At 36.7% G+C, this 57,671-nt stretch carries 54 protein-coding genes and 1 pseudogene (1 of these 55 running past the window's edge); 6 read left to right on the forward strand and 49 right to left on the reverse strand.

Features of this window, described 5'->3' with window-relative positions; all coding sequences use genetic code 11:
- Positions 1 to 392: 392 nt before the first annotated feature.
- The 14 genes from L323_RS38525 to L323_RS38585 form a co-directional block, all read right to left on the reverse strand.
- Positions 393 to 761 carry a GNAT family N-acetyltransferase gene (locus L323_RS38525; protein ID WP_020817010.1) on the reverse strand — a complete coding sequence of 123 codons (369 nt, stop codon included), beginning with the start codon at positions 759 to 761 and terminating at the stop codon, positions 393 to 395.
- A 563-nt stretch (positions 762 to 1,324) separates the two neighbouring features.
- Entirely contained in the window at positions 1,325 to 2,296 is a 972-nt protein-coding gene (locus tag L323_RS38530; RefSeq protein WP_020817011.1) for a DUF4179 domain-containing protein, read from the reverse strand.
- A 12-nt stretch (positions 2,297 to 2,308) separates the two neighbouring features.
- Positions 2,309 to 2,728: a sigma-70 family RNA polymerase sigma factor gene (locus L323_RS38535; protein ID WP_020817012.1), complete on the reverse strand. Its 420-nt coding sequence runs from the start codon at positions 2,726 to 2,728 to the stop codon at positions 2,309 to 2,311.
- An 853-nt stretch (positions 2,729 to 3,581) separates the two neighbouring features.
- The gene (locus L323_RS38540) at positions 3,582 to 4,595 is read right to left on the reverse strand and encodes a hypothetical protein (RefSeq protein ID WP_020817014.1); all 1,014 of its coding nucleotides are present in this window, start codon (positions 4,593 to 4,595) and stop codon (positions 3,582 to 3,584) included.
- 310 nt (positions 4,596 to 4,905) lie between these two features.
- The gene (locus tag L323_RS38545; RefSeq protein ID WP_020817015.1) at positions 4,906 to 5,766 is read right to left on the reverse strand and encodes a recombinase family protein; all 861 of its coding nucleotides are present in this window, start codon (positions 5,764 to 5,766) and stop codon (positions 4,906 to 4,908) included.
- A gap of 1,069 nt (positions 5,767 to 6,835) precedes the next feature.
- Complete coding sequence (locus tag L323_RS38550; protein WP_014314874.1) at positions 6,836 to 7,090, reverse strand: DUF7660 family protein; 255 nt, start codon at positions 7,088 to 7,090, stop codon at positions 6,836 to 6,838.
- Between the two features lie 11 nt (positions 7,091 to 7,101).
- The gene (locus L323_RS38555) at positions 7,102 to 7,410 is read right to left on the reverse strand and encodes a hypothetical protein (RefSeq protein ID WP_020817017.1); all 309 of its coding nucleotides are present in this window, start codon (positions 7,408 to 7,410) and stop codon (positions 7,102 to 7,104) included.
- A 99-nt stretch (positions 7,411 to 7,509) separates the two neighbouring features.
- The gene (locus tag L323_RS0121220) at positions 7,510 to 8,238 is read right to left on the reverse strand and encodes a hypothetical protein (RefSeq protein WP_020817018.1); all 729 of its coding nucleotides are present in this window, start codon (positions 8,236 to 8,238) and stop codon (positions 7,510 to 7,512) included.
- Positions 8,239 to 8,307: 69 nt separating this feature from the next.
- On the reverse strand, positions 8,308 to 9,543 hold the full coding sequence (locus L323_RS38560) for an IS110 family transposase (protein ID WP_020817019.1): 1,236 nt from the start codon (positions 9,541 to 9,543) through the stop codon (positions 8,308 to 8,310).
- A gap of 210 nt (positions 9,544 to 9,753) precedes the next feature.
- On the reverse strand, positions 9,754 to 9,933 hold the full coding sequence (locus L323_RS38565) for a SymE family type I addiction module toxin (protein WP_020817020.1): 180 nt from the start codon (positions 9,931 to 9,933) through the stop codon (positions 9,754 to 9,756).
- A complete protein-coding gene (locus L323_RS38570) occupies positions 9,924 to 10,223 on the reverse strand; it encodes a DUF6809 family protein (RefSeq protein ID WP_020817021.1) in 300 nt (99 codons plus the stop codon). Before L323_RS38570 ends, L323_RS38565 begins: the two co-directional genes overlap by 10 nt.
- Positions 10,211 to 10,840 (reverse strand): recombinase family protein, encoded by a 630-nt coding sequence (locus L323_RS38575; protein ID WP_020817022.1) that lies wholly within the window; start codon positions 10,838 to 10,840, stop codon positions 10,211 to 10,213. Before L323_RS38575 ends, L323_RS38570 begins: the two co-directional genes overlap by 13 nt.
- A gap of 162 nt (positions 10,841 to 11,002) precedes the next feature.
- Complete coding sequence (locus L323_RS38580) at positions 11,003 to 11,437, reverse strand: hypothetical protein (RefSeq protein ID WP_020817023.1); 435 nt, start codon at positions 11,435 to 11,437, stop codon at positions 11,003 to 11,005.
- Between the two features lie 216 nt (positions 11,438 to 11,653).
- Positions 11,654 to 12,145 carry a hypothetical protein gene (locus tag L323_RS38585; RefSeq protein ID WP_020817024.1) on the reverse strand — a complete coding sequence of 164 codons (492 nt, stop codon included), beginning with the start codon at positions 12,143 to 12,145 and terminating at the stop codon, positions 11,654 to 11,656.
- Between the two features lie 673 nt (positions 12,146 to 12,818).
- Here L323_RS38585 and L323_RS38590 point away from each other — a divergent pair.
- On the forward strand, positions 12,819 to 13,343 hold the full coding sequence (locus tag L323_RS38590) for a hypothetical protein (RefSeq protein ID WP_020817026.1): 525 nt from the start codon (positions 12,819 to 12,821) through the stop codon (positions 13,341 to 13,343).
- Positions 13,344 to 13,704: 361 nt separating this feature from the next.
- Here L323_RS38590 and L323_RS40630 read toward each other — a convergent pair whose 3' ends face one another.
- Positions 13,705 to 14,094, reverse strand: a complete 390-nt coding sequence (locus L323_RS40630) for a helix-turn-helix domain-containing protein (RefSeq protein ID WP_020817027.1) — start codon at positions 14,092 to 14,094, stop codon at positions 13,705 to 13,707.
- Between the two features lie 177 nt (positions 14,095 to 14,271).
- Here L323_RS40630 and L323_RS38600 point away from each other — a divergent pair, with 177 nt between their 5' ends.
- Complete coding sequence (locus L323_RS38600; RefSeq protein WP_020817028.1) at positions 14,272 to 14,622, forward strand: hypothetical protein; 351 nt, start codon at positions 14,272 to 14,274, stop codon at positions 14,620 to 14,622.
- Between the two features lie 628 nt (positions 14,623 to 15,250).
- On the opposite strand, the gene L323_RS38605 is transcribed toward L323_RS38600, so the two are convergent.
- From L323_RS38605 to L323_RS41975, 11 genes are all read right to left on the reverse strand, one after another.
- A complete protein-coding gene (locus tag L323_RS38605; protein ID WP_020817029.1) occupies positions 15,251 to 15,943 on the reverse strand; it encodes a hypothetical protein in 693 nt (230 codons plus the stop codon).
- Between the two features lie 14 nt (positions 15,944 to 15,957).
- On the reverse strand, positions 15,958 to 26,880 hold the full coding sequence (locus L323_RS38610) for a right-handed parallel beta-helix repeat-containing protein (RefSeq protein ID WP_020817030.1): 10,923 nt from the start codon (positions 26,878 to 26,880) through the stop codon (positions 15,958 to 15,960).
- 458 nt (positions 26,881 to 27,338) lie between these two features.
- Positions 27,339 to 27,542, reverse strand: coding sequence for a hypothetical protein (locus L323_RS41160; protein WP_020817032.1), 204 nt, complete (start codon positions 27,540 to 27,542; stop codon positions 27,339 to 27,341).
- An 8-nt stretch (positions 27,543 to 27,550) separates the two neighbouring features.
- The gene (locus L323_RS38620) at positions 27,551 to 27,961 is read right to left on the reverse strand and encodes a recombinase zinc beta ribbon domain-containing protein (RefSeq protein WP_020817033.1); all 411 of its coding nucleotides are present in this window, start codon (positions 27,959 to 27,961) and stop codon (positions 27,551 to 27,553) included.
- The gene (locus L323_RS38625; RefSeq protein ID WP_165582697.1) at positions 27,936 to 29,348 is read right to left on the reverse strand and encodes a recombinase family protein; all 1,413 of its coding nucleotides are present in this window, start codon (positions 29,346 to 29,348) and stop codon (positions 27,936 to 27,938) included. The genes L323_RS38620 and L323_RS38625 overlap by 26 nt, the downstream gene beginning before the upstream one ends.
- 56 nt (positions 29,349 to 29,404) lie before the next feature.
- Positions 29,405 to 31,960 carry a recombinase family protein gene (locus tag L323_RS40635; protein ID WP_020817035.1) on the reverse strand — a complete coding sequence of 852 codons (2,556 nt, stop codon included), beginning with the start codon at positions 31,958 to 31,960 and terminating at the stop codon, positions 29,405 to 29,407.
- 294 nt (positions 31,961 to 32,254) lie between these two features.
- On the reverse strand, positions 32,255 to 33,193 hold the full coding sequence (locus L323_RS38630; protein WP_020817036.1) for a recombinase family protein: 939 nt from the start codon (positions 33,191 to 33,193) through the stop codon (positions 32,255 to 32,257).
- A complete protein-coding gene (locus L323_RS38635) occupies positions 33,183 to 34,790 on the reverse strand; it encodes a recombinase family protein (RefSeq protein WP_020817037.1) in 1,608 nt (535 codons plus the stop codon). Before L323_RS38635 ends, L323_RS38630 begins: the two co-directional genes overlap by 11 nt.
- A 368-nt stretch (positions 34,791 to 35,158) precedes the next feature.
- Complete coding sequence (locus tag L323_RS0121230; RefSeq protein ID WP_020817038.1) at positions 35,159 to 35,791, reverse strand: hypothetical protein; 633 nt, start codon at positions 35,789 to 35,791, stop codon at positions 35,159 to 35,161.
- A gap of 46 nt (positions 35,792 to 35,837) precedes the next feature.
- Positions 35,838 to 36,278, reverse strand: coding sequence for a hypothetical protein (locus tag L323_RS38640; protein ID WP_020817039.1), 441 nt, complete (start codon positions 36,276 to 36,278; stop codon positions 35,838 to 35,840).
- A 522-nt stretch (positions 36,279 to 36,800) separates the two neighbouring features.
- The gene (locus tag L323_RS41975; protein WP_020817041.1) at positions 36,801 to 36,932 is read right to left on the reverse strand and encodes a hypothetical protein; all 132 of its coding nucleotides are present in this window, start codon (positions 36,930 to 36,932) and stop codon (positions 36,801 to 36,803) included.
- A gap of 493 nt (positions 36,933 to 37,425) precedes the next feature.
- Between L323_RS41975 and L323_RS38650 the strand changes: the two genes are divergently transcribed.
- The 3 genes and pseudogenes from L323_RS38650 to L323_RS42030 all read left to right on the forward strand — a co-directional run.
- The gene (locus L323_RS38650) at positions 37,426 to 37,908 is read left to right on the forward strand and encodes a hypothetical protein (protein WP_020817042.1); all 483 of its coding nucleotides are present in this window, start codon (positions 37,426 to 37,428) and stop codon (positions 37,906 to 37,908) included.
- Positions 37,909 to 38,312: 404 nt separating this feature from the next.
- Positions 38,313 to 39,182, forward strand: coding sequence for an amidase domain-containing protein (locus tag L323_RS38655; protein WP_020817044.1), 870 nt, complete (start codon positions 38,313 to 38,315; stop codon positions 39,180 to 39,182).
- Positions 39,183 to 39,335: 153 nt separating this feature from the next.
- Positions 39,336 to 40,016 (forward strand): annotated as a pseudogene (locus L323_RS42030) (Tn3 family transposase); the annotation flags it as partial.
- 103 nt (positions 40,017 to 40,119) lie between these two features.
- On the opposite strand, the gene L323_RS38660 reads toward L323_RS42030, so the two are convergent.
- From L323_RS38660 to L323_RS38715, 13 genes are all read right to left on the reverse strand, one after another.
- Positions 40,120 to 41,532, reverse strand: a complete 1,413-nt coding sequence (locus tag L323_RS38660; RefSeq protein WP_020817046.1) for a recombinase family protein — start codon at positions 41,530 to 41,532, stop codon at positions 40,120 to 40,122.
- Positions 41,480 to 42,682 (reverse strand): recombinase family protein, encoded by a 1,203-nt coding sequence (locus L323_RS38665; RefSeq protein ID WP_020817047.1) that lies wholly within the window; start codon positions 42,680 to 42,682, stop codon positions 41,480 to 41,482. Before L323_RS38665 ends, L323_RS38660 begins: the two co-directional genes overlap by 53 nt.
- Positions 42,683 to 43,055: 373 nt before the next feature.
- Positions 43,056 to 43,763 (reverse strand): N-acetylmuramoyl-L-alanine amidase family protein, encoded by a 708-nt coding sequence (locus L323_RS38670; RefSeq protein ID WP_020817048.1) that lies wholly within the window; start codon positions 43,761 to 43,763, stop codon positions 43,056 to 43,058.
- Positions 43,756 to 44,163 carry a phage holin family protein gene (locus tag L323_RS38675; RefSeq protein ID WP_020817049.1) on the reverse strand — a complete coding sequence of 136 codons (408 nt, stop codon included), beginning with the start codon at positions 44,161 to 44,163 and terminating at the stop codon, positions 43,756 to 43,758. Before L323_RS38675 ends, L323_RS38670 begins: the two co-directional genes overlap by 8 nt.
- Before the next feature lie 44 nt (positions 44,164 to 44,207).
- Positions 44,208 to 45,305, reverse strand: a complete 1,098-nt coding sequence (locus L323_RS38680) for a siphovirus ReqiPepy6 Gp37-like family protein (protein WP_020817050.1) — start codon at positions 45,303 to 45,305, stop codon at positions 44,208 to 44,210.
- 23 nt (positions 45,306 to 45,328) lie between these two features.
- The gene (locus tag L323_RS40970; RefSeq protein ID WP_020817051.1) at positions 45,329 to 45,451 is read right to left on the reverse strand and encodes an XkdX family protein; all 123 of its coding nucleotides are present in this window, start codon (positions 45,449 to 45,451) and stop codon (positions 45,329 to 45,331) included.
- Between the two features lie 5 nt (positions 45,452 to 45,456).
- The gene (locus tag L323_RS38685; RefSeq protein ID WP_020817052.1) at positions 45,457 to 45,708 is read right to left on the reverse strand and encodes a hypothetical protein; all 252 of its coding nucleotides are present in this window, start codon (positions 45,706 to 45,708) and stop codon (positions 45,457 to 45,459) included.
- Between the two features lie 63 nt (positions 45,709 to 45,771).
- Entirely contained in the window at positions 45,772 to 46,491 is a 720-nt protein-coding gene (locus L323_RS42035) for a glycine-rich domain-containing protein (RefSeq protein ID WP_347499090.1), read from the reverse strand.
- A gap of 92 nt (positions 46,492 to 46,583) precedes the next feature.
- A complete protein-coding gene (locus L323_RS38695) occupies positions 46,584 to 47,027 on the reverse strand; it encodes a hypothetical protein (RefSeq protein WP_020817054.1) in 444 nt (147 codons plus the stop codon).
- Between the two features lies 1 nt (position 47,028).
- A complete protein-coding gene (locus tag L323_RS38700) occupies positions 47,029 to 47,757 on the reverse strand; it encodes a hypothetical protein (protein WP_020817055.1) in 729 nt (242 codons plus the stop codon).
- A 123-nt stretch (positions 47,758 to 47,880) separates the two neighbouring features.
- Complete coding sequence (locus L323_RS38705) at positions 47,881 to 48,285, reverse strand: hypothetical protein (protein ID WP_020817056.1); 405 nt, start codon at positions 48,283 to 48,285, stop codon at positions 47,881 to 47,883.
- Positions 48,286 to 48,385: 100 nt separating this feature from the next.
- Positions 48,386 to 49,237: a phage tail family protein gene (locus L323_RS38710; protein WP_020817057.1), complete on the reverse strand. Its 852-nt coding sequence runs from the start codon at positions 49,235 to 49,237 to the stop codon at positions 48,386 to 48,388.
- A gap of 10 nt (positions 49,238 to 49,247) precedes the next feature.
- Entirely contained in the window at positions 49,248 to 51,566 is a 2,319-nt protein-coding gene (locus tag L323_RS38715) for a phage tail protein (protein WP_431602540.1), read from the reverse strand.
- 243 nt (positions 51,567 to 51,809) lie between these two features.
- Here L323_RS38715 and L323_RS38720 point away from each other — a divergent pair, with 243 nt between their 5' ends.
- Positions 51,810 to 52,370: a hypothetical protein gene (locus L323_RS38720; protein ID WP_020817059.1), complete on the forward strand. Its 561-nt coding sequence runs from the start codon at positions 51,810 to 51,812 to the stop codon at positions 52,368 to 52,370.
- Positions 52,371 to 52,476: 106 nt separating this feature from the next.
- Here L323_RS38720 and L323_RS40645 read toward each other — a convergent pair whose 3' ends face one another.
- The 10 genes from L323_RS40645 to L323_RS38765 all read right to left on the reverse strand — a co-directional run.
- Positions 52,477 to 52,653, reverse strand: a complete 177-nt coding sequence (locus L323_RS40645; protein ID WP_020817060.1) for a hypothetical protein — start codon at positions 52,651 to 52,653, stop codon at positions 52,477 to 52,479.
- 11 nt (positions 52,654 to 52,664) lie between these two features.
- Complete coding sequence (locus L323_RS38725) at positions 52,665 to 53,051, reverse strand: hypothetical protein (protein ID WP_020817061.1); 387 nt, start codon at positions 53,049 to 53,051, stop codon at positions 52,665 to 52,667.
- Positions 53,052 to 53,109: 58 nt separating this feature from the next.
- Positions 53,110 to 53,700, reverse strand: a complete 591-nt coding sequence (locus L323_RS38730; protein ID WP_020817062.1) for a major tail protein — start codon at positions 53,698 to 53,700, stop codon at positions 53,110 to 53,112.
- Entirely contained in the window at positions 53,700 to 54,047 is a 348-nt protein-coding gene (locus L323_RS38735) for a hypothetical protein (RefSeq protein WP_020817063.1), read from the reverse strand. The genes L323_RS38730 and L323_RS38735 overlap by 1 nt, the downstream gene beginning before the upstream one ends.
- Positions 54,044 to 54,475, reverse strand: a complete 432-nt coding sequence (locus L323_RS38740; RefSeq protein WP_020817064.1) for a hypothetical protein — start codon at positions 54,473 to 54,475, stop codon at positions 54,044 to 54,046. Before L323_RS38740 ends, L323_RS38735 begins: the two co-directional genes overlap by 4 nt.
- Positions 54,456 to 54,791: a phage head closure protein gene (locus L323_RS38745; protein ID WP_020817065.1), complete on the reverse strand. Its 336-nt coding sequence runs from the start codon at positions 54,789 to 54,791 to the stop codon at positions 54,456 to 54,458. Before L323_RS38745 ends, L323_RS38740 begins: the two co-directional genes overlap by 20 nt.
- Positions 54,791 to 55,078 (reverse strand): head-tail connector protein, encoded by a 288-nt coding sequence (locus L323_RS38750; protein WP_020817066.1) that lies wholly within the window; start codon positions 55,076 to 55,078, stop codon positions 54,791 to 54,793. Before L323_RS38750 ends, L323_RS38745 begins: the two co-directional genes overlap by 1 nt.
- Before the next feature lie 307 nt (positions 55,079 to 55,385).
- A complete protein-coding gene (locus L323_RS38755) occupies positions 55,386 to 56,591 on the reverse strand; it encodes a phage major capsid protein (protein WP_020817067.1) in 1,206 nt (401 codons plus the stop codon).
- 45 nt (positions 56,592 to 56,636) lie between these two features.
- Entirely contained in the window at positions 56,637 to 57,332 is a 696-nt protein-coding gene (locus L323_RS38760) for a head maturation protease, ClpP-related (protein WP_020817068.1), read from the reverse strand.
- Positions 57,325 to 57,671 carry the 3' end of a phage portal protein gene (locus tag L323_RS38765; RefSeq protein ID WP_020817069.1) on the reverse strand. The gene runs 895 nt beyond the window's last position, so 347 of the gene's 1,242 nt are visible here — the last part of the coding sequence; the start codon falls outside the window, past its right edge — the gene reads right to left on this strand; it ends in the stop codon at positions 57,325 to 57,327. Before L323_RS38765 ends, L323_RS38760 begins: the two co-directional genes overlap by 8 nt.

Here is a 57,671-nt window from a genome sequence, read left to right on the forward strand (position 1 = left end):
CCCCAAAACCTTGGTAGCGAAGTACTTTGATTTGTTGTTTTTGCTCTCCTGTCATTATTTGTAATACCTCCTTGTATGCATTTTTTACTTTTTAGTAATCTGTGTCAAGGAGGTATTTCCATGAATAGTACAAACTAGAAAGCATTAATTGCTCCATGTGGGGAAATTGGCACGGCTTTATGTGTATAACATTAATATCGTATATAATATGTATACCACAATCCATTTGTATTAATCGCTTACTTGTTTAATTAAAATACATTTGCACTTTGCTTTAGTTTTTGATTTAGCTAAAATATGAAATTTACTTCTATATTTAATAGTATTCAAAATTAGATTGAGTACTTAAACATTATTTTTATACAATTATAAGAATAATGTTTAAGTATACGCTATCCATTAATACGCTTTGTCATTCCTGCTCCTTGATTATCATTAGGTCTTTGAACAAAACCAAACTTTTCATAAAAGCCTTCTTTCCCTTTTGCCACTGTTAATGCATATAGCATATAATCACATTCTACTGAATTATCATCTAAAAACTGCAGAACTTTCTGCATCATACTTTTAATACTCTGATCGTGGTACTGTTGAACTACTATTACATCTGTAATATATGCAACATAGCCAAAATCAAATAAAACTCTAGCCATACCAACTATCTCATCATCATCTCTTGCTGCCACAATATAATTGGTGTGCTGCAATCCTCTCTCTGCCTGTTCGTATTGAAGTTCCTTAAAACCGACAGCTTTTCTCAAACTGTTATACTCTCTACCTGCTAACTTATTATCATATTTTATTATGTTATACTCCTATCTCAAAATAAATACAGCTCCTTATCACCTAATAAAATTGAATATGATTGGGATTATTTGATTTTAAAGTTGAATGTGTCAAAACAGACAATGGATTTGAATTTATTAATACACTGAATCAGCATAAAAACAAACCGACCCTTTTCGAGGTGAAGCTTGAAAAGGCATGCATAAAGCATAAAATGATTAGGCAGTATACACCGAGGCATAACGGTATGGTAGAACGAAGCCTCCGTAAAGATAACGAATACTTTTACGCAGTTCATAAATTCTACTCTTACCAAGACTTTAAGAAACAACTATACATACACAATTGGATATATAACAGATCTCCTATGCGTCCATTAGGCTGAAAATCGCCTAATGAAACGCTCCATTATTTTTTGCTAATTGTATAACACATATTTGACAAACAAACATAACTTTCTTGATATTTGTTTAAGGTATTATCTAATTTGTTTATTATTAAGGGCATTAGAAAAACTGTTAATTAATTTAACATATAATTATGGGTTACCTGTTATTACCTCAAATTCAGTAGAAAAAATAGTTTTTTCTTCTAAAGTATCTATAATATCAAGCCTTAGTTTATCAGGAACATTTGTTACAGGATTAAAAACTGCATGGTAAGAATTACTTTTACTAGTTACGCCATTTTCATTAATCTGTTCAGTTCCTGTAAGAGAATTCAATTGAATCCGCTTACCTTTTTCATCTAAAAGCTTCAATGAAAATTCATTATCATCATTCGGTTTCGTGTAATCAAAATCTATGCATAATGCTGCAGGAGTAAATGATATTTTTCTTATAAATACTTTTTTATTATCAGACTCAAAAGATTTCATAATTGGATACTCTTTTGTATTCAAATCCGATCTAGCTCTACTTACTGGGACGTGAAATTCAAACTCTCTTTTTAAGCCCGTTGATTCCTTAACAATAAGTTTTAAATTGAATGTATCCGGCAAATCATTTGGAACACTAGTTTTCAATGATATCAAGTAAACCCCTTTTGGCTCATCTTTAATTCCGCCATTTAAACTACCAGAAATCAACTTATCCTTATAGTATAATAAATATTGTAAAGAACTAGTATATGGATTAACCCCTTTTAATGCTAAGCCGAAACTAATCCCTGATTTATCATAGTAAATTTCATTTATTGAAACAGTTCCATTTTGTTTTGTAACCTCCATACCAGTAAAATTGGTCAATCCCTCTTTACTTACTGTTTTTAGTCCTTCATCTGTAAATTGTAAGAATACAGAGCCAACAAATGGAACTCTAGAAAGTGTCTTTGCCACAGAGGGTGATGCATAACAAGTTCCAAATAAGCCCATCAACAATACTAATGTTGAAATCGTAATAGTAATAAAATGTCTTAATAAAAATGTTTTTTGTCCCCTTTTAATTGCTGAATTAGCCACTGCCTCCAATCTTTCAGGCAAATAAATATTATCAAACGAATTTTTCTGCATTTTTACCTCCTCCTAAATTTCTATATTAGTGCGCAAAAATTTTAGTGCCTTATTTAGTCGAGTTTTTACGGTTCCTATTGGACAAGATAAAACCTCTGAAATTTGAGCTATAGTAAAGTCCTGAAAATATTTTAGAATCACTATTGTTTTTTCATTAAAAGCTAACCGTTCAATTGATTCCATCAAATCTATCCCAGAAATAATACTTTCTTCTATATTTTCTACATTAATATCTTTAATGTCTTCATTAAGTATTTTCTCTTCATTATCATTAATCTTTTTCTTTATTCTCAAAGCATTTAATGAACAGTTTATTACAATCCTTGTAATCCATGTGTTAAAAAATTCAGGATTTTTTAATTTTTTTATTGAAATATATGATCTATAAATAGTATCGTGCAAAACATCCAAAGCATCATTTTCATTTCTCATATATACATATGCTAACCTATATATCTTCCTTCCTTTCAAGTATTAATTCTGAAGATGCTATTTTGTCTCCATTTATAGCTTTCAAGGCTTTTTCTAAATCTACCTGATTCATGTACATCTCCTTACAATGTAAACTTTTTACTAAAATTTTGTCTTCTATATAATTAGACAATGGTTTTACTAAAATGGTTTTAGTTTTTTATAAATATATTATAAATAATTTAAAGAACGTTATATTATCCGTCTCATGCAATAGAACTGTTAGGCTACTCGTCAAAGTATTATTGCAATTTAGCGTAAGTTGCTCTTCCCTAAACTGCTTTTGTATGTACTCTTATCTTCTTTGTATTTTTTACCCATTGTATCAACATAGTACCCCTGCACTAAATTCCTCATTTTTATTCCTGTTCTTCATATTTACCTTAAAAATGATTAATCTACTTTTTCTTAAAGAAATACCATAAAACTTGATATATTCTTTTTGGGTGATACTTCTAATAGTATAGTAGTATAGAAAAAAGTCGGTTTCAACATCACACCTTTCCACCCCACCAATTATCTTTAAACAGCTCCTACTTCAATCTTAATTCTTAAAAAATACCTTTCCTTTATAATTTGTTGCAAAACTGGTGAAATTTATAGTTCCCTTCAGGTGATTAGCTGTGTGTCGTTCATAATTTAACATGAACTCCATCTTTTATTAAATTTTGATATTATATCAAAAGAGGCTCTTATATAGCCTGCACAACTATAAGATTTTTAACCCCAAGTCCAATGTGGGGTTTTCTATACACAACAAAAACAGGACAGTTTAGTCCTGTTTTTGTATATAAAACTAATTAATAAATTAGGTTTAATAATTTACATGTACGCTACAGTATGGGTTTGGACTCAAAAAGTCAAATTTTTCTGACTTTTCTACGCTAAATCCTAATGATGCTGGCCACGAAATTGAAGGCGAAATTGAAAGACTTGTTTGCTGATGAGCATATTTTGCATAAGCGCTAATCCAATGTTTTGAAGAATCATTTACATTTGCATAATAACTCATATAGCCACGATAATTTGAACGTAAATATCCACCATTAGTATCCGCATCATGAGACCACAAAGCGTAGGATACAACTGAACCTCCAGAGTCAGCCACAGACTTTTCTGGTGTGGTAAACGTCTCTGTACCACTACTAGGATTATGCCAAGAATTTGTCCAATCATCTTTAAAATAGCTATAAATAGGATCGTTAGTTTGAGTCAATGCCTCGTCATGTCCAAGACCGATAACGTCTATTTGTGTGTATTTGGGGACTGTGAGCCATGTCCATTGGGCAGAAAGTTTGTACAGAGTCCCACTTACGTGTGAAACAAGTAAATTCATTGTTATCCATCCATCAGTATCAGTTTCGTAAGCAGCCCCACTATCATAAATGCTCGTTGTCGTGAAGGTCCCACCTGTTGTTGAAGCATTGGTTACACTTTGGGGTTGATTATGTTTCTTATTGTACTCCTGTACCTCATAAAAACATTGTTCCTTTGTCAATTCCGTTACTTTACTTGTACCTTCATCAGTTACTTTTTTTTCTTTACTCTTACTGTGAGTGGCCCCTTTTTCATCTTGTTGTCGTGATATTCTGTAATATCTCGTATCTGTAGATACTATTTCGCCATCCTTATATGTAAATAATTCTGACTCTGGAAGGTCGTTAATTTGCTCAGATGTGAATCCTGCATTTAAAAGTTTACTTATTATTTTTTCTTTGTCACTAACAACATTTGTATTATCACTCTCTACAGCAAAAGTAATGCTTGAACTTAGTATAATCGAAGCAGTGAGAATACCTACGAAAAATAACTTTAATGATGCTTTCATAAAAATTGTGTACTCCTTAAAATAATGTTTGATTTTTACAAATAAAACTGAAGATAGGCCGGCCGAAATTCTTCAAATTGTAAATGGAAAATTATAATTATTTGAAAATTATACAATAATAATCCTTTAATGTTAACTTATTCCATGTATTACTATACCAAAATATGCAAAGGGGGGGCTAAGTTTATTTGATGTGTGGAATAAAATGCGAAGTTAGCCATCTTATAGTTTGGTTTTAACTAAAGCGAGTATATTCCCCTGCCATATAGAATAAAAAATTGTTGAAAATAAATAGTATTGTTAAAAGGTTTTACTCAATTCCACACTCAATTTCCGCTCCATCCAGCAAGCTAAAAATCAACCTGGAATCCTCAAAAATCACTACCTTCTCCACCAGCTTAAAATATATCTCTTTATCAAACTGTTGTAATGGCTCGGCATCTTTAAAAATATGAACAAACCTTTTGGCGGTGACTCTTTTAAGAATATCCTCACTGTTAATCTGTTCTTTCCATTTGCTCATAAAATACTCCCTGTTTTCCAGTACTGTATTGAAAGCACTCACAAATGCCATATATAGAGCCTCGCCATTAATATGTCTGTTGTTACAGCCCTTTTCCCCTTTAGTCACATACTTATTATTACACTGCCAAACGATCCTTTTTAATCTTTCATCATTAGAGTTCCATACCTTCCTTCCATAGACTCCACCACAACAGCCGCAGATAATTCTGCCTGCAAATGGGTTAGTGTTGGTAATATAGTCCATCTTTTGAATGTTATATTTTTCAGCATAAGCTCTTCGTCTCTCCCTCTCAAGCTGCACTGCTTCCCATGTTTCTTTGTCTATTATCGCAGGATGACTTTCCTCCACATAGTATTGCGGAACAGCTCCGTTATTCTCTACTCGCTTTTTTGAAAGAAAATCCACTGTGTAGGTTTTTTGAAGCAAAGCCTCTCCCTTATACTTTTCGTTGCTCAACATCTTTTTTATGCTACTTTCGTACCACTTCGCCTTACCGTTCCAGTTTGGAATGCCTTCTGTTTCAAGCTCATATGCAATCCTGTTAGTGCCTTTCCCATTAAGGTACTCGGCATATATTCTTCTCACAATTTTTGCTTGCTTTTCATTTATAATAAGGTTACCGTTTTCATCTTTGTCATAGCCCATGAATTTTGTATGGTTGACTATAACCTTACCCTGCTCAAAGCGCCTTCTGATGCCCCATGTACAATTCCTACTAATGGAAAAACTTTCCTCCTGCCTTGAGGCGTCGCTGATGATAATAAAACGCGAAATGCTTTGTTTTTTGAAGAAAACGACCCCCGGGGTCGAAATTCTGATAATTTTATTATACCGAAAATTATCTTATATTTTCTGTAACTATTTATTTTAGAGAGTTTTACGGTTTTTTTATAAAACCTATACCCTCAAAAAATTGATTCGCGCATACCATCTCCGACTTTTTCCCACGCGTTTTCAATTAGTGCATACCCACCGTAAAAATCAAGTACCCGACAATAGAAAAAAGGTTAATGCCTTTTTTCAGCGTTAGCCCTCATTATTACTATAATATATATTTGATTTTTACTTTTGATACTGCTTACTGCATTATTGTAATTATGCAGTTAACAGTACTTTGACATCTAACTTGCATACTAGCAAATTCAATCACCTTAAACACTGAAAAACATTATATGGTTTTGTAGTTAGATTGCTCGCTTTTTTTGCAGTTAGTACTTTATCTTTGATTAATTCCCCTATTGACAATTACGTAAAATATCCCTAGTCTCCATCAATATTTTTTCCAGTTCCATCTTCACCGCATCCCCAATAGTAGTCCTTAGTGGTTTTCTCAATCCATTTTGTGTGTGCTAAATTATTTTGTTTTATTGCCATTGAAATCACCTTTCTTTAGTTAAGCTAGTAGCTTGAACAACTCTATTTTAACGGTTAGGTGATTTTTTTGTATAACTTTTTGGGGTCAGATCATAGCAGGTGGTTTGTTGTTTCACATGGCTCATTTCTATTCCGAGAAACTCGCCTAATGCTCAACAGGCTAAAGCCCATAATAATGAACCAGCTTACTTAGATTCAGCTGGTTCATTTCATCTTTTAACTGCATTATTACAATTATGCAGTATATTATTTAACATAAAATATTCCACTAATAATACTATTATATTTATTTAAATAATGCATTCAGCTTTTGTATTATTTTGTAGTGAGTAACTGCACTTTATTCATATATTTTTCCAACATAAAATACAGTAGCAAAGAAATTCCAATCAATGTTTTTAGGTACTTCAATGTTATTATTCACATAATACCCTTCCATATCTTCAATCCATGATTGTATAGATTCTAGATAATTTTCTATTGCTTTATTTTCCCACTCTACTGGATTATTTTTTTTATCTGTAGCTAACTTCCCTAAGAAGTTAATAAAATCCTCCTTAGTTTTAACAGTTTTTATTTCTTCATGAACACTCATAATTTGCCTCCTTATTTTATAGTAATGCTTTCTCCACCGCCTAATTTTAGTCTGATTGAACTACCACCATTGTTAGTTGTCATCTTAAAACCGCCTTTTGCTATTTCTTCTGGTGTAGCCCATTGAACAGGAACATCATTAAGTTCTGCCAGTCTATATGCCCCAAGCCTTCTATGGTCTAAAGTCCATATCTTGCCTAATTCATCTTCCCATACTTTCATAGTAGGCAAATCACTAGGCTTTAATGTTCCATTTTTCAATGATTCTGCATTCTGAAGTACAGTATATTCGCCAGTTTCATTCTTAATAGAACTTTGCATAAAGTTAATTTCTTTTGGATTTAGAGTTGATGGTAACTTAGCTTCAGCCGCTCCCTTAGATGTAAAGCTAACACTATTGTAGGGGTTTACTCCTTATATCTATAATTTCTTTTCCAACTCCGCAATAACACCATTCAACTTATCAATAACCTGCTTATTTATAAGTGTGTTATAATCTCCAACTCCATGTACCGCCTTATTACGGATGTCCCGCAAAATCTTAATTTCACCATAGGTACTATCATCAATATAGCCTTCTTTAAACAGTATATTCATAGCTTCATATGGCATTACTTTACGTGTTTGTTCAGGCTGTAATCTCTTCTCTAAAAACAATATCATCAACTTTTCAAACTTGACCCATGCAGTCATAAATTCGCCAAGAATATCTGATTTCTTTTCTTCCTTTATTTGTATATCAATTCCAAAAAGGTTTTTAAATAGTAGTTTTGCAAGTTCAGAGTATATCTCAACTTTACTTCTCTCGACTGTTAAACCATTACCTTGGTGGTATAACTGGTTTCTTAGCCTGTGAAACCACTCAATTTCTCCAAGGTCTATACCTTTAAGCTTATCACCAGAATACTGTTCAATAGCATCAATTAAGCAAGGAAAGCTTTCACTTATCTGGTCATACTCTTTTCTACTTAGATGTATACCAGTTATGCGTTTTGGTAAGCCTAAAAAAGTTTTTATCATTAATTCAACAGAATTATCAATGCTTATCATTGCAAGCCTTCGATTAACATCACTATCATTTTTTAGTAAAGATAATCCATGTTCAAGTATCTCACCCGGACCTGAAGACCAAGGTTGTCTCTCCATCATTTGTTACCTCCCCCAAATTTATAATAAAGCAGCTACTCTTCATTAGATAATTTTACCACTTTGATTTTATCATACTGCTTTGTCCTCGGGAAGAGTTGGCATAATGTATTCAGTTTTGTTTTTTAACATACCGTACACAATATTTACAAGCCTGCGCATAATGCAGACAAGAGCCTGTACCTTTGTTTTGTTCTCTGCAAGCTTTCGGTTATAGTATTCAAGAAATACCGGATTTCTAGGCAGTCCACTCCCTTTGGCTATCTGTATCTGCTGTATCGCCATAAAGTAGAATATCCCATGTAACGTCCTGTTTCCCTGCTTTGACTTCTGCTCCGTTCCCTTTCCTGCCGAACTGAATTTTACAGGTGCTATCCCTGCAAAACGGGCGAGCTTGTTAGGGTTGTCAAATCTCATAATGTCCCCTATTTCAGCTAATAGTGCAGCAGCAGTAACAGTGTCTACCCCAGGCATTGATTCAAGCTTGTAGCCCATTATAGCCAGTATGCGTTCAAGTTCAGCCTCTACCTTTGTTATTTCTTGTTTTTTGAATTTAATATCTGCTACAAGGCTTTTTACAAGAAAGTCCCTTGAATCTTGAAACTTCCTCTTTGGTATATTATCTTTCTCTATGAGGTCTAATATAGTCAGTGCCTTCTTTGTAGAACACGCATTATTACTGTGCTTGCGAAGAAATTCAGTTAACTTTTCCACTTCTATAGCCTGCAAATGACAGGGCGAAGGATATTCTTCCCAAAATGCCAAAGCAGTCTTACCGTCAACATCAGAAAAAAACTGTGTATAGCTTGGATAACTGTGTGATAGCTGGACATGAAGCTGGTTATTTACAGCAGTCAAAGCCTTTACAAGTCCATTTCGCCTTGCTACAAGCTGTGCAAGCGTCCAAAATGAGTCCTGTGGATTGGCATCCGGCAGTATTTCCAGTTTACTCAATAGTACATTGGCTATGCAGAAAGCATCCCATCCATCCGATTTTTGTGTAGTCGGGTAACTTTTACGTTCTGAATGAGATAAAGCAGAGTTAACCTCTTTGACTATCTGCTTGTTTTCCAAAAGAAACACAGCTAAGGAACGTCCATAACCACCCGTATCCTCCAACCCGAACATAGGGACAAGTTCATTTTTTGCATACTTACGAACCCTATTTAAAAACTCAGGGAATGCGTGCGGTCTGTTCTCAAATGTTATTTCATCTAGCCTTTCGTTCCAACAGTTGATAATAACTGCTGTATGGGTGTCTTTGTGCACGTCAAGACCTACATATACGTACTTTTGTTTATAATGCATCAACCCCACTCCTTATCAATTCTTCCCTACAAAAAAAACGTCGGCAACCTCAGCGTCAAGCGTTAACCTCCTTTGCAAGAAGTCCGCATGGGGGCGACAACCTATCCATCCCTTTTTTAGAGAATTACATGATATTTTTATATATTTAGGGCAATTCCGGTACTTGTAGCGTTAGTCATTGACCCGCATTCCCAGAATTGCCAAATGTACTTAATTTTCACTTTCCAGTGATATAACCTTCAGTGTTAGCTGTCCTTGCTTCTCTTCAACAATAAATTTCTTTCCTTGTATGAATCCCAGTTTTTCCAACCACTTGCCCTGTATTCTGATTTGAGGGATTTCAGAGTTATTTATATAAGTGCTATAAACCGTTAATAATCTCACTTGCATAATGCTTCCCTGCCTAACTGCTCAATGGTTCTAGCGATTCTGATTCCGTCCAGCAAGCCCTGTTTGTATAAGCCATCCTGTATAATAGCCTGTTGAGCAGTTTCCAGTTCTTCCAGTTTAATAAATAATTGCTGCATATCCTCTGGCATCTTTTGATTGATTTCTTCCTGCATTTCATTTATTTTTAAGTCCAGCTTTCTATATTCACCATTGAAGCAACATATTCTTGCACTAATATCAATGGAACGTTCAGTGACAAAATCCTTAAAATACTTCTTTAACCCTCGCATACAGCTCCCTCCCTGCCTTCATACTGCCTTACCAGCTTATAAAATGTGGACTTTTTCAAGTTGAGCCTTCTGCACATTTCTACAGCAGTGATTTGATGCCACTTCCATTCAATGTAATTCTGCTCCCACTCCTGAGGGTGCTGCATGTTCGGTCTGCCAAACTTCTTCCCTTTGCTTTTTGCAGCAGCGATGCCTTCCCGCCGTCTCTCTTTGATTTTCAGTCGTTCTTCCTCCGCAAAGTAGCTCAATAGCTGTAATACAATGTCAGCTACAAGACTTTCTAAGCCAGTAATGCTGCTGTACTTTGAGGTATCCAGCAAGGGCATGTCCAGCACTACAATGTGAGCCTTTATTACTTTTGTTATCTCATGCCACTCGTTCAATATCTGCTCCTTGTCCCTGCCAAAGCGGTCTAAAGACTTGATGTACAGTGTGTCTCCTTCCCGCAAGTGCCTTTTTAGCCCCTGATACACTGCTCTATCAAAGTCTTTTCCTGATTGCTTTTCAACGTAAATGTCCCGTTCATCAAGCCCCATGCTTAAAAATTCTTTCATCTGCCTGTCCAAGTTCTGGTCCTTGCTGCTCACTCTCGCATAAGCGAATTTTTTAGCCTGCATAATATCACCTTCCATAATCTTACTGTGCATTTATTGTAAGATGAACCGTTTATAAAGGTCGACCGAATGTTGCACATGTGCAAAAATGCGGTCTGAGGGATTTATGCACGCTCTTTTCAGCACTTTTCACCCAGTGCGTAAAAGTACACTTTTTCAAACGCTTTAATCAATCGGATAATAGTAGCCCAATTCCTCAAACATCTTATTTAGTTCCTCAGCATTGATCCGATATATGTTCTTTTTTCCTCGTAGCCTCTTGATTTCGATTAAACCCAATTCAATGAGCTTATCTTCCGTTTTCCGAACAAGTTTTGGGGACAGGGTTAGCATATAAGCTAAATCCTCTGTACGGGAATGAAAGGAATTATGTTTGTCCAATTGATTATTCAGTTCATCACGAAACCCCAACATAACTATCAGACCATAAACATCAGCAAGGTAAATGTTCGTCTTGTTGCGGGGACCTATATAGCATATATCTCTAAACCACCTACGTATTAATGTACTGCTCGGTATAAAAACACCATTATGAGTAATTTGATAAAAAGCATTTTCCCAAGAATTATTTGCAAAGTTTTGGCTATTAGTATTTAACATGGCAAAATCCTCCATTTCAGCCGAGTAAATGTTAATATATGGAATCCCATATAGGCAGACTCCGGGGATGAAAAGATATACAGTTTTTCAAAGCAAAAACTATAGGAGAATATATAAAACTCTGTAAAATCTCAAAATATTTTTATAAAAAAATAAAGCGAGTGCCTAAAATCTAAACACTCACTTCATTCATATAACTTGTATTTGCTGTACTGCTTATTTTGCTATAGCGTTTTCAGTAGAAACTGATTCTGTAGCTTTGTTTGCCGGCGCGGGCTTTTTCCTGTTCACGTTGCTTGCTATGTATAGCCTGTCCACAGTCAGCTTGTCTACTCCAAACAACGCCTGTACCAATGCAAATATGCCCTGCATAGAGATTCCAGAGTATTGCAGTTTTCCGTCCACATAAAGGCTGGCAGCAAGCACACCACCCCCCTTACAATAAAAAACTTTCACGTCTTTTTCCTTAACGGGAACATTAAAGCTATTGCTGTAAGTGTCAGTACAATTATCAGGTATGATTCTGCAATTTAACTTTAGCTTTTTATCATTAATTGTAACATCTACTTTTTTGGGGGCGGTTTCTACTGCTTCTCCATTGATAACAAACTTGTTCACAAAGCCCATTGCTGCATTTGCTTTAGTCTCATTAGTTTTTTCAAAAACATTCTTTTGAGTAGTTTCCGTTGCTTTTAATGCTTTACTCATTATACAACATCCTTTCTTTGCTCTTCCTGGGCAGCTTTTTCTTGTTTCCATAATTTAAGTATACGCTCACTTTTTCAAGATTCCGACCTGAATATACCATCTTTTGTAAATTATTTAGCTTATGCGCCCATTGCATTAGCCCCTATTGCCTATGTTTTAAAATGCAGTAGCACTAACAGCACGCTATAGCAGCTTAAATTGACGACAAGCAGGCTTACAGCGTTTAAAGCACTACGTAAGCGCTTTATTTACAGCACTTTACGCTTTTAACAAAATAATTATTCAGTCTTATTGTTGAACTTTTTATTTTATGCTCTATCCAGTACAAACCATTATTTTTTTGAGAGGTGCTATATGTATAACACAAGTTAACCTTTTACATTTTCGCGCGGCGGTGTTATTCTCTCTACTGCTGCTATAGTTCACTTTTTTAAAAACACATATATGATTCTCAAAAATTTTAGCGATGCTAAAAATTTTTGAAGTCTATATTATCTATGTTTTTATCTAAGTAAATGTATTTAAGTATTTATTTATGTATTACTACATTGTAGTAGGAACTTGTATTTTCATAGTAGGAAGCCTGTTACAAAGTAGTAGAATTTTCGCTATGAAGTAGTAGGAAAAACAACTACATCACAGTTAATTTGTAATTTTTAGGAGGTTGCGCATAATGAAGAATTATGATTTGAAATTTAGAAAGTCTTTTGTGGCACTCAAACTGATTTTTGGGGGCAACGAGCAAGCATTGATTCTTGTTGATTTATTAGAAACATACGCATACCGCTGTTCGGAAGAATATGTTAACAGCCATGGTGACGTTGGCATTACAGAAGATGGCTTTTTTGCTAAGAGCAGAGCATTAATTACAGAGGATACAGGCGTTTTAACTGCTTCTGTAAAAACTGCTGTAGATGCCTTAGTTGAGCAAGGCTTCATAATTGCAACTTCTGACAGGTACTTGCAAAAGTACAAGAAGTCAGTAATACATTATCAGCTAAGGCTTAATACTGATATTTATTTGCAAAAAGCTAATGAATATTTAAATAAATCGCACCGCCCTGACGATAGAGAAGCTGTTAAAAATATTCTTGTACCTTTTATGAACAAGCTTACGTTTTATGACAATATAATAGAGGCTCTCGGACTTGGCACAGAATCGCAAAGAAAGTTTCGGGAACAGAAGAAAAGCTGCTGATTCACGTTGGCTAAAATTTTCCGGGGATATAAAAAAGGGGTGGTGTACAGCAGGCTAGTAGAGCCATTATCGGAAGCGTATCCTCGGAAAATGTGAAAATCACACCGCCCGGCATAAAAGCCTTGTAGTTGCTATATTTTAGCGGAATACAATTACAGTAGCAATATATTTTAAAGCAGTGACAACAAGAACTATAGCGTTGAATTTTTGAAGAAAAAGCTACATTTACAGCGTGAGAGCAGGATTGCTTGCTATGAAGAAAACAGCACCGCCCCCTACAAAGCAATGCCATTCAAATTTATTATATAATTGCACAGTAAAAACATATATAGCTTACAGACATGACATAATGAAATGATACTTATTTTTTAGATGTTTGGTTTGAAGAGACTCTTTTTAAAAGCTTTATAGCCATATAGGCGGTTTTAATTTCTTCATACAGCTTTTGTAATTCCTCATTGCTTGCAGCAGCAGAGATTAAGCCTTCTTCAACTGATAAGCTAATAACTTTATCAGTCAACTCCAGCTCTTGTGCAGAAAACCTCCTTGCAATGTTGGAAAGTCCTAACAAATAGTCGATAGAACAATTATATAAATTGGCAAGAGCAACCAGCTTTTCAAAGTCAGGGTAGGCTTGCTCTGTTTCATACTTGCCTATTGTAGCCCTGCTGACAACTAATTTTTCAGAAACTTCTTTTTGTGTTAGCTTATTCTGTATTCTCAAGTCTTTTAAGCGATTTCCAAAAGACATTTATTAACACCCCAATTCTATTTACTTCAATGATATTTGAAGCTAATGGGAATGCCAACAAATGCTAATATATAGAACATTTTTAAAACAATTAGGTTGTTTATGCTAATTTTCTTCGCTATAATTGGAAATAAATACTGTACTTTAAAAGTAAAATTACGAAAGGATGAAAAAACAATGCAAACAGCTCCTATGAAACAAACTGCTACAGCTAAAAAAGCGTTAGAGCATTCTTCACTTGGTAAAACTGCCTTTACGTTAACCTTGATAGGAGACTTCTTTCTGCTCTTTGCGCTTATTGTTACGACAATTGCACAAAGTAACGGAAACGAAGCAAAACCCTATTTCTTTGTTGCTCTTTACTGGATTTTTGTGATTCCTTCAACAATTATGGCTATTATGGACTTGAACAAGCCCAACAGAAAAAAGACTTTGCCGAAAGCTTCTCTAATTCTTGGGTTAGGCATGATAGTAATTGTAATGGTAATAGCAATATTAGCAATGGTATTGTTCGTGGCAACCAAGTAGGCTGCACATTTCTCTATAACCTCATTATCAAACTGCTTGCCACTTGGTTTAAGCAGTTTGATTCTTTTATATGCTGAAGAAAAAAGCACCCGCCCCCACTGTAAATAAAGTCATTTCAGATTTTTATAGTTACAAAAGCAATAATAATAAACAAAATAAAAGTGAAGATACTTGAAGCTGCTATATGCTCCCACTAAGGCAGTTTTGCAGGGAGAGCCTGTAAATATTATATGGCTCACATTTGCGTGTAACCCTTTATTTTACTGGGTTATTTGGACTTTAGTGGATTCTCATATTGACAGGTATTGCGTTATTGCTTATCTGTAGTTTTTTGCGTAAAACAACGTATTTGACGGCCTCCAAGGACACACAGCGACAGTTTTAAAAAAATCGCCCCTTACTCATAAGTGGCAGACCGCATAGCCTTTGGTATAAGCTGTTTTTACATGCTGCATAGTATAAAGTTACTGCGACAAATAAAAATATTGGTATAGAACGTTTTAAAAATTTGCGTTACTATGGTTTCGCTTTATTAGCTTTATGTCTACTGGTTGCAAAACAAAAAGAAAGACGGTCATCATATAGACGACCGCCATAATTATGCTCATATTAAGAAATCTTGAAAACCTTATTGTAAATCATTAAAAAGTGTAAATATATCACTCTTCAATATCACTGCTATTTCTGCTTCCTCCGACGTATCTCCCCATCTAAAAATCATATCATTTTCTTGACAAAGGTGAATCGAAAGTCCAAAATAGTCTATTTCATCCTTATACCTTCTACTTCTATATTGATTAAATGCTAGTCTAAAGATATCCGTTATTGCTTTCTCAGATAAAAAATCATCTTTCCTACTTGCAATAATTGTATACCTTTTAGGATTGCTAGATACTACATCCAATACCACTGAAAGGTTTTCAAGCCTAAAGTTAGCAATACTTGAAAAAAACATTTTCCCATCTACTTCAACTTCTATTTCGGGTCCTTTAATTAATGTATCAAGTTGCCATTTGGTCTCAAGTAACTTCCACACTTTTTTATGTCTTTCAATTCGAGAGTTTTTATCTTTAACTTCCACATTTACAAACAGATATAGTTTATGGTCTTTTAAAAAATTCTGATTTGTAAATACCTTTTGGATTTCGCTGCTACATAAATCTTTAAAAGCAGTTCTATCGCTTGAACCAAATAACTCTGAGCCATTTATACTAAACACGCTCAAGCTTGGAACCCTTCCTACCCTTTCGCACGCCTCATCTTTATTAAACCATTGAAAGTAAGAGAACGCATCTTTTTCGATTTCATTCCAAATCTTCATTGTTATCACTCCATTTATTTGTTGTAGTCATAGTGATTACCATCCGGATCATTAAAATGAGGTCCTCTATTTTGTGATGGGTCATCTGGGAACTCATGTCCACCTGAGTGGTCTCTTATTACCTTTCCATCCCCAAAATCATAATCTTTTCCAGGTATTCTATTTCCCCTTTTGTCAACTGCTGGAGTTACCTTTTTAGGTTGTTCAGTAACCGGAATATCACTATTTCTCTTAGCTTCCCTAAAAGCACCATTTCTTCCTGCCCCTTCTGGACTAAGATTAGGAGGTTTACTCCCCCCCTCACCAACCGCACTCAACCCACGATTAACCTCCGGTATTTTATTTTCAGCAATCCTGCTAAACATTTTATTGAATATATTTGTTGATCCGGTTTCTTCATAGATAATCCTGTTTGTTAAGCCATTTGTCTTTGAAATTAGACCTTTTGCGCTCTCGGCAAATTTTGATGCAGCCGTACCAGCCTCACTTTCACTTCCCCCAACAAAGAATGATCCTATAAATACTGCTGCATGTGTGCCAAACTCTGCTCTTGTATGCGCGTTTCCATTTATTATATTTGTATCAACATAATTTGTTACTTTACTAGCCACCGAATTCCAGACCGCTTTTGGATCTGCCAGTATCTTTTTATAATTATCTCCAATCTGTTTTATAGTTTCCTTAGGATGAGTTATAACCTTAGCTACATCTATTACTTTACCTACAATATCTACCGAATCAGTTATTGTTTTAGCTTCATCATATAGCGCTTCGCCTATGCCAGTTAAAACAGGTACTTTTTCATCCAAATAATTATAGACTGCTTTTGCTTTCTTTTTTACCGGTTTAACTATGTTTTTGTTAACCCACCGTCCTGCAGATGTATCATTTAAAAACCAATCTCTGGCTGAATCCATCCAGCTATGTCCTGTTGGGTCATAATATATAAGAGGATTATTCGCACAATACACATACAAATTCAAACTAAGCGGGTCATTCCTATCGCCAGTATAAGTATCCTCCTGCAAGAACCGTGCAGTCTTCGGGTCATACATCCTCGCATTCAGGTAATAAAGCCCTGTTTCCTTGTCATACTGATACCCTGCAAAGGTTATAGAATTGCTTGCTGCTCCTGTGGTGTCAGTGATGTTTCCGAAGGCATCATAATAATATGTTGCTGCTATTGTTCCGTCTGGTTTCAGCAGTGCTGTTACATCGGCATGTCCGTTGTACATGTAATAGTAGGTGGTTCCGTCGACTGAGCGCATTAACAGGTTTGTGCCGTATACGTTTCTGCCTGTCTGGTTGCCTGAGCCGTCCAGTTCCAGCACTACCTTGTCGTATTCGTAGAGATATCTTGTTATTGCTCCGTTTACTGCTTTCTCTACTCTATAGCCGTCACCATTGTAGGTGTTTTGTACTGTTATTCCACCTGTGGTAGTTGATATCAGCTGGCTTCTGGCATCGTAGGTGTTTGATACAGTTACTGTGCCGTTTACTTCTGTGGTAAGCTGGTTGCCGTTGTTGTCGTAAGTGTATACGGTTGTGGCTGTTGTTGTGCCGTTTAACGTTGTTACTATCTGTGTCAGATGGTCTTGCTCGTTGTAGGTGTAGGTGTTTACTGTTGCGTTACCGCCAACCGTTATTGTTTCGGTTGCTCTGTTTCCTGCTGCATCGTAGGTGTACGTGGTTTTTCTGTTGTTCGGCTCTGTTACTGTTTCAAGTCTGTTCAGCGTATCGTAGGTATAATTTGTTGTACCATTTGAGTCTGTTTTAGAGGCTTGGTTATGAGCCGCATCATACGTATAGCTGTAGGTGTCTATTATGCTGCCATCAGCTTTTTTATTTGTCAAGGTTCTTAACAGTCCATCTGCGTAATAGGTGTAATCTTCTCTTGATCCGTCGTTATATATTACGCTTTGTCTTGCCCCGTTATCAAGATAGTTATAGGTTGTTGTCTTTCCATCGGCTGTTACTGTTTTGAGTCTTCCTGCCATGTCATAGGTTTTCTGTGTCAGGTTGCCCTTGGGGTCTGTTGAAGTTTCGGCCTGACAGCCTTCTTCCATACCTGTTATTTTATCATACTCGAAGGTTGTTATTCCAATGTTTGGTACATTTTTTGTAAGCACTCTGTTCTGCTCATCGTAGGTTCTTGTTGTGGTTCCTGTGCTGTCGGTCATTGTGAGCTGGTTACCGTTGCCATCGTAGGTATAGGAAATTGATATATTTCCTGTGGTCTGGCTCAGCAGCCTTCCGTGTATATCGTAGGTGTATGTGGTTGTAATGCCGTTCCTGTCTGTCTTTGTGGCAAGGTTTCCGTCTGCATTGTAGGTGTAGGCTTCTGTTTTTGCAGGAACATCGTCATATTTGCCTGCTGTTAACGTTCTTCCGCCTTGGTCTATACGCTTAGCTACCTTGTTTGCCGCATTGTATTCATATGTCGTTATGTTTCCCCTTCCGTCTGTCTGTGTGAGCAGGTTTCCATTCAGATCATAGGTATAGCTTGTTGTTTCGTTCTTGGAATTTGTAACTGTTTTAAGCCTATTGAATTCATCGTATGTATAGGTTGTATAGTGCGTTTTATCATCAGCAGGTGATATATTTCCCCTTGCGTCTGTTTTGGTTTGTATATTTCCGGCATTGTCATAGGTCTGGCTTGTGGTGTGGTTTTCCGGATCAGTCGTTGACAGCAGCCTGTTGTTTTTATCGTAAGTGTATTGTGTCACATTGTTAAGGGCATCATAGGATTTTTCCTGTACATTGCTGTGGTTGTATTCTAGCTTCTGTATGCTTTTGCCGTACGCATCCTTTTTCTCTATGTGTCTATTTAAGCTGTCATATACATTCTGAGAGGTATTGCCCCTCCAATCGGTTACTGTTGTCTGGTTTCCGTTGGCATCATAACCATAAGCAGTTTCGTGCATTACCCCTGATACGGTTTGCTTTGATGTTGATATTTTGTTTAATACATTGTAGATATTTTCCGTTGTATTTTGATTCCCGTCTGTTACATATCTTGCATTTCCGTTTTTGTCATAGCGTGTTGAGGTAGTTATTGCCTGCTTCCCGTCCTCTGCCTGCTGTTTCTGTGACAGTACATCCCCTTGGTTGTTGTAAGTGTAGGTGTTTACCGCACCTCTTGAGTCCTTCTGTATTTTCAGTCTGCCCATTGCATCATATTGGCTGATTATTGTACTTTCAGGGATTGTTATATCTCCCGGGGCTGTTGTTTTTCTTAGCTTGCCCAATGCATTGTATTCATAGGTCGTGGTATTTCCGTTTCCATACTTCTTTGTCAGCAGATTTCCGACATAGTCATATGTATTTATTTGTATTGTCTGCTCTGCACTGCCTGATGTTTTCTGTACTGTAAGCTTTGTTACATTTCCCGCATCATCGTAGTTATAATTTTTTATTACTCCATTGGCATATGTTTCAGAGGTTTTTCTTCCTAATGCATCGTAGGAATATTTTGTAGTGTAGCTGAGTCCTCTGTCTTTTGATACGGCATCTTTTACTGTTATCGGCTTGTCTGCGAGATTGTAGGTGTACTCCGTCCCATAGCCTGTAGAGATTTGTGTATCTATGCTTGTTATATCTGTTGCCGACTCTAGTCCTAGCCCGTCCAGTTCCTTTGTAACATTTCCATTGTTATCGTACTGGTAGGCTTTCTGTACTATGCTTACCTGTTGTGTTACCCATTCATGCGTTACTGGATCTACCTTCTTTTCCTCGCCCACGTAGGTTTTGGTTTTTACCCTGCCCATGAGGTCATAGGTGTATTCAACCCTGTTCATCTGAGAAAGAGTTTTTGCAGGGTCGTAGTCTTTAGGAGCTACCTCGGCTATTTTTCTTCCGACTCTGTCGTAATAAAAAGCTGTGGTATTTGTCTCAGCATCTGTTGTTGTTTCCAGCAATCCCCTTTGATTATAGTGGTATTCCGTAATATTGCCATTTGCATCCGTTGTTTTTACAACATTTCCCTGACAGTCATATTCGGTGGATGATGCTATTGTTACTGCCTGTTCATTTTCATCAATGCCTGGCTGACTTACTCCTGTCTGTCTGTTCAGGTTATCGTAGTTGCAAGTGGTTGTTACATCGTCAGGTGTTGTTACCGTTTCAAGGTTTCCATTTTTATCGTAGGTGTAAACAGTTCTTAATATTGTATCCTCAGTGCTGTTAAAGTCATTTCCTGCTAGATCTCCAGCTTTTACATGAACTTTTTTCTCAGATACTTTTCCTAAATAGTTATTTATGAATTCAGTAACATTTTTATCTGTTGTACTTGTGTAAACCGTTTCCTTACTTACATTTCCGTCTGCATCGTATTCGTATTCTGTTTTTCTACCTTCGTTGTCGGTAATGCTCTTTACTTTGCCATTATTATAGTAGTCGTAGGTTTTTGTAATTAGCTGCAAGGCTGCTGCGTAAAGTGTAACTGTATCTTTTCCTGCTATTTCATTTTTCTTTCTACCTGCTTTGTCATAAACAATTTTATTGTATGAATATCTGACAGCCCCGCTTACAGTTTCAAACGGTGTCCACTGCTCGGTAAGCCTGTTAAGGCTGTCATACTTATAGTAGGTAGTGTTCCCTTTTTCATCAGTTGTGCTGTTTACTGTTCCGTTTTTATTGTAGCTTGTCGAAGCGGTTGTGTTGTCAGCGTTTTTTTGTGATATCAGCCTATCTGCATAATCATAGGTATATTCTGTGATAGCAACATCCTTCGAATTCAGATATTGCTTCTGTGTTTTCTTGGTTTTGCCGTCTGTCAATATATCATAGGAGTATTCCTCAAGCAGAACCTTTTCTGATGCTTGATTATCCTGAAAATATTTCTTAACAGGCCTGTCCATGCAATCATATTCATAGGAATATACTGCACCGTTAGGGTTAGTCTGGGTTGCAAGGTTTCCGTAAATATCATAGGTATAGCTTGTTGTGTTATTTGCAGCATCGGTTTTTGTTTTAACCTTTCCGCTTGCATAGTAAGTATATCTATTACCTGCATCACCGTTATATTCGTTGTCTGAAATATTGTCATTTGCCGAATTGTACAGCTTCGGTGATACCTCTTTTGTTTTGCGGTTTTCGGAATCATATGTTATTCTGGTAACCTTGTTGCCGTCCTGTATCTGTTTTTCCAGATTTCCGTTTTTATCATATACATAACTTGTTATATTGCCCTTTGCAGTTGTTTTCTTTATTACCTGACCTGCCGGATTGTATTCAAAGGTAGTAATATTATTTTCGGCATCCTTAACCGTCTTAATATTTCCATATGCATCATAGGTGTAAACGGTTGTATTTCCCTCCGGGTCTGTCTCGGCTTCAAGCAAGCCCTTTATCTGGCATTCCGCATCTGTATAGTAATGGTATCTTGTTATTGCAAAATTGCTATCGGCATCCTTGCTCTCATCATAAATATCAGTACCATTTAAAGGCTGAACCTTTTTTACAATATTTCCCTCTGAATCATAAATGTAGAAGGTGTATTTTCCTGATTCATCCTTTTCACTTGTCAGGTTGTTATTGCTGTCATATGTCATTGCCTTTGTAGTTTGATCTGGATTTGTTATTTTCGTAATATTACCTTTTCCGTCCCTGTCATACTTTGTTGTATTACCGTTTCTATCCCTTACCGAGCTTTCCTCGGCATATTTGTTAATTCCCGATTCCTTGCTGTATTCATATACTGACGTTTTTCCTTCAGCATCTGTTGACCCTGTTATACTGTAGAAGATGTCATATTCCTGCCTTGAAGTTCTGCCTTTGCTGTCTGTAATCGTTGTCCTGCGGTTTATGTTATCATACGAATATGTAAGCACATTTCCGTTCACATCAGTTATGTTATTAACCTTGTCCTTGTTTTCACCGGAATGGTTGTATGTAACAGCTTCAATCAGCTTATTGCCGCTATCCCTGACTTCTGTTACAAAGCCGTCAGAATCATAGTAGTAGAAGGTCGGATTCCCCATTGGATCAGTCACCTTTGTTAATCGGCTGCTTGTGTAGTCATATGCAACCGTTCTGTTAGAAGCTTCATCTATTATTTTTTTGATAAGTCCGTTTTCATATGTAACGGTATAATGTCTTCCTACCTGGTCAGTCACCCCTTGGACTCTGCCATTGGAATCGACATTTAGTGTAACAGCATTCCCGTTTTTGTCCTGCATTTTTACAAGGTAGCCGCTTGAATTAAATAAATATTTCGACTGGTCTTTAGCCGTAAGGATAAACGTGCCGTCAGCCTGCTTTTTCAGCGTGTATCTTGAATTATTTGCAGTAAACGAGCCATCTGTATTTACACTAAAGGAAAGCATTTTCCCATCCGGCAGTGTTACTGCTTTTATATTTGAATTTATAGCTGTTTTAGTAGTACCGTCCAAAAAGTCGACATAGGTATATTCTTCGTCCTTTACACTGCCCTCGTAGCTAAAGGTCCAACCCTTGCCCAAAGAGGATGCTTTGTCATTTTGAGAATTATATGTTCTGGAAAATGCGATATCAAAGCCTGGCGATACCACCGTCAGGTCGGTGTAGGTTCTTGAGTAGTTACCAGTTGCGGAATTTATGCCGCTTTGACCAAAGTAGAATTTATGGTTCATTTCAGAGCCAAGCCAAGGGTAATATGCTATGCCATCGCCTACTGTGTCGCCTTCGCCTTCTCCATACCATTTAGGATAGACAGACGGTCCGTAGTATGAACCCCAGTAGTTGAATCTGGCGTCGATGGGCATTGTTGAGTATTTTTCGTTATAAATGCCGTAGCTGTTTCCATTGAAGGTGTTGTATAGTAGGATTGGGGCGGTGGTTGTTTTGAAGTAGATGCCGTAGCCGTAGGAATTGGTGATTTCTGAGTTTGTGAGAGTCAGTTTACCCTCCACATTTAATGTACCAAAAGCTGTATTATGTTCTATCTCTCCATTGCCATATCTTATCTTTATGTTATCTCCAATGAATTCACCTGTACTTTTTACTTTTATTCCATCCCACCGTTCATTTGTTTTAGATACCCCATGTCCTCCATATTTTGGGTCTTCAAGTGAAGTAAAAACAATAGGCTTTTCCGCTGTTCCCTGTGCAATCAATTTCCCTTCTACGTCTATATAGTTATTTTTAGAACCTAGTATTATGGTACCAGGTTGTATAGTTAACATATCTCCATTTTTAACTAGTATGTTATCACACAAGTAATATGTGCCATTATTTAAAGTATGATATCGAGATGATGTCCATCCGCCTATTCCTATTCCGTTATATTCAACATTTCCAGTATATGTGTTGTTTTGTATCCTATTGACTATACTAATTACGTCTACGCTTACACCAATATCTATATATATAGGGCAACACCTGTTATTTGTTATACTATTTTTCTCAATGCTCAAGATACTCATATCTACTAAATTAATATTATTTTGGTAAATGCGTATGCCATATTTATTTTCACTTACATTATTGTTTTCAATAATTACATTCCCTTCTCCGTATAATCTAAGACTTATACCTGCATTCGAATTCTGGAAAATAGTATTGTTTTCAACAGTTGCATTTTCTGCTTCGTGTAGTCCAAGTTCTAAGCCAAACGAATTTTGGGAAATAGCATTGTCCCTTATAGTTATATTACCTTTTGCGTTTGTGTCGTTCCATACGGATATGCCACCACTAGTTTTGAAAATAGTATTACTTTCAATTGCCATATTCTTTGTCCCATTTTGATCTATCCGTATGCCCAACCCCAAATTTAGAGAGATAGTATTGTTCTTGAGTGTCATTACACCACTGGTATCCCCATATATACCACTTTCATTTGTTCCATAAATAACGGTATTTTTAATTGTTGTATCATTTGTAGTATCAATATATACCCCATGTGAGAATGAATTACTCACTTCAGAATTTATAAGTGTCAGCTTACCATACGTACATATTGTACCTTTGCCACATCCATATCTCACTTTCACATTATCGCCAACAAATTCTCCTGTACGCGATACAGATATACCGACCCAATAGTCTTTATTTGAAGATTCCGAGGTGGTTACTCCAGTACCCCCGTAAGCAGAATCCTTATAAGTAGTAAATACTATAGCACTACCCGTCGTACCTAAAGCAATTAGCTTTCCCTGTACATTTATCATAGAAGTATGAGTGCTCTTTACTATTACCCCAGGCTCAACTGTTAACGTTGCTCCATCTATTATATCTATGTTCTTCGACATATAATAAGTGCCACTGGTTAAAGTAAAATTTTCTTTTAAGCTTCCACCTATCACAACTTGGTTATACTCAGGATTTTTAGGATACGTATTGTTATTTATTCCAGAAAAAACTGATGACTTCACCCCTCCAATATCAACATATATCGGACTTCCATTTTTACTTATTATGCTGTTATTCTGAATACTTAAATTACCTGTTCCAAAATGCCCAATCCATATACCTCTAGAGTTTACATCTATAGTATTATTTTTTATTGTTATATTCTCTGCTCCGTTTAGACCGATACTTATACCATCCGAATCAGACGTAATAATATTATTTTCAAGTGTCACTGTGCCGTTCTCTGTTGTAGAAGTATTCCATATATATATACCTGGCCATCCCGAACAATCTATCTTGGTATTTTTTATTATTATATCATTGGAAGTTTTTAAGTAAACTCCAATGTAATTTGAATTACTAACTTCTGAGTTTACAAGTGATAATTTACCTAATATGCTCAATGTACTATGATTATTTTCCCATTCTCCACCATACCTTATTTTTACATGTTCCCCGATAAACTCACCTGTAGAAACTACATTTATACCTCCCCAATAATCTGTTTCTGAGCCTGTTACCCCACTTCCACCATACTCAGCATCCTTCACCGTAGTAAACACAATATCACTTCCAGTAGTACCAAGCGCAATCAGCTTTCCCTGAACATCTATACCATAATTATTGCTTGTACTTTTTACAATTACCCCAGGCTCAACTGTCAGTGTCACTCCGCTCGGTATTGTAATGCTACTTTTCAAAATGTATGGACTGTTAGCCAATGTCCAAGTTGTGTTTTCGCTGATTACTCCCTGTTCACATGTAGTTACGGTAACCGGCTTACTATACAAAGATACATTACCCTCTGTATTTATTGCTTTTACAGTATAGGAGTATGTTGTTTTTGACTTTAATTCACTATCAGAGTATTTGTTTATCCCTGGTGCCCCTACTTTGACATTATCCCGATATACTTCATAGCCTGTCGCCCCATTAACAGCTTCCCATGCCAGATCAACTGAAATACTTGACGGAGTAGCAACAAGGTTAACAGGAGCAGCAAGCAGCGTATACGTTGATATTTCATTACTCCACTCACTTGTAATCACAGAACTTTTCGGAAAAGTATAGCTGGGATCTAACATATACTTATTGAACAAAGCAAAATCAAGGGCATTTATTTCATTATCGCCGTTAAGATCAGCAGCCCACATGTCGTCTTCCACAGGGAAATCATAACTGGAATCCATCATACGCTTCTTGAACAAAGCAAAATCAAGGGCATCTACTATACCATCACCGTTAACATCCCCTACCAAGCCATTTCCACATGGTTTAACGGCCCTCACCTTAACAGTATGCAAACTGTTAGGTACCAGACTGCTATATGCATAACTTGATGCGGTAACATTAGTAATATTTCCATCAAGTGAGACATCATAGCTCTGGGCATCTGCTACGGCATCCCAGCTTACCGTCAACGTTGTGTCAGTTGAAGTCAAATTTATATTTGCAGGGATTAAAATAGCTGCCGGAGTTGTTGTCGCTACTATACTCACCGTAATAAAATTACTGAATCCAGACATATTCCCGGCTTCGTTGAACGCCTTTATTCTATATACATAAGTTGTTCCAACCTCCAACCCGATATCGGAGTATGTATTGCTCTCCGATGTCCCAACTTTTATATCATCCCTGTATATCTCATATCCTGAGGCTCCTGAAACAGAACCCCATGCCAAATTAACAGAAGTACCTGATATATCAGACGTAATATTGGATGGAGCAGCAAGCAGAGTGTATTTTATTATTTCGGTACTCCATTCGCTATTTTCTGTTGAAGCAACGGCCCTTACTTTAATAGTATGCAGACTGTTCGGTACCAGATTGCCATATGTATAGCTTGCTTCGGTGACATTTGTAACAGTTCCATCCATTGATACATCGTAGCTCTGGGCATCTGCCACGGCATCCCAGCTCACTTTTAATGTTGTATCAGTAGATGATACACTTATATTAGTAGGAATTGAAATAGAAGCTGGAGTTGCAGCTTCTACAGCATTTTCTGACATTGGAGCTGTTGCCACTGCTGCCGGTGTTTTATCTGTTCCTTCGAGATTCACATTCAGAGGAAACGAAATTGAAGAGCCTGTTGTCTGGTTATTAGCAAGTCCCCTTGAAAGCATGTTTTGAGAAATAGATTTGCTATTTGCCTTACTAGCAGCATTTAGAACAGTTAAATTACCTAAATTATCAATAGTTCCAGACTGACTACCGGATGCTGTTAAACCAGACTTTAAAAATTTGAATTGGCTTTTTTTTGATACTGTCTTGGTCGTTCTGTCCGTATCAGCTACCACAGCATTTGGTGTGTTGCTGGTATGTAGGCTTTTAATATCAGAATTTTTAAATTTCGAAGTTGAAACCTCTGTCTGCTTATCTCCAGAAGTTATTACCGCTGCTGTTTTTTCATGTGTCAAAGCAGCTGCCTTTTGAGTTTTTGCCTGCTGCTGTGGCAATATAGGTGCTGTTACGCTATATGTCGGCTGCTTTACCGTGCCAGCAAGCACCTTCTGCATTCCCAGAGGAGACAAATCTGCTATGCTAAACCCCTGAGTTGCTATTAATACTGCCAATAAACCTGCTATCCACTTTTTCCCTGTACCCATGCTATCTTCTCCTAAATTATAACTTTAAAGGTATATATATTTATATTTTGTAAAATATTAACTCATTGCTAAATTTTATGTCGAATGTGATATTTTGTCAATAAAAAGCTTTTTAGTTATATTTGTAATGCTTTCGCCCTAAGGTAAAGCCTGAATATTCTTTTTACAAGCTCTGCCTCCCCTGGTACTATGATCAGCTCTCGGACTTCATTTTTGGCGTATCCCAGGAATTTATTGCGATTAACCTGTACCTTACCCTGCTGAAGAGGTGTACGATACCCCATCTGGTGTTGGTGCTTAATGATCGGCTTTCCTCCTGTCATAAGAGGCTCATTGCAAAGAATCTCGCGGAATAAACGCAAATGAAGATCTTAAAAATAAAAAACCGTCAACCAGAAGATATTCTCTCTCAATTGACGGCGTAATCAAATATTATTGTATTCTATTTCTAAATACCCCTATTCCCATCTCACCTCACTCCCATCCAGCAACCCCACACTCACCCCATCCTCATAAACTACTACCTTCTCAACCAATTTAAAGAACAAATCAGCCTCAAACCTCTCAATTGGCTTTGCACCTTTAACAAAACCTATAAACTTCTTGGCAGTAACCCTCTTTAATATATTCTCGCTGTTAAATTGACTCTCCCACTTTGTCATATAGTAATCTATATTTTTGCCAATCTCATTAAACTCAAAAACAAATACCTCATATAAAGAACCTCATCATCAATATGCCTGTTGTCACAGCCCTTTCTTCCTTTAACCGCATACTTATTATTGCACTGCCAAACGGTTCTTTTTAATCTTTCATCATTAGAGTTCCATATCTTCCTTCCATAGACTCCTCCACAGCAGCCGCAGATAATTCTGTCCATAAATGTGTTATCATTCGTAATATAGTCCATCTTTTGAATATTGTACTTCTCCATAAAGGCTTTTCTTCTCTCCCTTTCAAGCTGTACTGCTTTCCACGTGTCTCTATCTATAATTGGTGGGTGGCTCTCCTCAACATAATACTGTGCCACTTCCCCTTTATTCTCTATATGGAAGCTAATTCTTTGTGTTAATGCTTCCATTTAGTACAATACCCGATTTAAATTCTATTTGTATTTCTTTTTCTGATATAACCAATATTTTCTCTATAAGTTTTCTACAATATAAATCATTGTATTCTGTAAGCTCTTGTTTTGATGTTTCAAATATCTCTTCCATTTCTTTTAACCTTTGCTTCTTATTATCCCATTCTAGATCCTTTAAATTATAAACTTCCTTCTCCTTCTGGATTGGGTCTGTTAACTCTTTTTCTTTTGTAAGAGTGTCCTCCATTTCTTTTATGAACTGCTCTTTTTTTCTGATTAGTGTTTTGAATACTATGTCAATTGCTTCAAAGAGGTCTTTTTCATAAATTGTTGGTGCTTGACATGCTTTCGGTCCATTGTGCTGTCGATTACCACACCGCCAAACTATTATCCTTTCTTTCTTAATAGTCCAATGACACCTGTGATACGTTTTCCCACATTGGCTGCATTTTATTTTACCACTTAAAGCATACTCGGATTTATAGACTCCCTGATCTTTCTTTTTTAGTCCCATAGTACTTCTTCTATTCAGCTTTTCTTGCTGCACTTTTATGTATACTTCTTTTGTGATAATAGGCTCATGATTATTTTCTACATAATACTGTCGTTCCTGTCCCGTATTTTTTATTCGTTTCTTTGTTAAGAAGTCTAACGTAATTGTTTTTTGGAGGAGTGCATTCCCAATATATTTTTCGTTGCCAAGTATCTTTATTATGGTTGAAGGGTACCATTTGGAACAGCCAGCAGGAGTTAAGATATTGTCAGCAGTCAAACCGTCAGCTATCTTTTTTGATCCTTTACCCTCGAGATACTCTGTGAATATTCTTTCTACTATCTTTGCCTCCTCTGGTATTACTACCAACTCTCCAAATCTGTTTTTCGTATATCCGAGGAAACGGTTATGGTTTACTTTTATTATCCCCTGCTGAAAACGGTGAATTATACCCCATTTTGTATTTAAACTTAAAGTCCTCGATTCCTCCTGTGCAATTCCCCCGAGTAATGTTATTATGAATTCGCCTTTTGAATCCTTGGTGTCCAAGTTCTCTTTTTCAAAGTATACTGATACTCCCTTTTCTTTCAATAGCCTGATATACTTGATGCATTCAAGTGTATTACGCATAAACCTAGAAATTGATTTTGTTATGATCATGTCTATTTTGCCATCCATACAGTTTTTGATCATTCTATTGAATTCCGGTCTATTTTTTGCATTTGTTCCGCTTATTCCTTTTTCTTCATAAACCCCGGCAAATTCCCACTTGTCATTTTCCTTTATATATTCAGTATAATATGATACTTGTGCTTCAATGCTTGTTTGCTGTTCCTCATGTTCCGTACTTACCCTGCAATATGCACCTACTCGTAGCTTCTTCTGTTTCATTGTTATGCCCATGCCAGTAAATAAAGTGGCATGGGCTCAGTACCTCCCCAGATTATTTATATAATTTTCTTAGGCTCTTTTTCTATTACAATTCTGTTTATAAACTGAAATAATAAAGTATTATGTTTTGTAACGGTAATCTGTTTTATCACTCTTCTAAATAATTGTCCATCGAACTCTAGTTGATTCTTCTTTTCGTATGTCATCAGTTCTGTTTGAAGCTTTTCGTTCCAGTAATCAAAATCATCTATAGCTGCAGCTCTCCATACCTCATCAACTCTTTTTTTCAATAGCTCTCGGATTTTTCCTTCCGCCTCCATTGCCTCCGATTGGTTACTTTGTGCTTTCTGGAAGACACGAAGTGTTATTTGTATCTCCTTATCCAGTTGGGTTATCTTTTCGTTTATCACCGGTTTGAAAGAATTCGATATGTCTTTTGTATATGTATATAAATTCTTTTTGAGTTGATTTAATACTTCGATAAATTTTTGTTCTAACTGCTTTTCTTCTAGCGCTATACTCATGCAATAAACCTTCCCGCCTTTTACATAGCTCGTGCACCTCCATAAGTGTCGTATACTTGTTTTGCTTTTACTGGTTTGTCTTTTAAATATACCCCTACACACCTCACATATAACTTTGCCACTGAATGGATACTGTGCTCTTTGCTTTTCACAATTTGCTAAACTATACTTTTTATATCTAATATTTTTTCCTGTTATTATTTGGTTTGCTTTTTCAAGGGTTTCTTTTGAGATTATTGCAGGAAAAGTTTCATCACCAATATATTTTGCATTACTCAAAATACCGAATAATGAACCTTTTGTCCACTTTGTTTTGTTTTCGGAAGCTTTAACGGCTTCTTGGTTCAGCCATGATAGGATTCCACCTTCATTTACTCCTTCGCACGCCATTTCAAATATCTTTTTAATATATACGCCTTTTTCTTCATCAATAACTGGTAGTCCATTGTTACCTAAAATATATCCATATGGCAGGTGCCTATTGTTTATCGTCCCAACGCCTATAACCCAGTCTAGCTCCATACCGTTTTTAAGTCTGAAGCATAAGTTATTTCTTGATTTAACAACTATATCTTTAACCATTGCGTTAAAACAAGCTTCATCAAACTCATCTATAAGACTATGGTTTTTGATGAATTCTATACTTTTATCCGTTTCCACAAGTGATATGTCTTTGTTAACCATATCCATTGAAATTGTCTGCTTTCTTGTCTTAAGCTCATTAAGTTTTGTTTTGATTTCATTGATTTTCTGAGTAAATAGAACAGGCTCAAGATGTCCCTTTGCTAGCAACATTTGTAGCATACTTTCTTTTTCTGATAACTCAATTATCTGATTATCTATGCCATATATTTTTGTTCGTTCTGCGGTAGATTGTACAAGTTCTTTTAGATATGTCTTATGGGGCAATAGAAGTGTTCTCCAATTTGAATATAGTTTATTATACATGTCTATAAATGCTAGAATAACTCTATCCTCTCTTACCGCACTCATCTCACAAGATTCTAAATATTCACTGTACTTGCTTTTGCAAATCAATGCTATATACTTATATTGTTTTGTTGACTGGCAAGTCATTCTTATAAAGGTTCTCCCGCAATTTCCGCAAATAACCTTTCCGGTTAACGGATAGCGGTTTGCCATCTTTTTGATTGCTTCCTCATCTATACCTTTTTCTTTTCTCCTTATTTCAAGCAGTTCCTTTACACGTTCAAAATCCTCTCTTGATATGATTGGCTCGTGGTTGTTTTTTATGTAGTATTGAGGCAGTTCACCTTTGTTGCGTTTCCTTTTGAATGTAACACTATCTGCGGTGATTGTTTTTTGAAGTAAAACATCACCACAGTATTTTTCATTGGTTACCATTCTTCCAATTGTTGACGAACGCCATTTCACTCCTGTTATGGTTGTTATATTTTCTTCATTTAAACTCCTTGCAATGCTACCCGTTCCTTTACCACCAAGATATTCTCTAAATACTCTTTTTACAATTTGTGCTTCAGCCTGATTAATAACCAGATCTCCGTTTTCATCCTTGTCATAGCCCATAATTTTAATTGGTGATATTTGAAACTTACCTTGCTTGTATCTTTTCTGGTTGGACCACCTTATATTTGATGAAATTGAAGCTGCCTCTTCTTGCGCTAAGGAGCTGAGGACAGAAAGGATCAATTCGCTCTCCTGCGATACGGTGTTTATATTCTCCTTCTCAAAATATACAGTAACTCCTAAAGATTTTAGCTTTCTTACAGTTTCTATACAATCAGCGGTATTCCGTGCAAACCTTGAGATGGACTTTGTAATCACCATATCTATTCTGCCGTTTTCACAATCATTAATTAGTCTCATGAATTCAGGCCTTATTTCTTTTTTAGTACCACTTATACCTTCGTCTGCGTAAATCCCGGCTAACTCCCATTGGTCGTTGCTTTTAATATATTTTTTGTAATGGCTAACCTGTGCCTCGAATGAATTTTCCTGTTCCTTATGTGTGGAACTGACTCGGCAGTACGCGCAAACTCTAGTTTTTCTGTTACTAGATGCTTCGCTCTCAGTATTACTTTTTTCAATAACAGTAACATTTTTCACTACTAATCCCTCCCCTTCTTCTAAAGTAGTGCTGCTATGTTACCGTACTAATTTTGTGAATTCAAGTATGTCATTTAAGCTTCTTTTAAATTAGATATATTCGCAGTCGCCTCATAATAAAAATCCTCCAATTGAAGTTTTATCTTCGGTTGGAGGATCTGTTGTCCATTGGTTTGCTTGCTATTTAGTTATGTATAGCCCTTACTTTTTAATTATTTACACGTGAAGTTTGTTAATAACACCAAGCAAAAATATTACTTGATTAGTTCTTCTTTTTCATTGGTTGATATACCTTTATTTCTTTTCAATTTCAATTCCGTTTATAAACTGAAATAATAGAGTATTTTGTTTTGTAAAGGTAACTTGTTTTACCACTCTCCTAAATAATTGTCCATCGAACTCTAGTTGCTTCTTTTCGTATGTCATTAGCTCTTTCTTGAGTTTTTCATTCAAATATTCAAAATCATCTATAGCTGAAGCCTTCCATATCTCTTTTGTTCTATTTTTCAATAGTTCATGGATTTTTTCTTTTGCCTCCAGTACATCCCCTTGGTTTCTTTGTGCTTTTTGGAAGTCATCGAGCATTATTTGTAGTTCCTTATCCAGTTCGGTTATCTTTTCGTTTATCGCCGGTTTGAAAGAATTCGACATGTCTTTTGCATATGTATCAAAATTCTTTTTGAGTTGATTTAATACTTCGATAAATTTTTGTTCTAACTCACTTTCTTCAATTTCTATACTCCTGCAATAAACCTTTCCTCCTTTGATATAGTTCCGACACCTCCATAAGTGAAATATGGCAGTTTTGGTTTTCCGATTTTTTCTTGTAAATGTACCTCCACATACCTCACATATAACTTTTCCACTAAGTGAATAATTTGCTCTTTGCTCTGTACAATTTGCTATACTATTCTTTTTATATCGGATATATTTTTCCCTTTTTATTTTATTCAATTTTTCTAAGGTTTCATTTGATACTATTGCAGGAAAAATTTCGTCACCTGCATATTTTTTGTTCTCCAAAATACTATATATTACACCTCTCCCCCACTTTGATTTATTTGTGGCGGTTTTAACACTTTCTTGGTTTAACCATGATATGATTCCACTTTCACTTATCCCTTCGCTAGCCATTTCAAATATCTTTTTAATATATACTCCTTTTTCTTCATCAATAACTGGTAGTCCATTATTCCCACGAGTATATCCAAACGGTAGGTTTTTACAGAACATCGTCTTCACCCCCCATAAATTCATCAAGCTCCATACCGTTTTTAAGTCTAAAGCACAAGTTATTTCTTGATTTGACAACTATGTCTTTAACAATTGCGTTAAAACAATCCTCATCAAACTCATCTATATAAGTATAATTTTTGATGAATTCTATACTTTTCTCCGTTTCCGCAAGTAATATGTCTTGATTAACTATGCTCGTTGAAATAGCCTGCTTTCTTGCCTTAATTTCATTAATTTTTGCTGTAGTCTCATTGATATTCTTGTTAAAAAGAGCTGGCTCAATACTTCCCTTTGCCAGAAGTATTTTCTGCATACTTTCTTGCTCTGCCAACTCAATTATCTGATTATCTATATTATATATTTCTGTTCGGTCCGCAGTGGATTGTACAAGTTTTTTTAGATAAGTTCTATACGGTAATAGGAGTGTTCTCCAATTTGAATACAGTCGGTTGCTCATATTTATAAATGCTTGATGAAGTCCTTTTTGCATGACTGGTCTTGCGTTGCAATCCATTATCTTCTCTGCTTCAGTGGATGAACAAACATATACTACACTCCGATATTTATTTGAGGTGTTGTATATAGATCTTTTGTAATGGTTTCCGCAGTTTCCGCATATAATCTTTCCAGTCAGCGGATAACGTTTTCTCATTTTTTTGATTACTTCTTCATCTATTCCTTGTTTCTTTTTTCTTATTTCAATAAGTTCCTTTACTCGTTCAAAGTCCTCTCTCGATATAATGGGCTCATGGTTATTCTTTATATAGTATTGCGGTAGTTCCCCTTTGTTACTTTTTCTTTTAAATGTAACACTATCTGCTGTGATTGTTTTTTGAAGCAAAGCATCCCCGCAGTACTTTTCATTACCCAACATCCTCCTAATTGTGGAGCCATACCATTTCGTGCCCGTAATAGTTGGTATATTTTCTTCATTTAGAGTTCTAGCAATTCCAGCACTTCCCTTACCTCCAATATATTCTCTAAATATTCTTTTTACAATTTCTGCTTCAGCTTGATTAATAACCAGATCTCCATTTCCATCCTTGTCATAGCCCATGAATTTTGCAGTTGCTATTTGAAACTTTCCTTGCTTGTACCTTCTCTGGTTAGCCCACCTTATATTTGATGACATTGAAGCTGCCTCTTCTTGCGCTAAGGAGCTGAGGACAGAAAGTATGAGTTCACTCTCTTGCGACATAGAGTTGATATTCTCCTTCTCGAAATATACAGTGACCCCTAAAGACTTTAGCTTTCTTATAGTCTCTATACAATCAGCGGTGTTACGCGCAAACCTTGAGATGGACTTGGTAATCACCATATCTATTCTGCCGTTTTCACAGTCATTAATCAATCTCATGAATTCAGGTCTTATTTCCTTTTTGGTTCCACTAATCCCTTCATCAGAGTAAATACCAGCAAACTCCCATTGAGAGTTGCTTTGAATATATTTGGTATAATGGCTTGCCTGTGCTTCAAATGAATTTTGCTGTTCCTTATGCATGGAACTAACTCTGCAGTACGCACAAACTCGTATTTTCCTATTATCAGCCGCTTTGCTCTCACTGCTTGCTTCAATAACAGTAACCTTTTTCACAACGCTCTCCTCCTCTTCTTTTAAAAAGTAGTGCTATGTTACCGTACTAATTTGAGGAATTCAAGTTAAATATATATGTCTCTATTTAGTTAATTCAATTTGCTAAAATTACTGCTGAGCATGGAATGGAAAATTCGTGAAAACGATTTGCTTATCTGCGTGAAGTCGCTGAATGATCTGCAATTTGACTTGTATGGTCTACTGAGGTAAAAAAATCCGATTAGTTATCGGATTGGCATAGAGAAGCACCCCTTAGTAAACTATTTTATAATAGTCTCTGGCTTTGGGGTGCACTTGAAATTGGCATTGCTAATTAATAAAACTTAATACCTATCGGTAGAAATATTATCCTAATTACATTTGAGATACTATTTCTGCAAACTTTTTAAATCTTCAGGTAAAAGCATCGACGCAAATTCTGACGGATCTTTTTCTATGTATTCAATACCATTGACAATCCACTTATCGTTATCTTTAATGTACTTAATTTTAACAATTTGATTATTTTGCAATTTGTGTTCACTAATTGCATCTTTTTTCGCGCCATTTGCAATTACACAATAAGGATCAATATTTTTAACATCATCGCCGTTACTTTTTCCTATGTTTATTTTATTAAATTCTTCACGGTTAAAAAGCTTTTTTAATCTCCATATGTTTCTGACAATACCATCCTTATCATAAAAAACAAACAATTTACTTTCATCATCCATATTCCTAATTTCATACGAATAATCATCGGCAGAGCGTACAATGTCAGGACTGCCATATAAATGTTGTATTGAATCTTTTTTGTTAACAAAAGATAAACTTCGTCTTATCTCATATGGGAGGTTTATCTCGTCGGGTATTTTCTTTTGTACATCTTTCCGGTATTGTTTAGAAATATCTGTGTTTTCTTCAATAGCATTAGTACTTTGACTTGTAAGCTTATTAACACCACATCCGCAAAGGGCTAAACTTATTAATACTGCAAAAATTATAATTCTATTAATTTTCATATCAATTTAAAACCTCCCTCAAATATTTGGGGTTCAAAAGATATACTTAATTTGATACAGCAATATAAACAGTTGCACTATTATAATAATTTGAGTAACCCGCAGCATTCCAACTAAATGTGCTTGGATTTATTTGTCCATCATTTATAGATGGGTTAGAGCCGTGTTTTTCTGACCAATCTCCATTACTGTGCTGTAACATAAAGTGATAATCTGCTTCACCATATTCTTGTAATATACTCCCATCACCATCGAAATCATGCATGCCAGTTCTAACAGCTATCCTTCGTTCAGAAGAACTTATTGTTGAAGTAGCACTAGTGATAAATCTGGCAGTTCTGTAAAGCTTTTGTAAATCAGCAATAACATTGTTTGCTATATTTTTTACGTCAAAGTAACTTCTTATCTGAGACTGAGTATAGCCTGACGGTAAAGCGCCATTTGGGTTTGAAAGATCTCCATGATTAAGTGCAAAATTAAATGCCATAGCATAACCTTAGCAATTAGGAGATACAGTATTAATTGCAGAATAAGGCCAAGCACAACCATATGTTGTTGCAGTTGCACTAAGTGAAATTAAATTATCCCATGGTTTTACAAAATCTGTTAAACCGTTGTTCTTTTGTTGTACATTATTCTTTTAAAGATAATAGGCATAAAATTTCGATTATCATAAAAGAAATTAAAAAAAGAGGGATGAGTAGTAGTTTTTGGTAATTAGTAGTAGAACTATAAATTCCAATAAAGATAATAAAAGATTGCATTAAAAAACGGAATAATTTAATTGGTTTGCTATAATGGAGATAATATTTTTCATTACAGGAATTACATCTCTCTTTAAATAATAGCTTAAAATTTAATTCCTGTTTTTGTTTACATATAGGGCATCCTATTTTCATTAATTTTATTCTCCTTAAATGTATGTATCTTAATAAATCACTTTCCAAAAAATCTTAATATACTATACGAAAAGTTGTTGGTCTGTAGCAGATTGAATTTTCTTTGCTAGTCATGCCTTAACCACCTTTACTACAATTGTAATACCTTCTTGTGCTGCTGCAATCTTTAGTTGTCTATGCAGTTCAGCATATATTGCAATATTATTCAACTGTTTCTTTTCATCCTCAGACCAATTTCTCATCTCCTTTAACAAAATGTTATTAATTACAATTACAGCAAAAACAGTAAATAATATCAAGTAAATTTTAATAATTTTAGTTACTTATGTGCATGTTATCATATCTATTAATCATTCTTCCTAATACATAGATTAATTAATGTATATAAAAGGAAAAAAGGTATTATAGAAGTTGATTATTCAAATTTTGCATTGCTTTTTGATATAAAATATAAAAAAGCTTTTATCGATAATCTTAATGTGGTATTTTTGCAAAACCCCCACTAAAGGACTAAATGGATAATAGTTGGCGATTTCACCCACTTTAAGAGATTTGTCACAAAATTACCATCGTTAATATTCTGATATCACACAAGTACATAACGATACTTTTGTGACACTCCTATAGTAATATAACTTGAAATGTATCTGAATTTGAGTAATAATAATGGATATATATGTAATTTATGGATTTGTGATAGTATAAATTATTATGAGAATAGGAGATGATGGTTTTATGAAAAAAATAGTTCTACTTGTTATTTTGTTTTGCACAATAATTATTTTAGCTTTTGTTCTTTCAAAAAATGGATCACATAAAATTTTAAAAATTACTGGAAATGATGAAAAAGTAATATTGGAATATCTTGATAAAAAAACAAATGATATAGCCAAACCAATAAAAGCCAATGGTAAAATGTACAGTGCTTTTAAGCTTTTAGGAACTGACCAAAATAAAATATACATATGGTTAGTGAAAATGGAATATACAAAAATCGGTGAACAGGTTTCTAATGAAGGAAATGCAGTATCTGTCCCTGTAGTATTGAAGATCAATAAAAATAACAAAGGTATTTCAATTATTAGTCACAAATATCCAGAAGATGGAGCTAGTTATGGTAAAAACACAAAAAGGTTATTTCCTCCTAATATAAAATTTCCTGATTATGAGGACAAAGTTAAACTTGAAGAAGTAATAAAAGAGCGTGCTGAAGAATAATTTAAAATAATTGCTAATTAGTGCATAAAATTCAATATTTTTAATTAAATCCTATATATTTACATTTTATGGATAAAATGGTATGCTTTGAATACTAGTTTGCAAACTACAAAATAATTATTATAGGGAGTAAAATTGATGCACAAATTAAAAAAATTGTTAGGGAAAATATTAATAGGTACAATGTTATTAACATTAACTGGTACTACTAGTCTGGTTATTAATGCAGCCGATACCACAAACCCATATATCAAACTATATTAGATAATAAGGCATCTGTAAATAGTACAGCATCTATAAATCAACAAAAAGTCGAACCTCTTGTTGACCCGCAAATAGAAGAACAAATAATAATAGCCACTTTAGAAGACTACTATAAATCAGATAAAGAAGTAGCTAATGTTTTGAAAAAATATATAAATTATTCTGATTTAAATGAAGACACTTTATCTATTAAAAAAGAAGACAAAATAAGCATAATGAGAAAAGTAAAACAAGTGTATTCACAGGTAAAAAGTAACGATGACCAAAAAGTTTTAAAAGGTTATTTAGAAAGATATATAATTAATTCAGGAGATGATGATTTAATATCATTTCTTAATAAGCTCAATCCTCCAGCGAAGTCAATTAGAACTGATCTAAACATTCAGGATAAGGAGAAATATGGTGAAGTATCAACAACTGGTATAAACGCTACAGCTGCATATACAGGTACATACACAGGGGGACTTGCAGGTGATTGGGCTTATAATAACTACAACAAGTACTCCACTAGCTTTCCTGCATTTCATAATAACAATAACTACGGTAGCGATTGCACTAACTTTGTATCACAAGCTATGTATTCTGGTGGTGGTATGCCATTTCAGGAAAATTGGTACTGTTTTATGAAAAACCCAACTTATCTAAATCCAACAAGTGCTACTGAGTTGAATTTTAGTTGGACTTTATCAGACCCAAGCCCTTGGATTAGTGTTAAAGAGTTTAGAGACTTTTGGATGTATAAAGCTGTTGGTACTTATTATTGTACAAAAAGTGATTACGTTGCTAATCATGTAACACAATATAATAAGCCAATTAGAAAAGGTGATGTAATAGTACTACATAAAGGGATTTCCGATTTTATTACAGTTCCAACACATTGTATGATTATTTCAAGGTATGATACCGTAAATAAAGACTTTCTCTTGGCAGGGCATTCAAATGAGAGACAGGCTCATCCCCTGCTGACTGCAATAGACGCTTATGCTTGTGTAGAATTTATAACATTCTAAAGACCTATTTACAGGTAACACTGAATACCCTTAAATATTGCAATATTCAAGGGTATTCTTTTTGTTTGGTTATATCCGTGTCAACAACCAAGGCAATAATTAAAACCTTCTTTATTTAGTAGTATATGGTTTTGGTACTACCGGGTACAGCAACAGGTATTTGGATTATGCCATTTGCTTGTATTTAGGTTTGCTCCTAGGCTCAGGGTTTATTCACTTTTAACAGACCTTCAGAATTTCCGAAAATAGAAAAGCTTTTAAAAGCAAAGATAAATACAAGGCTTATTCAGGAAAACTTTGATGATGTACTGAGACTTTTCCATTCCATCCGGGAAGGTAAAGTGTCCCGTTCACTTATAACGAGTAAGATTGGTTCATATGCAAGATAAAACAAACTGCTGCAGCCCTGAAAGAAATGGGTAAAATCGATAAGACAATATTCAATCCTCGATTTACATTTCCAATGAAGCCTTACGCCGTAGGATTCAGAAAGGACTTAACAAAGGTAAAGCAACAAATGCATTGGTAAGAGCTATATTTTTTGGTAAACGTGGAGAACTGCATGAAAAAGCATTGAAAGACCAACTGCAAAGAGCAAGTGCCTTGAACATAATCATCAATGCTATAAGCGTATGGAACACTGTGTATCTTGAGAAAGCTATAGAATATTTGAAAGAAAAAAATACCCTTAAGGGAGATCTGCTTAATTATATATCTCCTTTGGACCGGGAATATATAAATTCCTTAGGCGAATATACCTTTAACATGAAAAATATCACATCATTGAACAATCTACAGTCATTCAATGAACCAAGCAATTTGAATATTCCTTAGCGTACAAATTTGAGTAGAATTTAAGGGGTATGGAAGCTTAGCGTGCGATTTTCCGACTTAGTTGGCTCTACCCCTATAACTAAGTGGATATTTTAAGGACATATTATTCAATTCCGCACTCGATTTCCGTTCCATCTAGCAACCCGACAATCAACCTGGAATCCCCAAAAGCCAGTACCTTCTCCACCATCTTAAAATACAACTCAGTGTCAAACTGTTGTAATGTCTCAGCATCTTTAAAAATGTCAACAAATCTTTTGGTGGTGACTCTTTTAAGAATATCCTCACCGTTAATCTGTTCATTCCACTTGCTCATAAAATGCTCCCTGTTTTCCAGTACTGAATTGAAAGTACTTACAAATGCCATATAAAGAACCTCGTCATTAATATGCCTGTTGTTACAGCCCTTTTTTCCTTTAGTTGCATACTTATTATTACACTGCCAAATGATCCTTTTTAATCTTTCATCATTAGAGTTCCATACCTTCCTTCCATAGACTCCACCGCAGCAGCCGCAGATAATTCTGCCTACAAATGGGTTAGCGTTCGTAATATAGTCCATCTTTTGAATATTGTACTTCTCCATAAAGGCTTTTCTTCTCTCCCTTTCAAGCTGTACTGCTGCCCACGTGTCTTTATCTATAATTGGTGGGTGGCTCTCCTCAACATAATACTGTGCCACTTCCCCTTTATTCTCTACTCGCTTTTTTGAAAGAAAATCCACTGTGTAGGTTTTTTGAAGCAAAGCTTCTCCCTTATACTTTTCGTTGTTCAACATCTTTTTGATGCTGCTTTCATACCACTTTGCCTTACCGTTCCAGTTTGGGATGCCCTCCTTTTCTAACTCATATGCTATTCTATTAGTGCCTTTCCCGTTAAGGTACTCAGAAAATATTCTTCTTACAACTTTCGCCTGCTTTTCATTTATAACAAGGTTACCGCTTTCATCCTTGTCATAGCCCATGAATTTTGTATGGTTGACTATGACCTTACCCTGCTCAAAGCGCCTTCTGATGCCCCATGTAGCATTTCTACTAATGGAAAAATTTTCCTCCTGCGCAAGACTCGCCAGAACTGAGATCAAAAATTCGCCCTTACTTTCAAGGGTTTCAATATTTTCTTTTTCAAATTTGACGTTAATCCCCAGCTCTTTAAGTATTCTTACATAATTCAACGTATCCATTGTGTTTCTTGCAAAGCGGCTGATTGATTTAGTTATTATCATATCTATTTTTCCTGCCTTGCAGTCTTCAATCATTTTATTGAACTGTTCGCGCTTTTTGGTGTTTGTTCCCGATATCCCTTCATCGGCATATATCCCTGCCATTTCGTAATCAGGGTGGTTGGTTATATATGAAGTATAGTAGTTTACCTGTGCTTCGTAGCTTGAGAGCTGCTCCGCTTGGTCTGTTGAAACCCTGCAATATGCTGCCACTCTCTTTTTGTGCGTTTCTATGTTCTCATCAAGCTGTGGTCTGTTTGCTCTTGCCGGAATAACTGTAATGCTTCTTGCCATTTTTTATTGTCTCCTTTACAATTGTGGGTTCATGTATATTAAGCCTGCTTGCAGACCCATCGTCTAATATTGTTCCTGAACATGCTGTCTTGCCGTTTCTTATATAGTTACTGCACTGCCATACTATTTTTCTGCAGTCTGCTTTACTGTTCCAGGTTCTACGCCTTAATACTGCTCCGCATTTACTGCAGTAAAGCATTCCAGTCAAGGGGTAACGGTTCTGGTATTTCATATTGCCTTGGTAGTTCCCCTTTTCTCTGGCTCTTTTTACTATCTCTATTTGTGCCTTATTCCATACTTCTTTTGGTATAATAGGTGAATGATTTTCTTCTATATAATAGCTATTCAGTTCACCTTTGTTGAGCACAGTGCTTTTCTTTAGATGGTTAGGGATATAATATTTTTGAAGGAGTACATTCCCCATATATTTTTCGTTTTTAAGTATTCCAAGGATTGTACTCTCGCACCATTTCCCCCCTGCCACTGTAGGTATATTATCTACAGCAAGTTGCTTTGCAATTGTGAATGTACCCTTGCCCGACAAATATTCTGAATAAATCCGTTCTACGATTTTAGCCTCGGCAGGATTTATCACCAATTCACCGTATTCATTCTTGTCATAGCCTAAGAACCTGTTTGTATTAATAATCAGTTGTCCTGTCTCAAACTTCTTTCTGACTCTCCATTTTGTATTTTCACTTATGCTCCTGCTTTCTTCCTCTGCAAATGAAGAAAGGACAGAAAGCATAAACTCTCCGTCCTTTGATAATGTTGATATATTCTCTTTTTCAAATATAACCTCAATGCCTAATTCTTTTAGTTCTCTGACTATCCTCAATACTATTGTCGTGTTTCTTGCAAATCTTGATATTGATTTTGTAATTATCAGGTCTATTTTTCTTTCCCTGCATAACCCCAGCATTTTCTGAAATTGCGGTCTGTTCTCTGTGGTTCCGCTGATGCCCTTGTCTGCGAAAACACCTACTAATTCATATTCGGGATTTGCAGCTATAAGATTTCCGTGATATGTAATCTGGTTTTCTAACGACTCGCCCTGCTCGTAATTATCCGTAGACACCCTTGCATACGCACAGACCCGATTTTTTCTGCTGATATTTTTCAGCGTAGGTTCTAATATTTTTACCCGCATTTATTACTCCTTTTCATTTTTGTATATTGATAAAAAGGAAATCAAAAAAGACGCATTGCAGGATTGATTAAAACCCTACACTGCGCCTGTGTGTGTTATTGTAAAAATATATAGGACAGGATATAATAGTCACAAGGTCGCTGTGGCAGCTTTATGCTGTCGGTGTTAGGTAGATTGGATACCTGCATTGGCTTTCGGGTGTTGGTAGCACTCAAAAGACATGGCGATCTTATTTAATTTTCATACACATATTAGCTCTGAAAGCCGTATTTAGCAAGTGATTCAAGCACTCTTATGAAGCCTTCTACCGTTTTTTACATCCTGTTCTATTAATCTATATTGATATTTGTTTGTATATAAGGTTAGGTCAGTTTTATTTTGATAACATATCTGCTGCCTTCTTTATGAGTGTGGCTACATATTCACCATTAACTGTTTTTCCTTTTACCGCATTTTCTCTCCAGTAATCTGGTGAGCTGATTATACCAAGTTTGTTGAGTATATTGATATCGTTTTCCAAGCTTGAATTTTCTTTTTGAAATGGTATATCGAAATACTTCAGAATACCTTTTGCTATAACTGTTCCGATTACTTCTATATTATTGATAATCCATACTGCATCGTCCTTGTTGTCATGGTAGGCTATTTCAATTAGTGCAGCAGGTGCTGCGGTGTATGCCAACTCATATAGGGGCTTGCCTTTTCCGTAATGATTGCAGCCCTCTTTTACTCCCCTGTCCCTAGATGGTGTGTTAGGTTCTATTTCTGAATATACTGCTCTTGCAAGCTTCTCTCCATTGCCCCCGAATTTATGGCAGTATACCTCGCAACCTCTTCTGTTGCCCGAGCCTGCATTTGAATGTATGGCAAAGTGAATGTCCGGTTTTTTGCTGTTGCTGTCTGCAACCACCTGAGCCAGTGTCATTTCTGGTTTGTTTCTATATACAACAAGTCCGTGCTGTTTCAGTACTCTTTCTGTTACATCTGCCACCTGATTCATTCTCTTTTCCTCAGTGCCGTAATTGCTGACCCCTATATTCTTTTCCTGTGTTGACGGACTTAAATATATTGTTTTACTCATTTTTGTCCTCCGAATTTATTTGTTCCAAGGCCTTTTTCAATTTCTCAGGTATCGGCAGACCTATTTTTCCTATGTTCTCAAAAATACTGATGCCTTCATTTGATATATAGAAAAAAATAACGGCTGTGCGAACTGCACTACCGTTACCGATTATGTATACATCTATTATGTTCCCGACTCCAACCAGAATGAAAATCAATATTTTTTTGAATATCCCTCTGAACCCTATTTCACTGGATAGCTTCTTTTCCAGTATTGCAACCATTATCCCAGTCAGATAATCGATTACTACAAATGCAAGTAATGCATACATAAACCCGTCTAAGCCTCCCAGGAACCAACCGACAAATACCCCTGCCGCTGTAAAGAGTGCCTGTATGGTTTGTATGGTCTCCTTCATGTTACCTCCCATAAATTTGATTTGATTTTGTATTTAAATGTTTATTAGCTTGTTACTACCGTCTTTACATCCTTAAATGCCGATTTCAGCTTCCGGCTTAATGTGGGAAGGCTGTTTCCAAAAACGGCTTTAAGCTGGAAGCCCCCGGCTTCATATATTTCTGTTACCTCAGTAATCCTGCTGTCCATTACCACACTCCATTCTTTGTTCTGTACTGTTACTACATCACCAACCTCCCAATCCTTCTGATATTCAAAGGGTCCCTTTACAAGAACCTCGGCCTGAAATGAATATAGTCTCTTTAGCTCAGATAGCCTTACATTTCCCCTTTCTGTTAAATCCGCTTTGTTTTCCACATCCCTTGCATCAACAAAGGTTACGTACCTGTCTATACCTGTGTCAGTTGTACCTTGCATAACGATTTCCCTGCCTTCTCCATCTCCCCGGCCTGCAACTACTGCATAATTTGCAAACCCTAGGATACTGTCCACGAACTCCTGAGATTTAACATTTTCATACTCCGGAGAAAAGATTACCGGAGGGTTATTCTGCTGGTTTACTGAGCAGTCCCTGCCCTCATATGTGTCAAAGACCCACTTCTTTGAATTAAAATCCAAACGTATTTGCCATCCAAGACCTGAGAATTGGCTTATTTGTTCTAGCTCCTCAGCCAGATTTTCATACCTACTCTGCCATTTTATAGACTGCCCTCTGTTCAGGCTTGGAGCTATTATCAGGTTTGGAAAGGCCATTTCTTGTATATCAATGCAATTTCTTTGTACATAGCTTTTCATTACTGCTTCTGCTGAGCCTTCCCGGATATCATATGCCTGTCCGTCCGGTGGGATAGTGATTCTCTGCTGCAATATTCCCCCGAGAGTACAGCCCTTGCAGGTCAATATTTCTTCTCCACGCTCATTTGTCTTGATTTCCTTGTGCCGAATGATGCCTGCTTTATTTACGTCCTGCCCTAGTATGATTAATGTATTAATTCCAATATCGCTTGCACCTCCTGTCTTCCTGTTAAGTACAAGCTCAAATTCTCCATAGGAATGGTATCGCCTACAAAAAGAAAGGGAAAGATAGCTGTCTATCTCCCCCAATGGCTCAAGTGACGGTGTTAATATCCGTATCGGTTTCATTTTCCCACCTGCTTATTTAATTTTTATCCTTTTCCTGTAATTTCATCCTTTTGCTTTTCTGTAATCCATGTTTTTGATACTGCAATATCTAATTGTTCTGATGTAAGTCTATTAGCTATATATAAATAACTTAATCTCTCAAACATGACTTTTATGCCTCCCCCTTTAAACTTGATGTAATTAAATCATCAATCTGTGCTTGCATATTTAGATTATCGATTATCAAACTTTCAACTATACTTTGTAACTTTTCTACTTCTGTTTGTTGGGCCTCCAGTTTAACTCCGTTTCTATAAAAGTACCCGTCCTTGTAGGAATCACCTATAGCGACCGGAATGGTACCACAGATGATTGCACCGTTAGCATACGCAAAGCTCTGATCTGCTATTATTATATTTTCCACCGTAGTTCCGTTTTGTGCTAGAACAACACATCTTAAAACTTTTATAGTAAAACCTCCTTTAAATTATGTTGGGTATCCCCATCGTACAATTACTAAGCCAGAACCACCAGTACCTCCAGTACCTCTGGAACTGGCACAGCCACCACCACCTCCTCCTCCACCATAGCCGCCACCACCTGGACCACCAGGTGAACCTACGGTGCCTGAACCGTTAGTGCCAGCAATACCCGATCCTTCGATAAAGGATGAAGCTCCAGGATCACCGGAATTACTACCTGTGGAGCCAGTCCCACCAGCACCTCCAGCACCACCACCCGCATGGACTCTACCCCAAAAATCCGTTGTTGGTGTCCCTTGTCCAGTACCATTAGATCCTGCACCAGAGCTACCGCCACTAGAATAGGAGGCTGGAGTTCCATTACCCCCATTGGAACCTGCAACACCACCACAAGAGAAATAGCTACTGGTACAATACATTCCTCCTCCACCAGCACTTCCTCCATTACCTCCATTGCTAGAGGTAGCTCCATAACCACCAGCAGCCGAAGTTAAATTAGGATAAGTACTATTACCTCCATTGACTCCTGCTGAGCCTCCTGAACCAACATAAATAGTATTTGTTCCTGGTGGATCTACGTTATAATATGTTTTTGTATAGCCGCCACCACCACCTCCTCCACCTACAAGAAAGACATCTACTTTCTTAGGTAATCTATCTATGAAAGTTAATTTACCAGAGGTATAACATTCAATATAACCTTTGGTAGGGCCTTCCGATACGATCTTACATGAACCTGTATATTCAACTTTTACTGGGGTGCCTTGTCACTTATCACTTTTTGGTCTTACGAAACTTTCACCAAAGCTTCTACCCATTAATAATCGCCTCCCATAAAGGTTACGGAATAACCCGAAGCAACTGTCGTACCTAAGGATACATATATTTTTTCTCTACTTTTTAAAGCAGGGGGTAATACTCCATTACCATCGTTGGCATAGTTGATTGGTAATAGTACCGTGTCCACTCCTGTGATAGCAGCTGTCTGAGCTGTTGAAGCTGCTAATGCTACCTCATGAATTAGTATAAAATTCACCTCTGCTGTGCCTTGTCCATCATTCCAATAAATTCTCAATACTGAAGCAACATTACTTCCAAGGGCCCTTATCTTAATAGCATCCACTCTTGTACCATTAGTACCGCCAGTAGCTAAAACCATCCCATTTGTTAGAGGAGCTTTTATATTTGTATCAGCAGTTTGTATATATACACCTGATGTATTAGGACTTGCAGGATAAATTGGTATTGTATTTGCTGGCATATTATAATGCACCTCCTATATTTTTATATGCGTTTAAAATTGCTGCTACATTGGGCATATCCCACAAATGTGCCTCAAATTCTGTTTTGGTTACAAGATTACTTGTGTCCTTTATTTGTTCAAACCAGCCTTTCCATTCTCTATAGAAATCTCCATCTGGCTCTGAGGTTTTGCTGTTCATCCATGCTTCAAACCTGTTATATATTTCTGTTGTATTAACCTGGTCAAACAAATGTGTAACAAGCCCGCAAACAGTATTGTCCAGCCTTTCATCGGTGATTTGATAATCCTCGATATAGCTCTTTCCTGCAACAATTCTTACCTGAGCCAGAGATATTTCATAAATGTTATCGTTTCTCGTTAATTCCATTGGAGTTGGTTCCAAGGAGGGATTACCCTTTAGGATAAAGGCCTTTATATACCTGTTTTCCAGAGTTTTATCAAGGCGTATAATTACTCTGTCAATTCTGTCCAAGGCGGGGTCCGCCATATCATGCTCAAGATATAAATTCTCTGTGTCAAGCTTATACAAATATCCTTCAAGCCATGCGTATCCGGGTTTTATGTATACTTTCATATTTACTTTGTCTGTTCCAACCTTGAGGGTTTCCCCGCCGTTGAAAATACCGTTTCTTATAAACTGCCTGAAATATTCCGCAAATTCATCGGCAGTGTAATACCTTTCATCGGTTCCATCAATACTATCAAAAAATTTATAGCTTTCTGCCACCTGTCAACCTCCTGTCATAAGCCAATATAACTGTTTTTCCACTTTTTGTACTTTGGTATTTTATTTAATACAAAAACTGCATATCTTTATGAGATATGCAGTGCGAAAAGTTCAACATCTTAATTACCTTCCAATAAACATATTTCTGCTAAATGGGCTCCAGTTTTCTCCTCTATAACCAGTCATCCCTTCTAAATTAACAAAACAAGGGAGCACTGTATACATGATACCAGCCATTGCATTAACCCTAAATGTCATGATGTATCTCATCCTCGAATTGTCAGCAGGTGTTATTCTTGCCATATTAGGGCGTATTGCATTATCTGCTGTTAGAGCTTCTTTCATTCCTACGCTTGCTATACCAACAGGACCCATATTACTTCTAATCCAATAATTTGAAACATTTGTTGCTGATGCTAAATCAGTTCGCTGATCATATGTCATTAAAATCTGGTTTGGTGCAATTTGTCTAGCCTCCATTATAATTGGATGAGGTATCATCTCTCTTTCCGGATAAAAACTTAACATTTTTAAAACCCCCACATATCTACAAAATAGTTAATACCATATTATAAAATATGTGGCTTAACCTGTTTATGTTAACTTTCTTTTTTCTGGATATAGGCTTTTATATCCCAATATATCTGTTCTTCCACTTTATCTGTACCTTGGTGTTGATACTGTCATTGTTGCTGTTATAGCTTACTATGTTCTCCCCGGGAACGAGCTGCCAAAAGGTGCTGTTTAAATCAATGTAGTGAAAGGCATTATTTCCGTTGATTAAAACATGCTTTTCTCCGAAGGCTGTAGAAATACTAAGTACATCATTTTCCTCCAGCTCACGATTAATCCTTATATATTCTCCTGTAGTTTCATTGGTCACCATTGGATTCACAGCCGGACCCTTTATTTCAATATTGACCGGGGCAGAAACATCACCGGAGTTGATCGCCCTTCTCTGAAACCCTCTGCTAGAGAAGGCAGTGGGAAAAGTGGTCTTAAACTTTAAGCCCCCAACTATATATGAAAGCTCTTTGCCTTCATAAAATGTATCAAGCCAAAAGGGTTGATGGCATAATAAAGTAATTAAAAACTTCTGATACCCGACACCCTTACTACCCTGCTTTCCTGGAAAGACAGGAGTAGATTGAGCTATTCCCTTTATCTCCTTTACAATACTCCTGTTGATATATGTAATTGTGACTTCACCAAGTTTCGGATTTAGTACCTCCTGCATTTTTCGTCTGGCATTTAATAATTCGTTAGGGTTTCTTCTGGTTAATATGGTACCTTCTATTATCAACTCCCTTTCCTCCAAGGTATTACCGATATATCCGGAACCGTCCTGCCCGGGTGACTTCTGACTTTCAATGGTCACCTGGACCTCAGATGCGCCATCCAAAGTTTCAAGGAAGAATGGGGCCTTATTACAAAGAGTAATACTGTCTCCTCTTTGATTTGTTATTATCAGCTTCTGCAAGGCACACCTCCTACCATTCAAGGGCCATCTGTCTCGATGTATTTTTGATTTGCCTTGCTATTTCCGAGGGAGTCAGCGGAGTAGGACTGTTTATTGTAATGTTCTGGATGATTTCATTACCATAAGACGACATATTATTACTCCCGACCGGAACAAACACATTTTCATTTAAACCAGTATTTGTTCCGCTAATGGAAGCCAATATATCGGATTTGCTTATATTAAAATCAGTAGGTATTGCCTTTTTCATGTCTCGTTCTATATCAGCCATTGTTCTTATAAAGCCTACCCCCAGGCCCTTACTCATATTTGCGCCGATATCAGCAAAAACCGTAGAAGGCGAATGTATACCCAGCAACCCCTTAACATTACCTACAATTCCTCCAACAAAACCGCTGATCTTACCCTCAATCCAACCTGCCATCCCGGTAATACCTTCCCACAGTCCCTTTACTATGTTTTTACCAATCTCAACAATTGACACAACGGCTTGTCCAATACCCACCAAAATCGCAGTCACTATCTGTGGAAGCTGTGCAACCAATAAAGGTACTGCCTTAATAAGCCCCATGGAAAGTTCGTATGTGAAGTTCGAACCCACTTCAATTATCTTGGGGAGATTTTGGGTTATAAAGTTGATAATCGACGATATTATTTTAGGAAGTGCCTTTATAAGTGCTGGAAGTGAATCAATTAAACCCTTTGCAAGACCATCAATGATTTTAAAGGCTGCATCCAGAATCTTGTCCATGTTTTGTAAAATGGTTCCTACTATTAAAAGAACTGCATCCACAACAGAAGGTATCAGCTTGGGCAGTGCTTCTCCGATTCCATTTGCAAGAGTTATTACCATTTGTATTGCACCTTCAACCAAGGCAGGCAGATTTTCTATTATGCCATCCAGCAGTGCTACAACAAGCTTAAGTGCTCCATCTGTTATGGCTGGCAATGCATCTATCAGGCCCTTAAGGAGGGTCATTACAATTGAAACGGCCGCATTGATTATTGCCGGAAGATTATTTAATATTGCACCTCCAATTGAGGTTACTATATCAAGTCCCAGTTGGATTAATTTAGGCAGGTTCTCCATTATTGTGCTTGCAATGCCCCCAACTGTTTCACCGATAACGGCTGATATCTTGCTCCAATCACCTCCGGCTTTATTTAATCCTCTTGCAAAGTTACCAAGTAAGGTAACTCCATCATCAGCCAGTATTTGAAGCTGGGGCAGTAATACCATCCCCAGTACATTTTTAGCCCCTTCGGCTCCACCTTTTAGTCTCTGAACACTATCATCAAACTTTCCGAGTGCAGACAAAGAGTCATCACTCATAACAACACCCATTTGCCTGGCCTCTTCCGTCAATGCCGCGATTCCATCAGAGCCCTGAGCAATAAGCGGATTTAAATCCTGTGCGGATTTTCCGAATATCTGCATGGCAAGAGCATCCCGTTCTGTTTCATTTGAGATTTTCCCCAAAGTATCAATAGCTTCCCAATAGACTGTGCCGCTATCTCTTAACTGTCCATTGCTGTCTGTTACGGAAATGCCTAGCTTATTATATGCCTCAGCAAACTTAGCCGATCCGTCTCTGGCATTTGACATGGACTTTACCTGCTTTGCCATTGAACCTGTAAGAGTATCCAAAGACACATCCACCAACTCCGCAGCGTATTTATATGCCTGAAGGCTCTCAGTGGACATGCCTGTAACTGTGGACATTGTTAAAATATCATCTGCATATGAGGAGGCATTAACCGACATTTCAATCAATGCCTTTCCTGCACCGGAAGCAGCGGCACCTATTCCTACAAGTGCTGCACCCATTGCCACACCGATTCCCTTTAAAACACCGCCTAGCTTTTCAAAGCGGTTTCCCGCGTTATCTGCCGTATCCGCTGTCTTCTTAACTTCCCTGTCAAACTCACTGACCTTGTTCTCCGCTTCATCAAAGCCGCTACCTGTAGTATTCAGAGCCTTATTATTATCCTCCAGCTCCTTTACCATATTGTTAAGGTCTGCATTTGCATTGTTAAGCTGAATCTGCCATGCTCGAGTTCGCTTATCATTCTCGCCAAAGGAGGTGGCTGCATTCAGCAATGCTTTTTCAAGGGTAGCTACCTTTTCCTTCTGAGTATCTATCTCCTTGTTAAGCACTTGATTTCTTGCAGTTAATGCATCAATTGATTTATCCTGCCTATCAAATTGTGAGGAAACAAGGTTCATCTCAGAGCCCAAGACCTTAAAGCTCTGATTTATATCCTTTAGTGCATCCTTGAACTCCTTTTCACCTTCAATGCCTATTTTCAAGCCAAAATTGTCTGCCAGTATACCACCTCCTTCCTGGATTTTGGGCATAAGAAAAGACACTCTGTTAAAGAGAGTGCCTGTAAAAATTTAAAACCTATTAAGATAATGTACATTATAAAACGATTGCAAAATTACTTTTACACTTCAAACTTATACTGTACTGTTAACTAATCGAAATTGTTACCAATTTGATACTCTTTCTGTTTTTATTTAATGGTATAATATGTAAATACTATGTTTTTGCATAAAGGAGCTGATTAAATGAAAAAAGCTATTTCATTGGTTGTTGCAATTATACTCACAGTAATATCGGTTTCATGTACTTATCAAGGAGAAGATAATAAAAAAAGTTTGAATAGCAAAGAGGTCTCAAAAAGCACTGCTACTGTATCTTTGTCAAGTTCATCTAACGTAAAATTTGAATACTTTTTTAGAGGTTTTGTTACTTTAGTAGGGAATGACAAAATCAGTAATTATCCACGTGATCCATGGATAATAGAGACAGATGCTGACTGGCATGATTTTATGGATAAATATGTACCAGGGGCTCGTTATTTAGTATCCGTAGATTATTCAAAAGAAAGTCTTATATTTAGTCCTTTCTTCCCAGCGCAAGCCCCGTATTCCTACGGTACTGATATAAAAACATTTACTGTAGAAGATAAAGAATTTATACCGAAATATATTAAACATGAAAATGGAACAATAAATGATATATGTGTACAGAATATTGATGATATACTTCATGTTTTTGTAAACATAGTAAAAGTAAATAAAAAAGATATCCCAACAGATATCTCAAACAAATATCATAAAGATTGATTTTTTAATATGTAATTCGTTACACAAAAGACGCCTATAAATGGGCATTAGCCTACCAAGTATACAAAACAATATATCACATTTGTAAAAATCTTGATATAGATTGCTAAACACCAAAAGGAATTACATCATCAATAAACAGCTCTCTTTTCGGTTTAGCCAAACCATTAAACTGCTTGTGAATTTCCCATTGGTCCAGAAGTCCTCCAATGGGCATCAGCCAGACCTCGGCTTCATTTCTTCTTAGCTGTGTTACTCCATAATAAATAAGCCGGGCAAACAATTCTTCATCGCTTACCCGACTGACATGTTTTTTGTGCTGCTCTCCTCCGATTCGATGTACCTTTTGGTTCCCCTGTACATTGCTTCCATAATCACTTCTTTATATGCTGTAAGCTCAATAGGTGAGGTCAAAAGTTCTACTTCTTCCTCAGTCAGAAGCTCTCTTCTGTCATTTTTGTTCTGTAAATTGTGTATAAGCACACCTTGATTTGCCAATAGTGTAATAAGCCAGACTATTTCATCCAATGCCATTTCAAAGCTTTCTGATTTCATAAGTTTCTCGCCTAAGTTTTCAAGTCCTCCATACCTCTTGGCTATTTCCTTTGTTGCCTTGGTAGTCAGAATAAGTTGATACTCCATACCGCTTATTTCTATTAGGCTGCTGCGTTCATCCTCCATTTTAACTTCCTCCATTAAAAATACATATATACATATATAATAGTAGTAAATTATTTAGTTACGGTGCTTCTGTAAATACAGGCTCGTAAACCTTTGTAAACCATGAGCTTATTATTGTCCCGGTAACCCCTGTATCATCCTCACTCACCTCTGCCTTCCATGGATGATTGCCTCTTTCATCAAGCTTATTTCTTCTCATTACCGTTCCCTCAATTGTCGGTGTCTGAAAAGAAATGCTATCTCCTTTTGTTTGAAGGTTTGTTGCAGGAATACCGAATTTGACTCTAAACAGCCAGAAATACCGGTACTTTCCGTTTGCCTTCTTTGCTCTGAAGCCAATTGCTACAGGTGAACCGCCATCCTCACTGGTGGAGATTAATACCTTGTTGTCATCCAGAATCGCACCTGTTAGGTCTTCCGCTGCAGTCATTCCGATATCATCTATTCCAAGGGACAGCTTGCCGCTTTTGAATTCCTTTACCACCTCAGCCGCACCATCGTCTGCATATAGTACGGCTTCCGCAAGCTCAACGGATAAATCAGCTTTTATTGCTTTTGCCAGTGGTATTGGGATTGCATATGTTTCTATACCATCTACATCCTCAGTTATTTTTGAATAGTAAAGCCTATCCAGCCCAATTGTTGCCATTAAATATCCTCCGTAAATAAATTTTCCACCGCTACATCTATCGCATAGTGGTGGAATTTTGTTGCTGCTTCATATTCGACGTATCGCCTATCCGTTATAGTGAACTCGGCTGTTATCAATTGCTTTAATATTTTGTCAATTAAATCAAGGTAATTCCCCTTAATATACACAGCCAGCTCCATTTCGTTAATTTCAGCAAGAGGCCTGTCATTTGCAAAAGCAGAGAAGGTATCTGCTATCGGTATTAACACTATATATTCACTTGCGGTTCTCACTGGATTTTCAACAAGGGTAATAGGAATGTTAAGTAAAGCTAATGCCTTTATTATTTGCTGTGAAATACTCATAAAGCTTGAACCTCATCCTCCAAAGCCTTTTTCATTTCTTCTATGCAATTCTTTTTTGCTTTGGAGCCGCTTGGTTTTAGCCAAGGCCTTGCTACCTGATCTGACTTTCCGTGCTCCAGTACTGCCGCTTTCATTGCATTGGATACTCCCTTGGAGTCATTGCCCTCACAACCTACCTTTATCCCATAATTACCGTTGCTGTCTACAAAGGGCCGGGTTATTCTCAGGGATTTCAGAAGTTCTCCCTTGGCTTTTGAAGGTATCTTAGTCTCCTTGCCAATTGATGAAGATAGCTTTTCTTGGGCTGTTAAATATAAGGGCTGTGCTCCCCGTTCTAATACATGTTTTAATACTGTATCGCTCTTGTCAGCCAGATTTGTCATTTTATTCAGCATTTCTTCAGGCAGCTTAAAGCTCACTTTGGCCATTGGTATAAACCTCCCTTGCTATTATTGTGGTCATTCCAAGTCTGTCATCAGATAAAATTGAGATAATATCGAAGAGTCTACTGCCGCATCTTATTCGCATAAGTGTGTTTATTCCTGGGATATGTCTTATATATATCTTACTTGTGGCCTCCTCCACAGTCTGGTCTGAACCAAAATACTCCTTGCTTGATACTGGTGTTATATCTGCCCACACAGTAGCAAATTCCGTAAATGTTTCTTGATTAAAGCCATCCTCATCAGTCGCATTTATAGGATTTTCTATTGTTATTCTGTAGCGCATTTTACCTAGCTTCATTAAAACACCTCATCACGTACACCAAATAACAGCCCTGCCAGTGTTTTTATAAGTCCATTGTAATCGGCCTGTTCTCTGTTTTCATATAGATAGGTAACTCCATAAAGCACACCTATTTTAAGGGTTTCAGGAATTTTTTCTAGTGTATCTACTTTCTTACGTATAATATCCTCGCATAATAATTGTGCCGTATTGATAAGGTTTGCGATGAGAGCATCCTCGCTATCATTATCAAGTCTTAAATACAGTTTTGCTTCTTCCAATGTTACAAGCATACTCTCACCCATTCCTTAGATCCTGTTCTTTTTATTATAAGTTGGCTACGAAGTAGGCAATCTCATTATGAGTCGGCTACAAAGTGGACTATCTCATTTCTACCATCAGCCCTGCTGTTTTGAGCCTTCCAAGTAGCTGATTGAAATCCGATTTTAATCAGCTATTGATGTAGTATTCCGGTCTGCCTGCGCTTGTGCTGGCTTGAGTTCTATTCCGTCGATGATTAGACTGCCCTTGGTGGTTATTTCAAGTGTTCCACCAATTATTTTTTTCCCCGCCCGATTCTGTATTGTTTTTTACGTTACTCATATTCATCACCTATGCCTTCATTTGAAGCACTTTTATTGCTTCGGGAAGTACAAGCTTTCCGTCAACTCTTTGCATTGCCTTGAAGCCTACCTGACCTGTTGCTGCGAACAATTCGTTCAACCGTTGAAATGATCTTCCCTGTCTGTCCGCAATCCAATAGTAGCTGAAATCCCCAAAGGCAATAGGCTTAGCACCTGCAGAAAGTATAGGTACATAAGCAGATGTCTTTATTGGCTTGTTTAGGATGGTGTCTGGTGTGTTTGCTGTGATTGAGGGCTGCCATAGGTAGTCACCGCTTCCATTTTTGAGCTTTCTGATTGCCTTTACGGTTGCATCATTCATTACGAATACTGCATTTTTTCTGTAAGGTGATTTTAAGCTGTAGTAAAGGTCTATAACCTCATCTGCTGTAATTGCAGTTGAGCCTACCGCTGTTACACCCAGCTGTGCACCTCCTGTTGCATTTAATATTCCTGTTGGCTTACCGACTCCATCGCCTATAACAAAGGCTTCCTCCTCCTTTGCACCTATTCTTCTTGCAAATTCCTTTGCAATGTATTTCTCAAGATTAAATACACTGTCATTTAAAAGCTCCTCTGAAACCTTCAGCATTGTAACAAGCTTGTAGGCTCCGATTGAAATAAGTCCGAAGGAATCATCTGACTCAGGGGCATTTCCTTCCTCCTCTACCCATGAAGCTGTTCCCTTGGAAGCAACAATCGGAATTTTCTTATCTCCCGAGGAAGTGTTCATAATATTTGCTATCTGTCTGAATATATTTTCCTCCTCAAGACTTTCAATCAAGGTTCTTTCAAATTCATCAGGTGCAAGAACTCCCCCCTCGGAATCAGTTCCAACCTGCAAAGCATTATGTACCTCGAAGCTGTTTTTGTTTCTCATCAGCTTCCAGAACGCATCCTTATACTCGTTTGTAGATTTTGGGCTTATTTTACTTTTACTTTCCTCAAGGCTTGCATTAGGTAAAGTCCTGATTGCATTTGAGGTTGCCTTTGACAATTCTAAATCGAGCACTGCCTGTCTTTCCAGCCTATCTATCTCTTTTCCGAGATTTACAACATCAGCTTCCATCCTTTCATACTGCTCAGTATCCTCAGCAGACAACAGTCCGCTCTCGTTTCTTTTAGTGTCTAAAAAAGCTTTGGTATTTTCCCAAAGCTTGGCTCTTTTCTCTCGCAGTTCCAATATTTTATTCAATATGTATTCCTCCGTATTAATTAGTAAATTATTTATTGTGAATTTCTAATATTTTAATAGGTCAAGTCTTTTGTTTAGTACCTCATAAGGTGTTCCAACATCTTTTATTATTGTTGACTTGAATTTACTTAAAAGTGAGTTTGTTATTGCCATGTTACTAAATGTTATGGCTTGGCTTTCTACAGAATCCTTGTTCTGCTCAGAGAACAGTATATTATCTGCAAAGCCCAGTTCTACTGCTTTCTTTGCATTAAACCAAGTTTCCGAGTCCATGAAGTTTGAAAGCTTTACTCTTGATAGCCCGGTTTTAATTTCATAAGCATTTATAATGCTCTCTTTAACTTCTGACAGCATAGCAATTGCTTTTTGCATTTCTTCTGTATCTCCAAAAGCCATGGTCATAGGGTTATGAATCATAATAAGGCCTGTGGGAGAAATCAGTACTTCTTCACCAGCCATAGCAATTACAGATGCAGCGCTGGCTGCAATACCATCTATCTTTACAGTGACTTTCCCTTTATAGTCCATAAGCATGTTGTAAATCTGGCTTGCACAAAAAACATCACCACCCGGAGAGTTAATCCAGATGGTGATGTCACCATTTCCATTAAAAAGCTCACTCTTAAATTGTTTTGGTGTTATTTCATCTCCATACCAAGTTTCTTCTGCTATTGCCCCCTCTAAGTAAAGCGTTCTTGTATCATCCTCGTTCTTCACCCAGTTCCAAAACTTCCTACTCATTTGCTCCCTCCATTTCATTCTTATTCTTGTTGGCAAAGGCTCCTGCATCAACAAGCTTTGTCATGTTCCCATTAATCAGATACAAATCCCCTCCTAGCTCCTCAGAAATTCTATTCATGTTTTCAAGCTCTCTTATATCATTGGCAGATAACCAGCCGTTCTGCCTTCCAACCGCATACCCATTCATTCGGCTCTGGTAATCACCTCGGAGCAGCCCGTCCACATTAAATTTGACAAAGTACTCTTTCTTCTCGTCTTCACTAAACAGCACTCTTTTTATTGACTGCTCCCAGCGAACTACCCATGGATCAAGGGTGTACATTACGAATTCCAGAGACT

This window comes from Ruminiclostridium papyrosolvens C7 (genome assembly GCF_000421965.1).
GTDB classification, from domain to species: Bacteria; Bacillota; Clostridia; order Acetivibrionales; family DSM-1351; genus Ruminiclostridium; species Ruminiclostridium papyrosolvens_A.

Bases quoted from the DNA above. Each gene is read 5' to 3' on its own strand.
- L323_RS38675 (WP_020817049.1), bottom strand. From the start codon at position 44,163: ATGAAGGAGACCATACAAACCATACAGGCACTCTTTACAGCGGCAGGG.
- L323_RS40970 (WP_020817051.1), bottom strand. From the start codon at position 45,451: ATGTTTGAGAGATTAAGTTATTTATATATAGCTAATAGACTTACATCA.
- L323_RS38560 (WP_020817019.1), bottom strand. From the start codon at position 9,543: ATGCATTATAAACAAAAGTACGTATATGTAGGTCTTGACGTGCACAAA.
- L323_RS38540 (WP_020817014.1), bottom strand. From the start codon at position 4,595: ATGAAAGCATCATTAAAGTTATTTTTCGTAGGTATTCTCACTGCTTCG.
- L323_RS38670 (WP_020817048.1), bottom strand. From the start codon at position 43,763: ATGAGTAAAACAATATATTTAAGTCCGTCAACACAGGAAAAGAATATA.
- L323_RS38575 (WP_020817022.1), bottom strand. From the start codon at position 10,840: ATGCAGGCTAAAAAATTCGCTTATGCGAGAGTGAGCAGCAAGGACCAG.
- L323_RS38570 (WP_020817021.1), bottom strand. From the start codon at position 10,223: ATGCGAGGGTTAAAGAAGTATTTTAAGGATTTTGTCACTGAACGTTCC.
- L323_RS38585 (WP_020817024.1), bottom strand. From the start codon at position 12,145: ATGAGTAAAGCATTAAAAGCAACGGAAACTACTCAAAAGAATGTTTTT.
- L323_RS38600 (WP_020817028.1), top strand. From the start codon at position 14,272: ATGCAAACAGCTCCTATGAAACAAACTGCTACAGCTAAAAAAGCGTTA.
- L323_RS38555 (WP_020817017.1), bottom strand. From the start codon at position 7,410: ATGCAAAGTTCTATTAAGAATGAAACTGGCGAATATACTGTACTTCAG.
- L323_RS38550 (WP_014314874.1), bottom strand. From the start codon at position 7,090: ATGAGTGTTCATGAAGAAATAAAAACTGTTAAAACTAAGGAGGATTTT.
- L323_RS38650 (WP_020817042.1), top strand. From the start codon at position 37,426: ATGAAAAAAATAGTTCTACTTGTTATTTTGTTTTGCACAATAATTATT.
- L323_RS38640 (WP_020817039.1), bottom strand. From the start codon at position 36,278: ATGGCATTTAATTTTGCACTTAATCATGGAGATCTTTCAAACCCAAAT.
- L323_RS38620 (WP_020817033.1), bottom strand. From the start codon at position 27,961: ATGGAAGCATTAACACAAAGAATTAGCTTCCATATAGAGAATAAAGGG.
- L323_RS38590 (WP_020817026.1), top strand. From the start codon at position 12,819: ATGAAGAATTATGATTTGAAATTTAGAAAGTCTTTTGTGGCACTCAAA.
- L323_RS38660 (WP_020817046.1), bottom strand. From the start codon at position 41,532: ATGGCAAGAAGCATTACAGTTATTCCGGCAAGAGCAAACAGACCACAG.
- L323_RS41975 (WP_020817041.1), bottom strand. From the start codon at position 36,932: ATGAGAAATTGGTCTGAGGATGAAAAGAAACAGTTGAATAATATTGCA.
- L323_RS38610 (WP_020817030.1), bottom strand. From the start codon at position 26,880: ATGGGTACAGGGAAAAAGTGGATAGCAGGTTTATTGGCAGTATTAATA.
- L323_RS40630 (WP_020817027.1), bottom strand. From the start codon at position 14,094: ATGTCTTTTGGAAATCGCTTAAAAGACTTGAGAATACAGAATAAGCTA.
- L323_RS38580 (WP_020817023.1), bottom strand. From the start codon at position 11,437: ATGTTAAATACTAATAGCCAAAACTTTGCAAATAATTCTTGGGAAAAT.
- L323_RS38740 (WP_020817064.1), bottom strand. From the start codon at position 54,475: ATGGCCAAAGTGAGCTTTAAGCTGCCTGAAGAAATGCTGAATAAAATG.
- L323_RS38535 (WP_020817012.1), bottom strand. From the start codon at position 2,728: ATGAGAAATGAAAATGATGCTTTGGATGTTTTGCACGATACTATTTAT.
- L323_RS38630 (WP_020817036.1), bottom strand. From the start codon at position 33,193: ATGTTCTGTAAAAACCTACCGTTTGGATATACTCGTGGGAATAATGGA.
- L323_RS0121220 (WP_020817018.1), bottom strand. From the start codon at position 8,238: ATGATGGAGAGACAACCTTGGTCTTCAGGTCCGGGTGAGATACTTGAA.
- L323_RS38530 (WP_020817011.1), bottom strand. From the start codon at position 2,296: ATGCAGAAAAATTCGTTTGATAATATTTATTTGCCTGAAAGATTGGAG.
- L323_RS38605 (WP_020817029.1), bottom strand. From the start codon at position 15,943: ATGAAGATTTGGAATGAAATCGAAAAAGATGCGTTCTCTTACTTTCAA.
- L323_RS38720 (WP_020817059.1), top strand. From the start codon at position 51,810: ATGAAAAAAGCTATTTCATTGGTTGTTGCAATTATACTCACAGTAATA.
- L323_RS38730 (WP_020817062.1), bottom strand. From the start codon at position 53,700: ATGGCAACAATTGGGCTGGATAGGCTTTACTATTCAAAAATAACTGAG.
- L323_RS38745 (WP_020817065.1), bottom strand. From the start codon at position 54,791: ATGAAGCTAGGTAAAATGCGCTACAGAATAACAATAGAAAATCCTATA.
- L323_RS38750 (WP_020817066.1), bottom strand. From the start codon at position 55,078: ATGGGTGAGAGTATGCTTGTAACATTGGAAGAAGCAAAACTGTATTTA.
- L323_RS38760 (WP_020817068.1), bottom strand. From the start codon at position 57,332: ATGAGTAGGAAGTTTTGGAACTGGGTGAAGAACGAGGATGATACAAGA.
- L323_RS38545 (WP_020817015.1), bottom strand. From the start codon at position 5,766: ATGGGCTATGACAAAGATGAAAACGGTAACCTTATTATAAATGAAAAG.
- L323_RS0121230 (WP_020817038.1), bottom strand. From the start codon at position 35,791: ATGAAAATTAATAGAATTATAATTTTTGCAGTATTAATAAGTTTAGCC.
- L323_RS38695 (WP_020817054.1), bottom strand. From the start codon at position 47,027: ATGCCAGCAAATACAATACCAATTTATCCTGCAAGTCCTAATACATCA.
- L323_RS38565 (WP_020817020.1), bottom strand. From the start codon at position 9,933: ATGCAAGTGAGATTATTAACGGTTTATAGCACTTATATAAATAACTCT.
- L323_RS38725 (WP_020817061.1), bottom strand. From the start codon at position 53,051: ATGGAGGATGAACGCAGCAGCCTAATAGAAATAAGCGGTATGGAGTAT.
- L323_RS41160 (WP_020817032.1), bottom strand. From the start codon at position 27,542: ATGACAAAGTGGGAGAGTCAATTTAACAGCGAGAATATATTAAAGAGG.
- L323_RS38735 (WP_020817063.1), bottom strand. From the start codon at position 54,047: ATGAGTATTTCACAGCAAATAATAAAGGCATTAGCTTTACTTAACATT.
- L323_RS38665 (WP_020817047.1), bottom strand. From the start codon at position 42,682: ATGCGGGTAAAAATATTAGAACCTACGCTGAAAAATATCAGCAGAAAA.
- L323_RS38625 (WP_165582697.1), bottom strand. From the start codon at position 29,348: ATGAAACAGAAGAAGCTACGAGTAGGTGCATATTGCAGGGTAAGTACG.
- L323_RS38680 (WP_020817050.1), bottom strand. From the start codon at position 45,305: ATGAAACCGATACGGATATTAACACCGTCACTTGAGCCATTGGGGGAG.
- L323_RS38705 (WP_020817056.1), bottom strand. From the start codon at position 48,285: ATGTTAAGTTTTTATCCGGAAAGAGAGATGATACCTCATCCAATTATA.